Below are 57,671 nucleotides of genomic sequence, written 5' to 3'. Positions count from 1 at the left end.
GCCCGATTCGGTATGCCCGGTCTGTGGCCTGGTTTTCAACCGCCGGATTCCACCATCTGTCATAGTGGACGACATGGTTGGCGGCCGTCAGATTCAGTCCTGTTCCTCCCGCTTTTAAGGACAAGATCAGGATAGGGAACTCCTTATTTTGAAACTGTTCCACCATCTTGTCCCGTTCAGGTTTTGACAGGCTTCCGTTTAGAAACTTGACCGGTTCGCCCAACGATGTTTCAAGCTGGCGCTTCATCATGTCGCCCATTCCGATGTACTGGGTGAAAATCAGGCAGCTTTCATCGCTTTCACGGACGGTTTTCGCCAATTCGAGCAGTTTTTCCAGTTTGACGGATCTGCCGTGAAGAAGTTCCGATCCGAATTCCTTTAAGTAAAGGGCCGGGTGGTCGCAGATCTGTTTCAGCTTGCCGAGCATGCTGAGGATCAAAGCTTTCCGCTGCATGCCGGCAAGGTTTGTCATATGTTCGAACGTATCTTTGACGAGCTGCTCGTAAAGGGAAGCCTGCTCGGCGGAAAGCGGCACGAATTCTTTTTCCTCCTGTTTTTCCGGCAGGTTGAGCGCGACCTCCTGATCCCGTTTTGTCCTCCGCAATAAAAACGGCTTAATCAGCTGCTGGAGCTGCTCGATCCGCTTTTCATCACGATCTTTTTCAATCGGCAGGACGAAGCGCTTGTGAAAGCTGCCAAGACTTCCGAGGTAGCCTTTATTCATAAAATCGTAAATCGACCAAAGCTCTGTCAGACGATTTTCCATCGGTGTTCCGCTCAGCGCGATATGGTGAAGGCCGTTCAGCTTTCTGATCGAGCGGGATTGCTTCGTATGCGCGTTTTTAATGTTTTGCGCCTCGTCAAGGCAGATGCAGTTCCACGTCACAGAAGCGAGTTCGTCAAAATCGGACTGTGCAAGGCCGTAAGATGTCAAAATAATGTCCTGATCTTTGCAAAACTCGAGAAACGCTTCACCTTTCGGGCGTTTTGGCCCGTAGTGGAGCGCGGCCGACAAGCCGGGGGCGAACGTCTCAAGCTCGCGCTGCCAGTTGCCGAGGACGGAAGTCGGCGCGATAATCAGAGACGGCGCTTTTTGCCCCTGTTCTTTTAAATAGGCGAAATAAGCGATCATTTGAATGGTTTTTCCGAGTCCCATATCATCGGCGAGGCAGGCGCCAAAGCCGCAGTTTCTGAGAAAAATCAGCCAGTTTACGCCATCCTCCTGATAGGCTCGGAGCTTGCCTTGAAAGGTTTTGCCGATGGGATAGGCGGGAAGCTCGTCTCTGTGGCTCAGCTTTCTGATCATATTTTTGAGCTGATAGGACAGTTCGAAACGAACCTCGCTGAAAGCGGATGCGTCGAACAGGCCGTCTTCATCCGGCATGTCGTTTTTGTCCGTCAGTTCGCGCGCCAGAATATCTGACATATGAAGTCCTTCAGTTTCCGCCCGCTCCATCAGCTTTTTCATTTGTTTGATAAAATTCGGATCGATTTTAATCCATTGGCCGCGGATATTGACGAGCCGCCTTTTATTGGCGACAAGCTGATGAAATTCCTCCTCCGTCAGTTCAATTCCATTTGTCGCAAATCGCCAGTTGAAGTCCATGAGCGCGTTCATCCCGACAAAAGATTCTCCGCGGGGAGCCTGCGACACCTTCGCCTTCAGCATCATATTGCTGTCTTTAACAATTTGCCACCACGACGGGAGGAGGATTTCGATCCCCATATTGACGAGTGTTTCACTTGCCTCTGATAAGAAGATCCAAGCTTCTTCTTCTGACAAAAGCGTTGTACCCGATTCGATTGAAAGCCACGGCACGATTTGGCGGAACCGGTCCTGCTCACGGGCGATTTTGTCCGCGTAGGTTTTCCATGATTTTTTCAGGCTGTTCAAACCGTCAAAAAAGCGAATATCGCCGCTTTTTTTATCGCGCAGAAACAATTCGATTTTCCAATCGTCGCCGTCAAACTCAGGTTCGTTTAAACGGAGCCCGACGGTGAACGGCGCGGGATTTTCACGCCAGCCGATCGTTTCAAGAAAGTCTTCTTCATCAAGAAAATGCCCCTGGAATGTGGTGACCGCCGGGGAATGCGCCACGATCTCTTCCCATTTCGCTTTCAGCTCGTCATGATAGTCGATGTAATCTTCCACAGCGCGGGAAAACCATTCCGCCGTATAGCCCTCCAGCAGCCCTTCCTGGTCCTTAAAGCGTATAACACCTTGCTTCCATGCTTCATAGTCGGGGAGGAAATCTTGATCTTCGATGAATTCATAAATGGTTGAAGCGGTTTTCATTAAAGGCTCCGTTTCCTCGGTCAGGATGATCTCGCTAAAGGAATTAAACGAGTTTTTCCCGAGAAATTCGGCCGCCATCCAGGGAGACAGAACAACGGCCGGTGTTTCCAAACCGGCATCTTCAAGGAAGGTGCCGTAAAAGGATGATTCATGCCACTGGAATAAATGCCGTTCCATCTCACTTCGTGAGAGCTGCTGCTGCTGCTGATCATAACAAGATAAAATGAATGTGCAGTCTTCAGACTGTTCGACATGGATTACGATTTCTTTAAGACTCGCCATCAATTAACTTTCCTTTCTTTAGCTCCTCCTGAAATGCCCGCAGCCTTTTATAGCGGGATGAAAGCTGTACCATAAACCGGTCCCAGACAGCCTGTTTTTTCAACTTCTTATAAAACGTGCGCAATTTTTTTAAATATTTGACGGCATCTTTATAAGCGGAGCGGTTTTTCTGCTCAATCAGCTCGACAATTTCCCTGTGATAGGAAGGGATCAGCGCTTCAGGCGCTGCCGCCGCGATATCCTTTAAGGCATTTTGTCCGATTTCTGAAATGGAAAAACCGACGAGGCTGTGGATCTCCATCCATTCCATAAACCGCTGTTTGCCATAAAGAAATTGGCTGTACTCTGTAAATGTATATGGAAGACATTTTCGGCAATACCTTTCAAACACATGCTCGTCCTTTGTATGATGGCTGTAATCTCCGAGAAACAGGAAAAATTCGCTTAAGACATCTCGTATTTCCCGGTACGGTTTGTCGAGTCTGCAAAAGCCTTCCACAAGGTTTTCCAGCTGTTCATACCATTTTTTTAGACGCTTCCAGTCTTTTTTTGCCGTCATGATTCCGAGCCATTGAAATGTAAACGGAAGGATTTCAGGAGAAAACGCGGCCGATTTTTCAAAAATGGCATCATCGTTTTTCAGCAGAAACTCAAGATGAAGCCGGCCGAATTGAACTTCGGGAGACGCCTTCAGTCCGCTTAAGATGTTCAGCTCTTCTTTCAGCCATTTCGGGCGTGAAAGGAGTGCGCTCCATACCTCTCCGAAAATCCGCAGTCTTTCGTATTGGAAAATGTCCCGTTTCAGAAGCAGTTCCCGCAGGACGGCGGGCGTCTTTTCCAAAAACGGGTCTAGGGAAAAGGACAGCGCATATGTCTTCAGTTCATCGATCGCGCTGTAGATCGTATCCATCAGCTGTTCGATGTAAGGGTTGAGCGAATAAAAATCTTTCTCCGGGTCGATCCGGCCTTTTTCAATTAATGTATGCATGGCCAGCCATGTCGCAAGGGCCGCATGGATCTGGTACATTTTTTTCAGTTCCGCCTCAGCCGGTGTCCGCTTTTTTAAACTTGAAAAATAGCCGTAATACAGGTATTGCATCGTCTGCTGGTTTTTCGGCGTATACTCCTCCCAACGCCTGAATTCGCTTTTGAAAAAGCTGATCCAGCTGTGCAGCGAATCTTTCCCAGACTTATGATGCATTTGCCCAACCAGCATGTCCTGGCGCTCGCGCCGTTTCTCTTCTTTCCAAAATTCCGTGAAAGTGCCCAATCGTTCATATTGTGCATATATATATAAGTAAACGGCAAGCACATGGCGGCAGATGTTTTGGGCAGGGCATGTACAGGTGCTTTTTTTGATATCGGATAGGTCGATTTCAACCTTAACCGGGACAACATCCTGAACGTAAGCGGAGACTGTATGCCCGTTCAGCGGCTTGACTCTGTAAACGGAATCTTGTCTGTATAAGATCAGCGCTTTTTTCATCAGCTGAATGTTCTCAGCAGTGCACGGCAGTACATGCTTAAACTGTTCAGCCGCTTCCATTACAACTGTCTTTGGGATCATACTTTGAAGCATGTCCATCGCTCCTAACCGAATGACTTTTAAAAAGTTTCCAATCTCTCTATTATAGCTTAATCCGTCAATCCAAAAAAGATTTTCCGGGGAAATGGACATAAAAACGAATCGGTGTCGAATAATGTAATAGACTATGGCAAATTGAATCCTTACATCATATAATTTGAAGTATGATCCGAAATATTTTTAATTCATGGAAGCTGAGAGGAAAAGGATATGGATGACAAGGAATTGAATCAGGAAGAATTTTTGAAAATTCTTATGCATGCTTATGATATTGGCGAGAAGTCGAAAGATATTACGACGAAAGAACTTCTTGAAGATTTAATTCTTCATATCAAAAATGGATATACAACGTAAAAAGTGCGATAGACTTGGTCTCTCGCACTTTTTCGTTCAGCAAAAAGCGCGCAGGTCCTGCAAAAGTCGATCTATAACACCATATAAAGACGAAAGATTCCCGCTATCTCCCGCTATTTGTCAAGAAGTTTCTTCCCTGAAACCGAACCATTATATGTATAATTAAGGTAGTTGTACAATTTGCTGAAAATTACAACAAATCCGCAAATCGTGGGGGGCTTCTATGGAAGATAAAATCGGTTTTAAAGACGTGTTCCTCGTGTTGAAAAAAAGGTTTGTTCTCATCACCGTGATGACCATAACGGCAGCTTTGTCCAGCGCCGCCGTCAACTTTTTTTTCCTTACACCGGTTTATCAGGCATCTGCTCAAATCCTCATCAACGGCCGTCAAACCTCTAATTTCGCCGACATTCAGACCAATCTCGAACTCATCAACACCTATAACGCCATTATGGAAAGCCCGATCATACTCAATCAAGTCAAAAAAGACCTCAGCCTGCGGGAAACGGCTGAAGAGCTGAAGAAAAAAATAACGGTTGTCAGTGAAAACGAGTCGCAGATTGTCAGTATATCCGCCACTGACAAGGATTATTCCAAGGCGGTGAATCTCGCCAATACCGTTGTTTCCGTTTTTAAGAGAGACATTCAAAATATCATGGGCGAAAAAACCGAAGTCAATATTGTGGCAAAAGCCATGCCGGACGCTTCACCGGTTCCGATCAGTCCGAATAAAACGTTTAATATCGCCGGATTTACAGCATTCGGTCTGCTGTTTGGAGCGGGGCTCGCGTTTCTTTTTGAACTTTTGAAAAACACCGTCAAAAACGAAGAGGACATTGAAAAGGAGCTGGAGCTGTCCGTCTTAGGAAACATTTTGTATATGAAGTCGAAAAAAGGCCAGGCTGTAAATCCGCATATCTTCAGCGGGAAGGATCAGACGTTTTAAATGCCTGACAGGAGGTTCGATTATGATCGATATTCATTGCCACATTCTTGCGGATGTCGATGACGGTGCAATGAGCATAAATGACAGTTTGGGAATGGCGAAAAAAGCCGTTGCTCAAGGGATACATACCATTATCGCAACCCCTCATCAAAACCGTCGATACAGGAATCAAAAAGAGAAAATCCTTGCCGGCGTCTCAGCATTAAGAGCCAGAATAGAGCAGGAACATATCCCGCTAAACATCACACAAGGACAGGAAATCCGTTTATACGGGGAATTGAAGGATGACCTCCGCCGCGGCAGACTGCTCAGCCTCTCTGATACGAAGTATGTGCTGATCGAGCTGCCTTATCATCATGTGCCGCGCTATGCGGAAAAACTGCTGTTTGATCTTCAATTAAACGGATATATTCCGGTTATTGCCCACCCTGAGAGAAACATAGAAGTAATGGAAAACCCCGGTGTATTGTACCGCCTTGTTAAAAATGGCGCATGTGTCCAGCTTACATGTTCAAGTCTCGCCGGACGCTTCGGCAGAAACGTTAAATGGCTGTCCCGCCGCTTGATCGAAGCAAATCTCGCCCATTTCATCGCCTCAGACGCCCACAATCTCACGACACGCTCCTTCTTATTTGATGCCGTAGAAAACGAATATGGCCGCGACTTCTTGAGTATGTTTATAGAAAATGCCGGGCTTCTTTTACAAAACCGGGTGATTCCAAAAGAGCCGCCGCTTCCCATCAGAAAGAAAAGGCTGTTGGGCCTGCTCTGAAAAATCCCGGGATGCTCCGTTTAAGCCGGCATTTTACTCAGTCAGAGGAGGAGCAGCATGCATATTTCGATTGTTGGCACAGGCTATGTCGGTCTTGTGACAGGCGTCTGTTTAGCGGAAATCGGCCATCATGTCACATGCATTGATATTGACGAAAAAAAGATCGCTTCCTTAAGAAATGGAGTGTCGCCAATCTATGAGCCGGGGCTTGAAGAGATGATTGACAAAAATATGGCCCGCGCCAGGCTGGCATTTGAAACAAGCTTTGAAAAAGGACTGTCAAAGGCCGAGGTGATATTCATTGCGGTCGGCACCCCGCAAAAGGAAAACGGCCAGTCCGACCTCCGCTACATTGAAGCCGCGGCGGAAATGATCGGCCGCCATGTGAAGCGCGATTGCCTTGTGGTGACGAAAAGCACGGTACCCGTCGGAACAAGCGAGTTGATTTCGGCGATCATCAAGCGGCATTTAAGGGAAGGGGTTCGCCTCACGATGGCGTCCAATCCCGAATTTTTGCGGGAAGGGTCTGCCGTCTATGATGCGTTCCACGGCGACAGAATTGTGATCGGCGCGGAGGACGAACAAACGGCTGACCTGCTTGAACAGATTTTTAAGCCATTGCGCACTCCTGTTTTTAAAACGGATATCAGAAGCGCAGAAATGATCAAGTATGCCTCCAATGCATTTCTTGCTACAAAAATCAGTTTTATTAATGAAATATCGAATATTTGTGAGAAGCTCGGAGCTGATATTGAAGCCGTCGCCTATGGAATGGGACGGGATAAAAGGATCGGCCATCAGTTTTTAAAAGCCGGCATCGGATACGGAGGCTCGTGTTTTCCGAAGGATACAAACGCGCTCGTCCAGATTGCCGGCCATGTCGAGCATGATTTTGAGCTTTTGAAATCGGTCATTAAAGTGAATAATGTGCAGCAAACCCTTTTACTTGAAAAAGCCGTCAGGCGTTTCGGCGAATTAAAGGGCAAAAGGGTTGCCCTGCTGGGCCTTTCCTTTAAACCGAATACAGACGATATGAGGGAGGCGCCTTCCATCATCATCGCCGAAAAGCTGGTTGAAATGGGCGCATCGGTTAAAGCGTTTGACCCAGTTGCGGTAAAACACGCAAAACAGATGCTGCCCGGCTCTGTGCGATATGCGGAGACGATTGAAGACGCGGTTAAAGGAGCGGACGCGGTGATGATTTTGACAGACTGGGAGATCATTAAATCCTTCCCTTTAGCTTCTTATAAAACGCTGATGGATGAACCGGTTATTTTTGACGGACGAAATTGCTATCCGCTATGGGAAGCGGCTGAAGCGGGCGTTGAATACCATTCGATCGGCAGGCGGCAGGTTGTCCCCATCCATATTTAGCAGCCTTTTGCTCAAAACAACGGTATGACAAGACCGCCGTAAGCGAATGCCGCAACAATGAGAAATGCGGGGTGGATGCGGAATTTCGTCAATGCCGCCCATGATAGCAATGCAATCACCAGCGATTGGATCCAACCGATCGATTGAACTGCGTTCCCGCCGATTTCCCATGTCAACAAAAGCATCATCACGGCAATGACCGGCTGAACGGACAATGTCATGCCTTTGATAACAGGCGACTGGCGAAAGCGGCGGATCAATTTCAGCAGCAAAATGAGCGCAATCGCCGAGGGCAAAACAGTGGCGGCGAGAGCGATGATGACGCCCGGCCATCCGAGTACACTGTAGCCGACGTATGCGGCAATTTTCGTGGCGATCGGCCCGGGCAAAGCGTTCGCGAGCGCAAGCATGTTTGAAAATTCGTCTTTTGACAGCCAATGAAAGTGCTGAACGACTTCTTCGAAATTGAGAGGAATTGAAGCCGGACCGCCGCCGTAGCCGAGCAGGTTTGCGATGAAAAAGGCCCAAAACAAATAAAAGAAGATCATGAGGCGGACACCCCTTTATCCTTTTTCTCCGGCAGTTTGCGTTTCAGTTTAAAGTGAAATGCGCCGTAAGCCAAAAAGATGATCACGATCACCCCGGGGTGTATCGCAAACACTTGAAGCCCCAAAAACGCAAGAATGAAGAAAAGGATGCCTGCTGCCGCTCCAAAGCCTTTCAATGCTTTTTGTCCAAATTCATATGCCATGATCCCAAGCATGACGGCGATCACAGGGGTGACCGCGCCGATCATGCCGCTGACGATTGTTGAATGGCTGAGCACGTTGACGGCCGCAAGCAAAGCGGCCATTGCGATGCAGGTCGGCAAAATATGGGCTGTTGTAGCGACGACGGCGCCCGGGACGCCTTTTACTTTATGTCCCAAATATGCCGACATTTTCGTGGCGATCGGTCCCGGCAGCGCATTGGCGATCGCCAAAATTTCTCCGAATTCATCATCATCTATCCATTTAAATTTCGTGACGGCTTCATGCCTGATCAGCGGAATAACGGAAGGCCCCCCTCCAAAGCCCAATATGCCCGTTCTCACCATGGCGACGATCAGCTCGCGGTAAGGGTGTTTCATAAGCATGTCTCCTCCTGTATTAAAGCTTCATACCCATGCGGCTTTTATAACGTTTGATCAGCATCTGGCAGTCAACGCTGACAACCCCCTGCAAAGGATAGAGCCGCTTTGTCAAAAATTCCTCCATCTCCTGATCATTGGCAAAGATTCCGTGCATATGGAGTTTGCTTGGGCCCGTCATATGATAGAGGCTTGTAACGGCGGATTCTTTTTCCAATGCGACGGCTACCGTCTCCAAGTATTGGGGCTCGACTTCGACATTAAAAAAGACGGATACATGAATGCCCACCTTTACCGGATTAATCACGGCTGTGAATTTTTCAATGATTCCCTCCTCCATCAGGTTATTGATTCGCGTCTGGACAGCGACCCTTGATAAGCCGACGCGCTTTCCTAAATCCGTATAGGAGATTCTCCCTTCTTCATGCAGGATCGATAGGATTTTCTTATCTGTTTCATCAAGGGTTAAATTTGGCATATGGTAATTGATACTCATCATCGGCACCTTCCTTGGATTTTTCTAGGTTGTTAAAAACGCAATGTGTTAATATTGATATGAAACGTTTTGTAAATTGTATCATAATTTTGATTGCGATATGAATAGTTTTTCTTGTTTTCTTCATCTTAATGAAAATGAATGGGAGCTTTTCTGTCGCAGAAGTAGCGTTCGGGAAGCCGAGCCGCTATACTTCAAAACACGAACAGGGATATAAAAGAAAGGAAGGGCGTATGGAGAAATTAAAAATCGGTACAAAACAAATGGTTGTCAGTCCTCATTATCTTGCTTCTCTGGCTGGGCACAGCATGCTGGAGAAAGGAGGGAATGCATTTGACGCGGCGGTGGCGGTCAGCGCCTGTCTTGCCGTTGTCTATCCGCATATGACCGGGCTTGGCGGAGATTCATTTTGGCTGATGTATCATCAAAAAAGCGGAGCTGTAAAGGGGTACAATGGAAGCGGAAGGTCAGGAAGGCTTGCCATTCGTGAGAGATACGCAGGCGAGGCTGCAATTCCGGCCAGAGGGGTGCGGAGTGCGATAACCGTTCCGGGGATGGCCGACAGCTGGTGCGAAATAGTGGCGGCCTTCGGGCGCCTTTCCCTCAAAGATGTTCTCGAACCGGCGGTTATGTATGCTGAACAAGGATTTCCCGTCTCGCGCGATCAATGTGAAAACACTGAAAAAAACGCTCACTGGATGTGTGAGATACCGGTGACATCAGACATATACCTGCCCGGGGGAAAACCGCCTTCCCCTGGTGAGCGTTTCGTGCAAAAAGAACTTGCCGCATCATTAACGATTCTTGCAGAAAAAGGGAGACATGCTTTTTATCAAGGGGAGATCGCTCAAGTCTTAGCCGCTTATCTGCAAAACAACGGAGGTCTTTTGACCCTTGAAGACTTCGCCCGCCATAAAGGGGAATGGGTGGACCCCATTTCTACTACATACAGACAATATGACATCTATCAAATGCCTCCCAATTCCCAAGGTTTCACAGGCCTCATGACGCTAAACATCCTGGAAAACTATGATTTTACCAATATCAAACACGGTTCTTTTGAATATTATCATCTGTTGATCGAAGCATTAAAACGAAGCTTTGCCGACCGCAATCAAGTATTAACTGACCCGGATTTTTCGCCGGTGCCGCTTGACCGTTTGCTTGACAAAGCATATGCCCGCAAGCTGGCAGCGGATATAGGGGCGCAGGCGATGCCTTTGGAAAGCCCGCCGGCCGGAAGTGATACAGCATATGCTGCTGTCATGGATGGAGAAGGGAATGCCGTGTCTTTTATTCAAAGTCTGTATTTTGAATTTGGCTCAGGTGTGACAGCTGGAGATACGGGAATCATCCTGCAGAACAGAGGGTCGTTTTTTTCCCTTGATCCAGGACATGTCAATACGCTGGAGCCGGACAAAAGATCGTTTCATACATTGATGCCGGCGATGGCGTGCAAGGACGGCAAACCGAAAATCCTCTACGGAACACAGGGTGGTGAAGGGCAGCCTCAGACGCAGACGGCTCTATTGACGAGAATGATAGATTACGGGATGGATCCGCAGACAGCCGTCAATGAGCCGAGATGGGTGTGGGGCAGAACATGGGGGGATCAGGTTGAGGGTTTGAGAATTGAAAACAGAGTCGCGCCCGAGGTGATTCAAAAGCTGAGAGAGAACGGACACCGGGTGACGGCAGTCAATGATTATGACGGGATCGTGGGACATGCGGCGGTTATTCAAATGGATGATCACGGTTTCCTTCGGGGTGGAACAGACCCGAGAAGCGATGGTGCCGCCATCGGTGTTTGAACACAAGGCTGTTTTTCGAGACAACCCCCTTTGGCGAGGGTGTTGTCTCGTTTTCTGCCAGTCTATTGATTGTTTTGCTCGTTTGACACATCGATAAAATGCTTCAAAGCGGGATTTCGGTTGTCTTTTCTATGTGCGGTTATCCATTCTGCGTGAAGCGGCATGTCTTCGATTTCTTTGTAGATCACATCGAGATTAAAGAGCCGTTTGGCCGCCGCCGGCACGACCGCAACTCCCATTCCAGCCGATACGAGGCCGATCACCATCTGGTATTCGGTGGCTTCCTGGGCGATGTTTGGGATAAATCCGGCTTTTTCACACAAAAAGTTGAACTCTGTATACAAAGAGGGCCACGATTCTTTAGCGATGACAATCAGCGCTTCATCTTCAAGGTCTTTCAATTGAACCCGGGCTTTTTCGGTCAGCGGATGATATTTCGGAAGCGCGAGAACGCAGCGGCTTTTCTTCAATGTGTTTGTTTTCAGTTCATCGTTTCCCAGCGGGGGGTGCAGTACACCGATGTCAATATGCCCGTTTAATAAAGCTTTGATTTGATTGGGGGTTGAAAGCTCCCTCAGCTCAATTTTAACGGAAGGAAACTGGTTACGGTATTCCCTGATGATCGGTGGCATGATCTCAAACGTTGCAGAACCGACAAAGCCGATCACGAGTCTGCCAAGCTCCCCCCGCGCCGTACGCTGGGCCATGTCGACCGCCTGGTCAATCTGGGAGAGGCCTTCGGTGATTTGCTTTAAAAAAACACTGCCTGCTGCCGTCAGTTTGACGGCTCTTTTTGATCTCTTCAGCAAGGTTACGCCAATCTCACTTTCAAGCTGTTTTATTTGCTGGCTGAGCGGAGGCTGTGTCATTTGCAGCCGAAGAGCTGCTTTTCCGAAATGCAGCTCTTCGGCTACAACCATAAAATAACGAAGGTGGCGCAGCTCCATCATTCACTCATTCCTTTCTGAATGCGATTTCAGTCGTTTTACATATTAATTGTAAGACAAAGAAGTATTGGAAAACAATTTCCACAAGATGTATATTTAATAATACAATAAATTTATTAAAAATTCATTGTAAATGAATGAAAATGGAGGAGTGAGGGCTTTGAATAATCTAGCCGCTAAAAATGAAACTCTTACTGTAAGAGGAGCAGAGCTTGTGGTGGACAGTCTCATTCAGCAAGGTGTCACTCATGTTTTCGGTATTCCGGGAGCAAAAATCGATGCGGTTTATGACGTGTTGAAAGACAAGGGGCCTGAATTGATCGTTTGCCGTCACGAGCAGAATGCAGCATTTATGGCGGCGGCAGTCGGACGATTGACTGGAAAGCCCGGTGTTTGCCTGGTGACTTCAGGTCCGGGAGCGTCTAATTTAGCTACCGGTCTTGTAACAGCCAATACAGAAGGAGATCCGGTTGTTGCCCTGGCGGGTGCTGTAAAAAGAGCGGATCGTCTCAAGAAAACGCATCAATCGATGGATAACGCGGCGTTGTTTCAGCCGATTACAAAATACAGCGCAGAAGTAGAGGATTCTAATAATATTCCTGAAGCCATGACCAATGCGTTCAGAGCGGCGGCTTCTGGACAGGCCGGCGCAGCCTTTCTCAGCCTTCCGCAGGACGTGACGTCCGGCCCGGCAACCGCCAAACCGGTGGGAACCTTGCCGGCGCCGAAGTTGGGCGCGGCTCCGGATGAACTGATCAGCGCGGCCATCGCCAAACTTCATAATGCGAACCTTCCCGTCGTGCTTGTCGGCATGAAAGGAGGAAGACCTGAAGCGGCAGAAGCGGTCCGCCGTCTGCTTAGAAAAGTGAAGCTTCCGTTCGTTGAAACATATCAGGCGGCAGGAACGCTTTCCCACGATCTCGAAGACCAATACTTCGGCCGCATCGGATTATTCCGCAATCAGCCCGGTGATATGTTATTGGAAAAAGCGGATGTCGTCCTGACGATCGGCTATGATCCGATTGAATATGATCCGGTCTTTTGGAATGGAAAAGGTGAGCGCAGCATTATTCACCTTGATGAAATTCAAGCTGATATCGATCATGACTACCAGCCTGAAATTGAGCTTATCGGTGACATCGCAGAGACTTTAAACCATATTGAGCATGACTCTCTGCCTGTTTCAATCGACAAACCGCTCGCGCCTGTTCTTCAATACTTAAAGAAAGCATTGGCGGAACAAAGCGAACCGCCTAAAGAGAAAAAAGCGGATCTTGTTCATCCGCTGCAAATCATTCAAGATTTGCGCCAATTGCTGAGCGATGATTTGACGGTGACCTGTGACATCGGTTCCCATGCCATTTGGATGTCGAGATATTTCCGTTCCTACCGTCCGCTTGGCCTCTTGATTTCAAACGGTATGCAAACGCTCGGTGTTGCTCTGCCTTGGGCGATTGCGGCAACCCTTGTCAATCCGGGGCAAAAAGTCGTATCTGTTTCAGGAGACGGCGGCTTCTTGTTCTCAGCGATGGAATTGGAGACAGCGGTCAGATTGAAAGCGCCGATTGTCCACCTCGTCTGGAATGACAGCACATACGACATGGTGGCGTTCCAGCAGGAAATGAAATACAACCGGACGTCAGGAGTCGACTTTGGCAATATCGATATCGTAAAATATGCTGAAAGCTTTGGAGCAAAAGGATTGAGAGTCAATTCTCCTGATGAGCTGCAGGATGTGCTTAAAGAAGGTCTTGATGCAGAGGGACCTGTCGTTATTGATATCCCGGTTGATTACAGTGATAACGTGCATTTGGCAGACCAGCGTTTTCCAAAAGCATTTGAGGAACAATTCAATAAACAAACCTCTAAGCAATCTTGATCACACCATGTCCAATCACAACGAAAAAATCAAGGGAGTGAAAAGAGGAGCATGAAAAGTATAAGCAAGCAGAAAGTCATTTCATCGATCGATAAAAATCTTGACCAAGTCTATCAGGTCTCGACGATGGTTTCCCTATTGGACGGTATTTACGACGGGGATTTTTACATGTCGGAGATTAAGGAGCACGGAGACTTCGGGATCGGTACGTTTAATCAGCTTGACGGAGAACTGATCGGGTTTGACGGTGAGTTTTACCGACTCCGTTCAGATGGAAAGGCCTATCCCATTGAAGAAACGGACTGTTCTCCTTTTTGTTCGCTAACGTTCTTCCGTCCGGACATTTACCATGAGATCAATCAACGAATGACGCTTGAACAGTTTGAAAAAGAGATGAAAAAGGTCATGCCGAGCGAAAATCTGTTTTATGCGATTCGCATGGACGGTGTCTTTAAAAAAGTGAAAACGAGAACGGTGGAATTACAGGAAAAACCGTACGTCCCGATGGTCGAAGCGGTTAAATCCCAGCCGATCTTCGATTTTGACGACATTAAAGGCACAATCGTCGGCTTTTGGACGCCTGGGTTTGCTCACGGTATCGCCGTATCAGGCTTTCACCTTCATTTTATTGATGAAGAACGCAATGGCGGCGGGCATGTATTTGATTATGAAATCGAAAAATGTACGGTTCAGATTTCGCAAAAACTGAACATGAACCTCAGATTACCGAATACGAAGGATTTCTTTAAAGCGGATTTAGCAAGCCACGATCTTGTGGCAGGCATTGAAGCGACAGAAGGAAATCCGGAACAATGAAGAAAAGCCCTCTTTCAAAAAGAGGGCTTTTTCAGCCATTATCGCTTCTTTCCTAAAATTAAAATCCCTTTAAGGCAGAAAGACAGAGGACGGCCGTTTTCGTCCAGGACAATTTGAAATTTATCGCGGCATGCCTGCGATGATCCGGTCAAATGGGCGGCAATGTCCGGCCTTTTTTCCTCAGGCACGGCTCCCCGGTCAATCCAGCTGTCGTATTCAATGGGGATATTCCACTTTCCCTGTTCCATATAATCCAGCCCGTGTTCTTCAAACCATTTGTTCCATTCGGCAAGCGAATATTCGCGGACGTGCGACGGATCTCTCATCTGATTGAGCCGGTTGATAAACTTGTCGAGGGCCTTATTTTCAGGCGCGTGATGGTCCACGAGGATAAAGCTTCCGCCCGGCTTCAGAACGCGGGCGATTTCGGTCATCGCCCGGCGGATGTCAGGAAAATGGTGGGCCGCAAAACGGCATGTGACGATATCAAAGGAAGCGTCGGGAAAATCGAGGTTTTCTGCATCCCCTTGAAGAAATGTCACATTGCGGGCATTTTTTTCTTTGGCAAAAAGAGCGGCGGTCTTCACCATTTCTTCTGTGACATCGATCCCTGTGCACTGTTTGACAAACGGTGAAAAGGCAATCGCCGTATGGCCCGCACCAGTCCCGACATCAAGCAAGGTTTCATTTCCTTGCAGAACGGTGCTGTCGATCATTACATCAAGATCCTTTCCTGCTGAAAATATCGGTTCATCGCGATACTGGTCAGGGTTTTTTGAAAATTGCTGCTGAGCGCTCGTTTTCATGAACATCATCCTCCCATATGGTTATGGATTCATGGTATCGAAGTGACATATATAAGTCTAAGATATAAAATATATGAAAACGATAGTCTGAAACTATGGAGGACTTAAGGAACATGGAGATGAGACTTTTTGAATATACCGTTGAAATCTATCAGCAAGGCAGTTTTACGAAAGCTGCTGACAGCCTTCATATCGCTCAGCCATCGCTGAGCCAGCAAATCAAAAAACTGGAGTTCGAGCTTGGCTTTCCCCTCTTTTACCGGAAAAGGGGGGGCGTGTCTCCGACTCCCCAAGGAAAACGGTTTATTCAAAGGGCACAGGAGATGCTCAGGGCGAGAGATGAACTGCTGCGCGAAATGCGGGATCAGCGGCTGGAAATGGGGACAGAGCTGTCGATCGGGATGCCGGCTGTTACGGGAGCCTATCTGCTGCCCCCGCTGTTAAAAGCGTTTTTGGACAAACATCCGAATGTACATGTCCAGCTGATCGAAGAATCGCCAGCAGTGTTGGAGGAAATGACGGAAAATGGTGAAATTGATTTGTCAATTTTGCCGCTGCCGATTGAAAATGAACGGCTGGCAACCGTGCCAATCTTGACAGAGCCGCTTTTTCTGGCCGTCCCGTTTGAAAAGCAGAGCTGGATGACGGAGCCATTGCAGACGTTTATTTATTCCGTCCGAAACGAAGCGGAAAAAACGGCCGTTCCATTAAAGGCGGCTGAAGCTGTTCCGTTTATTTTATTAAAAGAAGGGTACGGGTTCAGAAGGACTGTGCTTGATCTCTGTGCAGAAGCCGGGTTTAAGCCGCGGGTGACTTTCAAAACAAGCAGCATTGAAACCGCACAGTCCCTTGTTGAACATGGAATGGGTGTCACCGTGGTGCCCCGGATGGTGATGAGGGAAACATCCGGCAAAATGATCTATGCCCCTTTAGATACGGGATCGTCCCGAACCCTTGTGTTTGCCTATTCGGAAAACTGTTATGTAAGCCGTGCTGCTAAAGCGTTTATGGAGGCAGCGAAAAAAATGAACCGGACCTCCTTTTGATTGAGGTCCGGTTCATCCGCTTATTTTTTGGCTTCCAGCTTCAGCGGGGCCGGGATCGTTTGCTCGACCTTTTTCCCGTTTAAAATATCCTTGGCGGCCTGAACTGCGAGCTTGCCGATCAATTCCGGCTGCTGGGCGATCGTGGCTGCCATATCTCCCGCTTTCACCGCTTTGACCGCATCTTCATTTCCGTCAAAACCGACGACAAGGATGTCCTTGCCAGAGCTTCTGATCGCTTCGATCGCACCGAGCGCCATCTCATCGTTATGAGCGAAGACGGCTTGAATATCCGGGTGTCCTTGAAGGAGGTTTTCCATGACGTTCAGCCCTTTTGTCCGGTCAAAGTTGGCCGTTTGCTTGGCGATGACATCGAGTTTTTGATCCGCCGTTTTGTGAAAACCGGAGCCGCGCTCCCTTGTCGCCGAAGCGCCGGGAACACCCTCCAGCTCAGCGACTTTGGCGCCTTTTCCAAGCTGTTTCACGATGTAATCGGCTGCCATTTGTCCGCCTTTTACATTATCTGAAGCGACAAGCGTTTCCACTTTTCCTTTATCAGCTGAGCGGTCAAGGGTGATGACCGGGATGCCGAGCGAATTGGCGGATTGGACGGCCGTGGAAATCGCCGAGGAATCCGTCGGATTGATCAAAAGAGCATCCACACCTTGCTGGAGAAGGTCTTCTACATCATTGATCTGTTTAGCTGAATCGTCCTGTGCATCAACGACGATCACTTCGATTCCCCGTTTTTTCGCTTCATTGACAACACCGTTTTTTAAGGAAACGAAAAACGGATTTTTCAGAGTGGAGACGGATAAACCGATTTTGATATCAGATCCATTGTCTTTTTTTGGTTTGGCCCATTCCGGCGGCTCCAACGAACAGGCTGACAAAAACAGAAGCATGAATGCCGTAAGCAGCGTCAGTATGTTTTTCATCAATAATAGCCCTCCTTATGCGGATTTCTTGCGGTCAAGCAAGACTGCGATCAAAATGACGATACCTTTGACGACCATTTGGAAAAACGAGGAGACGCCGATCAGGTTCAAACCGTTATTTAATGTTCCGATGATGAGCACACCGATCAGTGTGCCGACGATCCGTCCTCTTCCTCCGGCAAGGCTTGTTCCGCCCAAAACGACGGCGGCGATGGCGTCAAGCTCATAAGAGGTGCCCGCCGTCGGCTGGGCAGAATTCAAGCGCGACGTCAAAATGGCTCCCGCCAATGCGGATAAAAGGCCGGAAAGACCATAGATCATCACTTTGATCCGCGGCACTTTAATTCCAGAAATCAGCGCCGCTTTTTCGTTACCGCCGATCGCGTATGTGCGGCGTCCGAACGGTGTTTGATGAAGAATCGCCCAAAGGATGACAAAAGCTGCCGCCATGGTGACGGCGGGGACGGGAATGCCCAACAGGTAGCCGCGGCCGAAAAGCTGAAAGCCGTAGCTGGTGCCGAGCCCTGTAATCGGGTTTCCATCCGTATAGACCATCGTCAGTCCGCGGAAAATCGTCATTGTCGCAAGCGTTGCGATAAATGGAGCCATCTTGCCTTTTGTGATCAAAAGCCCGTTTACCATCCCCAGCACAGCCCCGATCAGACAGCCGATGATAATGGCGAAAATAGGGTCGATGCCGCCGACGATCATCCCGGCGATTAAAGCGCTTGATAATGCGAGAATCGCGCCGACGGAAAGGTCGATACCTCCCGTCAGAATGACAAAGGTCATGCCAAACGCGATCAGCGCATTGATCGCGACCTGACGCAGCAGGTTTAAAATATTTAACGGCTCTAAAAAGCTCGGATTTAATACCGAAACGATGACAACGAGAATGATCAGCCCGAGAAGCGGGCCGAGTTTTTGTAAAACAGAGTCGATATTAAGGCTTTTTTCAATATGTTTAGCCGGTTGCTGATTCATGTTACCGCCCTCCTGTAGCGAGTGTCATAATCCGTTCTTGTGTCGCGTCTTTTCTTGACAATTCTCCGCTGAGCGTTCCTTCATGGATGACAAGGACCCGGTCGCTCATCCCGAGGATCTCGGGGAGTTCTGATGAGACCATTATGATCGCGACGCCGCGGTCTGTCAGCTCATTCATCAGCTCGTAAATTTCCCTTTTGGCTCCGACATCGACGCCGCGCGTCGGTTCATCCATAATCAGAACTTTAGGGCCGATGCCGATCCATTTGGCAATGACCACTTTCTGCTGGTTTCCCCCAGAAAGGCTGCGCGCATCGGTTTCGCGCGAAGCGGTTTTGATCGTCAGCCGTTTGATCAACAAGTCGACGAATTCCTGCTCGCTTTTTTGATCGATCCATCCTTTCGGAGAAAAGCTGGCGAGGTTTGGCAGTGCAATGTTGTCCCTGATCGACGCATCGAGCACAAGGCCTTCGTCTTTCCGGTTTTCAGTGATAAAGCCGATCCCTCGTTGAACGGCGTCGCTCGGCTTTTTGACAGCCGTTTTTTTGCCGTTAATCAAAATCTCTCCTGAATCAAGCGGATCGAGTCCGAAAATGGCTCTCATCATCTCCGTGCGCCCCGCTCCCATCAGGCCGGATATCCCGACGATCTCACCGGCATGGATGGTGAAGCTGATATTGTGGAAGATTCCTTTTTTTGAAGCATTCTTGACTTCGAGCACGGCTGCACCCGGGTTTGGATTCCTTGCGGGATAGCGTTCCGTCAGCTCCCGGCCGACCATTTTTTTCACAACTTCATGAAAGTCGGTGTCTGGAATTCTTTTTGTATCGACCGTTTTTCCGTCGCGCATAACTGTAATCCGGTCGCAAATCGTAAAAATCTCCTCCATGCGGTGGGAAATATAGACGATGGACACGCCATTTTTCTTCAATGCTGCAATGACTTCGAACAGCTTCTTGATTTCTCGCTCTGTCAAAGCCGCTGTCGGTTCATCCATGATGATCACCTTGGCGTCTGTCATCAGCGCTTTGGCGATTTCAATCATTTGCTGCTGGCCGACGGAACAGTGGCCGGCTTCTTGATCGAGAGAGATGGAGACGCCCAGTTTATCAAGTTGGGATTTTGCTAGCGCTTTCATTTTTTTGTTATTTAAAAATCCGAGTGTTAAAGACAGCTCCCGGCCGATAAATAAATTCTCCAAGACGGTCATTTCCGGCCAAATGTTCAGCTCTTGGTGGATGAAGGCGATGCCGTTTTGTTCAGCATCCTTCGGATCGGAAAAATACGTTTCCTTCCCGTCGATCTTGATCATTCCGCTGTCCAGCTTGTGAAGGCCGGTCAATAGATTCATCAAGGTTGATTTTCCCGCTCCGTTTTCTCCCATTAAGGCATGGATTTCACCTTCCTGAAGTTCGAAGGAAACACCGGACAAAACCTGGTTTTGTCCAAATGCCTTATAAATGTCTTTCATTTCAATATGCATAGGCTACCCCTTCTTTCCAGATGTGAGGATATGAACATCTAAAAGATCACTCCCGCGTGCAGGATGCAGTTGGCATAAGGTGTCGCTTCACCTGTGCGAATCACGGCTTTCGCCTTTTCCGCTGCTTTTTTCAATGCTTCGTGGGGAACATGTTCGATCGGCTGTTCAGAGAAAAACGTTTTTAAAAATTCGGCTTGTTCCGGATTGGCGGTTTCAATTTCTTTGGCAGCGGTGACTTTTTCCACAACCATTTCGCTGGCAATGAGCCGCGTCACCTCCTGAAAGCCGGGAGTCCCCAGCTCGAGAGCAAGGTCTATCTTTGGGACGCCGGAAGGGACGGGCAAACCGGCGTCCGCGATGACGATGGTATCGGTATGCCCGATGTCGGCCAGCACTTTGGCGATATGGCTGTTTAAGATGCCGTGTTTTTTCATGACAGTTCACGCTCCACTTCTTCTCTGAACGGCATCCCGCCTTGAGCGCCGAATTTTAATACGGATAAAGAAGCGGCCCGGTTTGCAAAGCGTAAGGCGGTTTCAATATCTTTCCCTTCGGACAGGGCGACAGCAAATCCCGCATTAAAGGTATCTCCCGCTCCAGTGGTGTCAATCGCTTCCACCGGAAATGAAGGGACGAGCTTTTCTTCATTTCCATTATGGTAGCGGACTCCGTTTTTGCCCTCTGTAATGAACAGTTTTCCGGGGTGGCGCTTCAGCGCATCCTCTTGGGAAAGTCCCTGAAACAACATGGCCGCTTCATGTTCATTCGGTGTCAGATAGGACGCGTTTTCAATGGTTTCCTGACGGAGTGGTCTGGCGGGAGCGGGATTGAGCAGCAGGGGAGTGCCGAGCGTTTTGCAGAGCCCGCTTACATAATCAACCGTTTCCTCGGGAATTTCCTGTTGAATGAGGACGATGTCCGCCTTTTTGATGGCGGTGAGCGCCTTTTGAACGTATTCCGGTGTAACCTGATCATTTGCGCCTTTGACGACGATGATGCTGTTATCTCCCTCTGCCAGAACGATATGTGCGGTACCGCTTTCCATATCTGTAACCGGTTCCACATAGTCTGTCAAAACCCCGTTCGCTTCAAGGTTTGCGAGGATGGCTTGACCGTAATGATCATCCCCGACACGGCCGATCATATAGACTTCCGCTCCCAGTCTCGCGGCTGCGGCAGCCTGGTTGGCGCCTTTTCCGCCGGGAACGGTTTGAAAGGAATCGCCAAGCACCGTCTCGCCGGCTTTCGGCCGTTTTTGCGATGTGACGACTAAATCCATTGAAGAGCTGCCAATTACACATATTTTACTCATTGTCATCCGCCTTTCTAGTCGTTTGTCTTTCGATAAAAGCGACCGGCATTTTAACAGCCGGCTGTTCAATATATTCATGCTTCAAGATTCTAAGCAGCAGTTTTGCCGCTTCTTTTCCCATTTGATATGCAGGCTGCCTGATTGTTGATAAGGAAGGAAAAAGCAATTCGCTTTGCGGAATATCATCAAATCCGATGATCTGCAACTCGTCGGGCACTTTGATCTTCCGCTTCAACGTCTCATGCAAAACCGCGGTTGCCACAATATCATTGCTGGCAATGATGCCGTCTGTCTCCGGATAGGCGGAAAATAACTCAGCCGCCCGTTTTTGCGCTTCCTGAAAAGAAAATGTTTCGGTTTTCATGACATGAAAATCAACATCGGCTCCGCTTAAGATGTCAAGCGCGCCGTTGAACCGGTCTGTTGCGGTCTGCAAGTGGCCGGGCCCTTTGATTAAGGTAATGCGTGATGAATGTCGTTTGATGATCTCCGAAGCTGCGATCCGTCCGCCTTCCTTGCTGTCCGCAAACACGGCGGGCGCATGTTCCCCGGTTCGGTCGAGAAAGACAATCGGCATCGGCAAATCTTTGTAATTTGATGCTTCAGGGTAATTTGTTGCAGAGATGACGCCGACGACATGATTTTGCTGAAATGTCTGGAGATAATCGAGTTCTTTTTCAAGATTTTCATCACTGTTTCCGAATATCAGCCTGAAGCCGTGTCTGTGAATTTCGTCTTCAACTCCCCGGGCCAGCTGAGGGAAGAATGGGTTTGTGATGTCGGGCAAAAGCAGCCCGATTAATCTTGATTCCCTTTTATAGAGAGATCTGGCCACTTCATTCGGGCGGTAATTCAGCTCTTCCATCACCTTCATCACGCGTGACCTGGTCTCCTCATGGACGTATCCCGTCTCATTCAACACGCGGGAAACCGTAGCGACAGATACTTTTGCCGCAAGTGCAACGTCTTTAATCGTAGCCAACGGGACGTTCTCCTTCCTTGTGTAACCGTTTACATAAAGATTATCATGAACTTCATGAAATCACAATCAAAAAAATCATCCCATGGATTAGAAACGAATCGGGATGTTCAGGCAAGCCTGCCCCCCTGAGGCGCTTCTAATAGAAAAAAGTCCCGCACATCTGTTGATTTATTATAAATTTGTCGGATTCAGTAACAATAAGAATAGTAAGAAAAATTAAAAATGTTAAAGTTTGATGAATTCTCGTTGAAAAAAATTAATGGCTGTTTAAATCCTAGGATTATAACCTATAAACGAAAAAAAGAAGCTGAATCGAACGGCTTAAAAATTGTTTGGATTTACTAATGAATCCCGCTTGATGGTGAAGCGGATTTTCAAGTTTTGCAATGTAGTCTGGAGGTCATGGGACTCCATGATTTTTCACAGCGGCAATTGATGACTTTTTGACCCGTTGCAAAACGGTGAATAAAGCGTGAATCCGGCGGTTTTTCCGTAATTACGGCGAAGTACGGAACATAAAGGGCTGACCCGAAACCCATCTTTTAGCCTTTCATAAATAATAGGGAGAAAAGTATAGAATCGAATTTTTCGATTTTTGAAAGCGTATTCTTAAAAATGATGCAGAAAATTTGTAGGATATAAGGACTCCGGATTTCCATAATTATCAATCGATGGATAGGAAATAGTATCGGAAGTGAGGTGAGCTTTGTCACGGAAAATTTCGTCGTCTTCTGTTACATAATGCCGATTGTGATTTCATAGTGAACCTATATACTGATGAATGAATTTACATATCAGATTCCAAGAAGGAGATGTAGACAAACAATGTGGGTAATGCTATTAGCCTGTGTGATCGTTGTTGGGATCGGCATTTATGAAAAAAGGCGCCACCAGCAAAACATCGACGCCCTGCCAGTCCGAGTGAACATCAACGGGATACGCGGAAAGTCCACGGTGACCAGATTAACAACAGGAATATTAATCGAGGCTGGCTACAAAACAGTAGGAAAAACAACCGGGACTGATGCAAGGATGATTTATTGGGACACACCGGAAGAAAAGCCGATTAAGAGAAAGCCGCAAGGACCGAACATCGGCGAGCAGAAGGAAGTCATGAAAGAGACGGTCGAAAGAGGGGCCAATGCGATCGTCAGTGAATGTATGGCCGTTAATCCTGATTATCAAATCATCTTTCAGGAAGAATTGCTTCAGGCTAATATCGGCGTGATCGTGAACGTGCTGGAGGATCACATGGATGTGATGGGACCGACTTTGGATGAAATTGCAGAAGCTTTCACAGCAACCATTCCTTACAACGGACATTTGGTTATTACTGATAGTGAGTATACCGATTTCTTTAAGCAAATTGCAAAAGAAAGGAACACAAAAGTCATCGTCGCAGACAATTCTAAAATAACAGATGACTATCTCAGGCAGTTTGAATACATGGTATTCCCTGATAATGCGTCCCTTGCACTCGGGGTTGCTCAAGCGTTGGGAATTGACGAAGAAACCGCCTTTAAAGGCATGCTGAATGCGCCGCCTGATCCGGGAGCGATGAGGATTCTGCCGCTGATGAACGCCAAAAACCCGGGACATTTCGTCAACGGTTTTGCAGCGAATGACGCATCTTCCACTTTAAACATATGGAAGCGCGTAAAAGAAATAGGCTACCCTACAGATCAGCCGATCGTCATTATGAACTGCCGCGCTGACAGGGTGGACAGAACACAGCAATTTGCCGAAGATGTCCTTCCCTTTATTGAAGCAAGTGAACTTGTGCTGATTGGAGAAACGACAGAGCCGATCGTCAAAGCATATGAAGCAGGCAAAATTCCTGCGGACAAGCTGTTTGATTTTGAGCACAAAACGACGGAAGAAATCATGTTCATGCTGAAAAACAAGCTGGAGGGCCGCGTCATTTACGGCGTCGGAAATATTCACGGAGCAGCGGAACCTCTTATCGAAAAAATACAAGAATACAAGATTAAGCAGCTCGTTAGCTAGGAGGAAGAAAACACAATGTTTGGATCAGATTTATATATCGCCCTCATTTTAGGAGTTTTACTCAGTTTGATTTTTGCAGAAAAAACAGGAATTGTACCGGCCGGACTTGTCGTACCTGGTTATTTGGGACTCGTGTTCAATCAGCCGATCTTCATGCTGCTGGTTCTTTTCGTCAGCCTGCTGACATACGTCATTGTGAAATTCGGACTTTCAAAAATCATGATTCTATACGGACGCAGAAAATTCGCAGCGATGCTGATAACGGGAATTCTCCTGAAAATCGGATTCGACTTCATATACCCGATGATGCCGTTTGAAATTGCCGAATTCAGAGGAATCGGGATCATCGTTCCGGGGCTGATCGCAAATACCATCCAAAGACAAGGATTAACGATTACGCTGGGAAGCACGCTTTTATTAAGCGGAGCAACATTCGCCATTATGTATGCTTACTATCTAATCTAAAGTTAGGTGTGTCAAAAAGATGAAAAAACAACTGAACTTTCAGGAAAAGCTGCTAAAGCTGACAAAGCAGGAGAAGAAGAAAACCAATAAACACGTGCTTATTGTATTGCCCGCGATCATCTGTCTCATGTTTGTCTTTACTTGGGTCGGAAGCGCCAAAACTCCTTCAAAAATGGCCAAAAAAGAAGATGCCAAGCTGACAGCTACTTTTGTCGGCGATATCATGATGGGCAGAAACGTAGAGAAAGTCACAAATTTGTATGGACCGGAAAGTGTTTTTAAAAATGTAAAGCCTTACTTTAATGTGTCAGATTTTCTAACAGGAAACTTCGAAAACCCTGTCACAAATAAAAAAGACTACCAGCAGGCAGAGAAAAATATTCATCTGCAAACAAAGCAAGAATCTGTTGAAACATTGAAGAAGATGAATTTCAGCGTGCTGAATTTCGCCAACAACCATGCGATGGACTACGGACAAGACGGTTTGAATGACACGCTGAATAAGTTTTCACAAGAAAATCTCGATATAGTGGGAGCCGGCAGCAACTTGAGCGATGCCAAAAAGCACGTTTCATACAAGGATGTGAACGGTGTAAAAATCGCAACGCTCGGTTTTACAGACGTCTACACGAAGAACTTTACAGCCAAAAAGGACAGGGGAGGAGTGCTGCCGCTGAGCCCGAAAATCTTTATTCCGATGATAGCGGAAGCATCCAAAAAAGCGGATCTTGTCGTGGTTCACGTTCACTGGGGACAGGAATATGACAATGAACCGAACGACAGGCAGAAGGATTTGGCGAAAGCCATCGCTGACGCCGGAGCCGATATTATTTTAGGTGCTCATCCTCACGTTCTTGAGCCGATCGAAGTATATAAGGACACCGTTATTTTCTACAGTCTTGGAAACTTCGTCTTTGATCAGGGCTGGTCAAGAACACGCGACAGCGCGCTTGTTCAGTATCACTTAATGAACGACGGCAGAGGCCGATTTGAAGTAACGCCTCTCAACATTCGCGAAGCAACGCCGACACCTTTGGGCAAAAACGACTTCTTACAGCGAGAAGCGATTTTCCGCCAGTTGACAAAAGGCTCAAACCTGAATTGGAAAGAAGAAGACGGAAAACTGACTTTTGAAGTCGATCATAAAAACAAACTAAAAAACAATGAAAACGGAGTGACGAAAAAATGAGATTTATCAGAGCGGTCTGGCCGTTTGTAGGATTGGTTCTCATCATATCGTTCATGTCGGCTTTTAAATACTCCGATGAACTGTCAACCGATGAAAAAGCCAAAATATCAACTGAGATTCAGAAAGTGAAGCAGCAGGAAAACACGGCCGGCGGCCGGCAATAAACCGAGAAAAGAGAGCGCGGAGGGCGCTCTCTTTTTTGTTTACTGATCAATTCCTATGAACATTTTGCCAGATTGGTCTATTGAAATCGCGATGTGCGACAAATTCCTTAACCATTCAAGGCAGAAAGGTTTAGAGAAATTCAGGAGGATTTATGTACGGTTTTGGGGTTGGTTAAAGATAGCGTTTATTGTATTCTTTTTAAGGGATTGAAGAAATTGCGGCAAATGCCGGGATTGCAAGAGATGAAAGCAGATCGGGATGGAATGAAACCTCATGATTACCGCCTTCTATGAATTTATCCCTTCGTAAACTTTCCGTTATGTTGGATTGCCCTGCGTTTCTTCTCGTCATTCGCTCGATATTGTTGTAAAATCCGCCCTTTAGATATCTCAGGTCACTGCCGATGAAAGAGGAAAGAAGAGGAGGAACAGATCAATTGAAGAAAAAACTGGCAATGTTTTTGCTACTTGGAGCCACATTGTTTTGGAGCGTGTCGTTTTTGACCGGTGACAAGATCGCGCAGGCCGATACGATCGGCGAATCTATCGCTGAGACGGCTAAAAAGTTTGCAGGCACGAAATACAGCTATGGCGGAGAAAGCCCGCAAGACGGCTTTGACTCGTCCGGTTTTATCCAGTATGTCTTTGAAGCGCTTGATATTTCACTGCCCAGAACAGTTGAAGAACAATCGAACATAGGGACAAGCGTCAGCAGGAACAGCCTTGAAAAAGGAGATCTCGTCTTTTTTAAAAACGCTGCTCTTGAATCGGACGGGCCGACACATGTCGCGATTTACTTAGGGGATGATCAAATCATTCACAGCACGAAATCGAGCGGGGTTGCCATTACAAAGCTGGAAGGCAGCAAATACTGGAGTTCAGGCTATTACAAGGCGAAAAGAATCACGAAAGAACCGGCCGTCTCCAAAGACCCGGTCGTTCAAAAAGCGCTTGACTACATCGGGGTTCCGTATGTGTTTGGCAGCGCCTCACCTGATGTTGGCTTTGATTGTTCAGGATTGACGCAATATGTTTTTCGCGAGACGCTCGGGGTTTATTTGCCGAGATCGGCAGAACAGCAATGGGCGGTCGGCCGAAAGGTGAAGCTTGAGGATATACAGCCCGGAGATGTTGTTTTCTTCAGCAACACCTATAAGCCGGGAATTTCCCATAACGGCATTTATGCCGGAGGCGGCAGGTTTATTCATGCGAGCCGTTCAAATAAAGTGACGATTTCCTATTTATCAGCTTCATATTGGCAAAAGAAATTTACGGGCATCCGCCGCTTTGACAGTTTGTCTCTTGCAGATAACCAGATTGTGACTGAAGCCATCAAATATATCGGTGAAGTCGGCTACCAAAAAGGCGGAACGACGCCTAAGGACGGATTTGATACGTCAGGCTTCATTCAATATATATATAAAACGGCCGCCGGAGTCGAGCTTCCGCGTTACGCCGATAAACAGTACGAAGCAGGCGAGAAAATCGCAAAGGATGAATTGGAGCCTGGGGATTTAGTCTTCTTTCAAGGGACGAGCGTCCTTATTCCTTCCATTTACATCGGAAATGGACAAGTCGTCCTTGTCACATTGTCTTCAGGTGTGACGACAACGGATCTGGAGACGAGCGAATATTGGAAAGATAAGTATGTCGGAAGCGTCAGAATCCGATAAGGGAAAAAACCGCTTCAGGCGGTTTTTTCTTTTTATTCGTATTCATTCTCGAGGAGCTTGTTGATAAAATAGGCTACACCGTTTTCATCATTGCTCTTTGTGATAAATGTGCTGATATGTTTTAATTCATCGATCGCATTCTCCATCGCAATTCGGTGTCCGGCTTCTGCAAACATCGACAAATCGTTCGGACTGTCGCCGATGGCGTAGATGTCTTCTTTCTTAATTCCATAATGGGCGGCAAGCTTTCTTAAAGCGCGCCCTTTTCCCGATTCAGCGGGCAGAATTTCAATGATGTGCCTTCCGGAAGACGTGAGCCCCAGTTTGGCGAAGGCGGAAAGATCTTCTTTCGCTTTTTTTAGTTTCTCCATATCAAATGAAAAGCACAGCAGCTTATAGATATTTTCGCTTCCGTCAAACACTCTGCGAATATCGGGAACCGGTTTAATGCCGAATTGCTTGAACTGAGTCAGCGCACCCTGCCAAAGCGTCTCCCGGTCTTCATCCGGATTGGCGCTCGTTACGATATCAAGCTCGGCTTTCAGCTTCTCTTCGCCGTCAAAAGGAGATAACAGCGCATCATCCGTATACACTTCAAAATAAATATGGTGGTCTGTTAAGTATTCAGCCGCTTTTTTCCCGGCCTCCCGATCCATTAAGGTCCGGCTTAACGGCTTATAATTAAAATCGTGGACCGTTCCCCCGTTGGCGGCGATAATCGGAATGTCCAAATCATTCAGAAGCTCCTTTACGTCAAAGGTTGCTCTTCCTGTACAAATTGTCACAATGCAGTCGGAGATGAGCGCTTTTTTGATAGCGGCCCGATTTTCTGCAGAAATTTTGCTTTCCGTATTTAAAAGGGTTCCATCTAAATCGATCGCAATTAATCTCATTATGTAAATATAACCTCCTATAAGAGCAGTTTACCGTTTTTTGAAGACGAAAAACAACTCTCTCTGCAGTATGGTCTCATTTATGTAAAAGGCTAAACCTAAATTTAAATTTTTTCAATAGTAAATATAGAACAGAAAAAAGGATGATCCGCGATCATCCTTTATCAAATCAATAGTCCAGCTGCTGTTTTAATTCTTGTTTGATTTCCGCAAGATTTTCTTGATCAAGCTGGAAATAGTAAACGTTCCCCGGTTTATAATCGCTGCCTTTCAGCTGCAGGGTATCGACAGATTCGAGTGATGTGACGAACGGAATCAGTCCGATCAGGTCGTTCAGCGACAGGTTCATCGACACGTTTTTCCCGATCGTATCCAGAATGTCGTCGTATGCAGGAATTGATGTCAGCGATTTGGATTTATTGATGACCGCTTTGATCACTTCCATCTGCCGCTGTCCGCGCATTAAATCAGTGTCGGCTTTTCTCGTTCTGACGTATGCCAGGGCTTCTTCGCCGTTTAGCGTCTGTTCGCCCGTTGTTAAATGAACCTTCCCTTTTGTATCTTTTGTAATTTGTTTCACGATATATTCCTTTTTAATGTTAACCGGAACACCGCCCAGCTCATCGACGACTTCTTCAAAAGCGGAAAAGTTTCCATCAATAACATAATCGACAGGGATGTCGAGCAAACCTTCGACGGTCTCTACGCTGAGATCCCTTCCGCCAAGCGAATGGGCATGGGTGATTTTATCAAAGCCATGGCCGGGGATATTCACATATGAATCCCTTGGAATGCTCAAAAGCTTGACCGATTTGTCTTCTCGATTGAACGTAGCCAGGATCATTGCGTCGCTTCGTTCCTTATCCATGCTTTGTCCCGGACGGGCATCAATTCCCATCATCAGGATCGAAAAGTTGTCTTTTTCAGGATTGAACTCTTTGATCCGTTTGACGGATTGTTTTCCTCGGGAAAGGCTGACCTGCGCATCATTTGAAGCACTGGCAATTTTATAGTAGGCGTAGCCGCCTGCGGCCGCTGTCGCCGTTAAAAGTAAAACAATGAAAAACAATGAGTATTTGACCCATTTTCTTAACCTTTTTTTCTTCGTTCGTTGCGATCGTAGCATCTGACAAACTCCTCTTTCGATTTATTAAAAAACGCACCATTATTACTAAAGTTAGTGAAATTTCTGATATAAAAGTTAATTGATTCCTAGTCTTGCATTGTACTAGATTATTTGCATTTTGACCAGGGGAAGTCATTGGAAACTGCTTGGCTGTTGGTTTTTGGCCGTCCTTAATATGACGATGCCCGGGCCCTAAATGTTTCATTTATTTTAGTTTCCTTTTAATGGTACAGGGAGCCTGATGTTTAAGGAATCCGAGATAAGGTAAAAGATTCATAAAAAGCTTGAGCTGTTAAAGGAGGATCATTGATGAAAAAACAGAAGGCGAATGCCTGGCTTTATTTTTTTGGAGCCTTGGGCGGACTGCTTTACGGATATGATACGGGCGTGATATCCGGGGCGATCCTCTATATCAAAGATGAGTTTGACCTGAATGCCTTTACAGAAGGACTCGTGGTCAGCTCCATTTTAATCGGTGCGATTTTCGGCTCGGGGTTATCGGGAAAGCTGGCCGACCGCTTCGGCAGACGTAAGGTGATGATGTCCGCCGCGGTGCTGTTTTGCATTGGCGGGTTTGGTACGGCACTTGCGCCCGACACGGAATATATGGTGGCTTTCAGAATCGTTCTGGGCCTTGCAGTGGGCTGTTCGACGACGATTATTCCTTTATATCTGTCAGAACTGGCGCCTAAGGAATCCCGCGGGGCTCTTTCATCATTGAATCAGCTGATGATCACGACGGGTATTCTGCTTTCCTACCTTATTAATTATGCTTTCAGCGGGTCAGGGGCCTGGCGCTGGATGCTTGGGCTGGCGCTTGTACCGTCTATCAGTCTTTTGATCGGCATTTTTTTCATGCCGGAAAGTCCGCGCTGGCTTTTGTCAAAAGACAAAGAGAAAAAAGCGAAAGCGGTTTTGAGCAGAATGAAGAGGGGAAACGTGCTTGAAGAGATCAAAGGAATGAAAGAAGCGGAAAGACAGGAGCAGGGAGGTTTGAAAGAACTGCTGGAGCCGTGGGTGCGTCCGTCGTTGATCGCCGGCCTGGGACTCGCTTTTCTTCAGCAGTTTATCGGGACAAACACGATGATATACTACGCTCCGAAAACGTTTGCGAATGTCGGATTTGAAAAGTCGGCGGCTATTTTAGGGACCGTCGGGATCGGGACGGTGAATGTGCTCATGACATTAGCAGCGATGCGCTTGATCGACCGGGTAGGCCGCAAACCGCTTTTATTATTCGGAAATGCGGGAATGGTCATCAGTCTGATCGTGCTGTCTGTGATCCATATCTTTTTGGGAAATACCGTTGCTGCGGCATGGACGACGGTCGTTTGTTTAGGTGTGTTCATAGCGGTGTTTGCAGTCAGCTGGGGGCCGGTTGTCTGGGTGATGCTGCCCGAGCTGTTTCCCCTTCATGTCAGAGGAGCCGGAACCGGAGTATCGACGCTTTTGCTCCATACAGGAAATTTAATTGTGACCTTGAGCTTTCCGGTGCTTCTCGATCTGATTGGCATCAGCTATTTATTCCTTTGCTATGCGGCAATAGGGATTATGGCGTTTTTGTTCGTCTTCTTTAAAGTAACTGAAACAAAAGGGAAAAGCCTTGAAGAAATTGAGCTGGATTTAAAAAGAAAACACAAAAACAACCGGAATACAGAAGCGCGGACAGCCGGGCCATAAGGGGAGGGGAATCCCCTTTATGCCCTTACATCACATGCTACTTCGACTCGTCATTTCTTCCCTCATCCTCGGGCGGAATCTCATCATGTCGGGGCAGATGGCCTGATCTAATCCCTCTGAATACAATAAAGAAAACGGCAAAAACAAATAAGCCCCCGACCAATATTTGCAGCAGCATTAAAACACCTCCGTTTCTTTTATTTATGTCTGTCAGTCTCCGATGATTCAGTTTTTTATATGAACTAATGAAACGTTTGTTTAAAAAAGATGAATCAAGTTTTCAGCCTTGTCCACACTATCAATAACCTGTAAAAAATGGGAGTGTGGACGATTGAAGGCTGTAACGTTTCAAGGGCCTAAGCATATTGAAGTCAGTCAAGTGGAGGACGCTAAAATTGAAAAGAAAGACGATGTCGTCGTCCGAATTACCTCTACCGCGATTTGCGGCTCTGATTTGCATCTCTACCAAGGGAATTTTCCGCTTCCGAAAGGCTTTCAGCTTGGACATGAACCGATGGGAATCGTAGAGGAAACAGGGCCTGAGGTGACAAAGGTGAAAAAAGGCGACAGGGTTGTCATTCCGTTTACCGTCGCCTGCGGACATTGCTATTATTGTGAAAACAAGCTGGAAAGCCAGTGCGACAATTCCAATCCGCATTATGATTCAGGCGGATATTTCGGCTATTCGGAGAAATTCGGCAATCATCCGGGCGGCCAGGCGGAATATTTGAAAGTGCCGTTTGGCAATTTTACGCCGTTTGTCATCCCGGAATCATGCGAGCTTGAGGACGAATCATTGTTATTTTTGTCAGATGTCCTGCCTACCGCCTACTGGAGTGTCCTTCATGCGGGCGTCAAAAAAGGGGACACCGTCATTGTGCTCGGCTGCGGTCCGGTCGGATTAATGGCGCAGAAGTTTGCCTGGATGGAGGGCGCCAAACGGGTCATTGCCGTTGACTATTTGGATTACCGTTTAAAACAGGCAAAAGCTTTAAACCGTGTCGAGGTGTTTGATTTCACAGAATATCCCGACATGGGAGAGCATTTGAAGGAAATCACAAAAGGCGGCGCCGATGTCGTCATTGACTGCGTCGGAATGGACGGGAAAAAATCGCCGCTTGAATACCTTGAACAAAAACTAAAGCTGCAGGGCGGGACGCTGGGGCCGATTCAGATATCGACAAAGGCGGTTCGGAAATGCGGAACGGTGCAGATCACCGGTGTATATGGAAGCAACTACAACATGTTTCCCCTGGGGGCGTTTTTCACCAGGAATATCACGCTGAAAATGGGGCAGGCGCCGGTTATTCATTTAATGCCGGAGATTTTCAAAAAAATTGAAGGCGAAGAATTCGATCCGAAAGAAATCATTACACATCAGCTTCCGCTTGGAGAAGCCGGACGGGCGTATCATCTGTTCAACGACCATGAGGATGACTGTATCAAAGTCATTTTGAAGCCGTAGAGAAAGGCGAGAGCAGCAAGAAAGGCCGCCGGACAACATGCCGGCAGCCTCGGAACATTCATCTTGCGAGCCATCCGCCATCAACAGCTAAAACATGGCCGTTCATATAATCTGAAGCCGGGGACGAAAGGAACAATGCCGCACCGGCAATATCAGCCGGCTCCCCCCAGCGCTCCGCCGGGATCCGTTTTAAAATTTCGGCGTTCCGCTTTTCATCGTCGCGGATTTGCTTTGTATTGTTGGTTTTAATATAGCCTGGCGCAATCGCATTGACTTGTACATTGAAAGCGGCCCATTCATTGGCGAACGATTTGGTGAGTCCGGCCACTGCGTGCTTGCTCGCCGTATAAGCCGGTACGAGAATGCCTCCTTGAAACGAAAGGAGCGAAGCGATGTTGATGATTTTTCCTTGCCTGTGTTCGATCATCTGCCGGCCGACGGCCTGTGAGAGCAGAAACAGGCTGTTCAAATTGACATTGATGACCGTTTCCCAGTTGTCCCGGGAAAACTCAGCCGCTTTCTCCCTGCGGATCGTTCCGGCGTTGTTTACGAGAATATCGATTTGATGACGGGCAAGGACTTCTTTTGTAAAAGATTCAACTTCATCAAGGCTGCTCATGTCGAGCTGATATGATGTAAACGTCCTGCCGGCTTCTTCAATGAGCCGTTTTGTTTCTTCAAGCCCGCTCGCATGGGCTGTGCCGATCACATCGGCTCCCGCTTTTGCGAGCGCTGCGGCGATGCTTTGGCCGATGCCTGTAGCGGGTCCTGTGACAAGCGCCGTTTTGCCTTCAAGGGAAAAATACGATTCAAGATATCCCATCTTCTATCACGTCCTTACCGTATGACATTCATCGGGACAGCGTCCATGTCCTTAAATGTGTAGTTTTCACCGGCCATCGCCCAAATAAAGCAGTAGTTGGATGTGCCTGAACCCGAGTGGACAGACCATGCCGGAGAAATGACGGCCTGTTCATTTCCGACGACAAGGTGCCGGGTTTCCGTCGGTTCGCCCATGAAGTGGAACACTTTTTCCGATTCATCAAGATCAAGGTAAAGGTAAACTTCCATCCGCCGGTCATGCACATGGGCCGGCATCGTATTCCATGTATTATGAGGCTCAAGAAACGTAATCCCCATCATCAGCTGACAGCTCTGGATGCCGTCAGCATGAATCACTTTATACAGATTGCGGACATTCGATGAGGCCTCCTCCCCCAAGTGGTCGTACGGGAGCTCAGCAAGCGAAGCTTTTTGTACAGGATAATTTTTGTGCGCGGTCGCGGAAACGAAATAAAACTTTGCCGTTCCTTCATCCAAGCTTGAAAAGGAAACGTCTTGATTTCCCAAGCCGATATACAGAAAATCCTTATGCCCCATCACATGTTCCTCGCCGCCGATCTTAACCGCGCCGGGCATTCCGACGTTCACAATGCCGATTTCACGGCGCTCAAGGAAATAGTCCGTTTTTAAGAAATCGCCCGCATCAAGCTGTATCGATTCATTGACCGGAACAGCACCGCCAATCACGACCCTGTCTTCATGTGAATAAACCATTTTCAGCTGATTTTCGGCAAACAATGATTCTATTAAAAAATGCTCGCGAAGCTCTGCGGTTGTGAATCGTTTCGCTTGTTCAGGATGAACAGAATAACGATTTTCCATACATTCTCCTCCTAGGATTGGACGTTTTGACTTGAATGAAGCATCAAAGTTTTTGGTAACGGTTTCAAACATGAATTTTAAAGTAAATAATGGAAACCGTCAACCGGATTTTTCGTTTTTTCTTAGGATTGTCAATCTGATTCTTAAAAACTTAAAAATCCCTCTTCCAAAATTTTTATGATGTGATATGCTGATGATATAAAGTTTTTGAAATCGGTTTCAAATTTAAGGCGTATAGGAGTACTTGAATGAAGGATAAACAAACAGGAAAAGTAACCATCAACGAAGTAGCCGCATATGCAGGCGTTTCAAAATCAACGGTTTCCCGGTACATCAATGGGAAGCTCGATGCCATTTCACCGCAAAAGGTGAAGAGCATCAAAAAAGCGATCGCGGAGCTGAACTACCGTCCCAGCCAAATGGCCCAGGGCTTAAAGGTGAAAAAAAGCAAGCTCATCGGCTTTTTAGTGGCCGATATCACCAACCCGTTTTCAGTCGCCACCTTAAGGGGAGTAGAAGAGGTTTGTGATCAGTACGGATACAGCATTATGGTCTGCAACACCGACAACAGTCCTGAAAAAGAAAGAGAAATGCTGCACAAGCTGAATGCGCATTACATTGAAGGGCTGATCATCAATACAACCGGCCGGAACAACGACGTACTGTTGGATCTGATCGATCAGGACGTATCGATTGTGCTCGTTGACCGGAAAGTGCCAGGTCTGAAGATTGATGCAGTCACAACAAATAACCGCGAAATCACCGGTCAAATCGTCAACATGATGTATGATAAAGGCTACGCTCATGTCGGTTTGTTTACAGAACCGATGAAAGGCATCAGTCCGAGGGAAGAGCGGGTATCAGCCTACACTGAAATTGCGCTTGCACGCGATGCCGGGCGCACTCCTTTTGTCCATGAAGTGGAGGCCAAAGACAAAAAAGCTCTGATGGAATCGGTGAAAAGCTTTTTGGCGGTCAGCGAGGGGGAGAAAAAAGCGATCCTCGGAAACAACGGCCTTCTGATGCTGAAAATCATCAGCTGTCTGTATGAGCTCGGTGTATCGATTCCAGAAGACGTCGGAATTGCAGGGTTTGATGATACGGAATGGTATAAATTAATCGGTCCGGGCATCACGACCATCGCCCAGCCGTCTCATGAGATGGGCAAGGTCGCAATGGAGCGCATCATTAAACGGCTTGAAGGAGACGAAAGCGCCCCGCAAACAATTCAGCTTGAAGCGGAATTGGTTCTAAGACATTCATTATAGCGTTTGACAGAAAACACTCCCTCACGGAGAGAGTGTTTTTTGAACACCATGTTTGAAACCGGTACCATTTTGAAAGGGGGAAGATGAGAATGGCGTTAGACGTCATGACCTTCGGCGAATCGATGGCGATGTTTTATGCAAATGAAACAGGTGAGCTCCACGAGGTTTCTTCTTTTTCCAAAGCGCTCGCCGGAGCCGAAACAAACGTTGCCGTCGGGCTGGCCCGCTTAGGCTTTCGGGTAGGCTGGGTTAGCAAGGTTGGCGCTGATTCGCTCGGGACCTTCATTTTAAATGAATTGAAAAAGGAACATGTCGATATTTCAGCAGTCAAACGCACAGCAGGAAAACAGACGGGAATATTGCTTAAGTCAAAGGTTGAAAGCGGTGATCCTGATGTGACTTACTACCGGAAAGGGTCGGCCGCAAGCACAATGGGCATCGAAGATTACCCATCCGGTTACTTCAAACAGGCGAACCATCTGCACATGACAGGGATACCGCCTGCCTTATCAAATAAGATGAAAGCATTTTCTCATCACGCTGTTCAGCAAATGAAAAAGGAGGGAAAAACGATTTCGTTCGATCCGAACCTTCGTTTTCAGCTTTGGCCCGATCAGGAGACAATGGTGCATACGATCAACGAATTCGCATCACAGGCGGACTGGTTTTTTCCCGGAATCAATGAAGGCAAGCTGCTGACAGGCTTTCATACCCCTGAGAAAATCGCGGCGTTTTATTTGGAGCAGGGAGTCAAGCTGATCGTCGTCAAGCTAGGAAAGGAAGGCGCCTATTACCGGACGGCGGAAGAAGAGGGCTATGTGTCCGGATATCCCGTTGAAGTGGTCGACACCGTTGGAGCGGGGGATGGTTTTGCCGTCGGAATGATCAGCGGACTGCTGGACCGGCTGCCATTGGAAGAGGCAGTGCAGAGGGCAAATGCCATCGGAGCGCTCGCGGTTATGGCGCCGGGTGATATGGATGGCCTTCCGTCAAGAGAACGGCTTAAAAGTTTTATGGCGGCTATGAGAAACAATCAAAAAATAGGGGGGTAACCATAATGGGAATGTCCATGATGGAAAAAGTGCAGGAACATCTGGCAGAAGCCGGGCTGATCGCCGTCGTCCGGGCAAAAGACATGAAAGCGGCTGAAGACAAGATTCATCGCCTGATCGAGAAGGGAATTACCGCGATTGAAATCACATATACCACACCGGGAGCGTCCGAACTGATCGAAACATTTGCAAAAAAAGACGGCCTCTTAATCGGGGCGGGAACGGTCACAGAGAGCGGACAGGCGCGGGAAGCCGCCGCCCGGGGGGCTCAGTTTATCGTCAGTCCCGGTTTTTCCAGTGAACTGGCTGATGAAATGGCTTCCATGCATCCATTTTTTATTCCGGGGGTTTTGACGCCGAGCGAAATAATGGAAGCGGTATCAAAGGGGTTCCGCACATTGAAATTGTTCCCCGGCGGGACATCAGGGATTCCCTATATGAAAAATCTAGCCGGGCCTTTTCCAAACATCCGCTTTATTCCAACCGGGGGTATCCATCCGGGCGATGTAGAAAAGTGGCTTGATGCCGGAGCATTGGCTGTAGGGGTGGGAAGCCAGCTCGAAAAAGCCTCTGCAGAGGATCTCGAGCGCATTTTTCACAGAGGCATCAAACATCAATAAGGCATTTCTAAAGATCAATAGCTTTGTGTTTTCATTAACCTGAGAATAGGAGATTAAATGATGAAAATTAAAGCAACGATTGAACGTGTGCCGGGTGGTATGATGATCATTCCGCTGTTTCTGGGCGCAACGCTGAATACGTTTGCCCCTGGAACGGCAGAGTTTTTCGGCGGATTTACGGGCGCCCTGATTACCGGAACACTGCCGATTTTAGGCGTGTTTATCTTTTGTGTGGGAGCGACCATCGACTTTCGCTCTTCAGGCTATATCGCCAGAAAAGGATTGACGCTTTTGATCGGCAAAGTTGGTTTTGCCGCTGTATTGGGGTTGATCGCTTCGCAATTTATCCCTGATGAAGGGATAAAATCGGGCTTTTTTGCGGGGCTCTCCGTTTTAGCCATTGTAGCGGTCATGAATGAAACAAACGGCGGACTGTATTTGGCTTTAATGAATCATTTGGGACGAAAGGAAGACGCCGGTGCTTTTGCTTTTATCAGCACGGAGTCAGGCCCGTTTATGACGATGGTTACGTTTGGTGTGACAGGACTCGCGGCATTCCCATGGGAGACGCTCGCTGCGACGGTCATCCCGTTTTTACTCGGCTGTATACTGGGAAACCTTGACACAGAGCTGCGCGATTTATTCGGCAAAGTCGTCCCGGCGATTATTCCGTTTTTTGCATTTTCCTTAGGAAACACGCTCGATTTTAAAATGCTGATCAAATCGGGCCTGTTGGGGATTTTTGTAGGAGTGGCGGTCGTCATATTATCCGGAAGCTCACTTTATCTCTTGGACAGATTCATTGCGAGGGGAGATGGTGTGGCAGGAGTCGCGGCATCATCGACCGCCGGGGCGGCCGTAGCCGTTCCATACGCCCTTGCTGATGCAAATCCGATGTTTGCACCCGTAGCGGAATCCGCCACGGCGATCATTGCCACAAGCGTGATTGTCACCTCGCTCTTGACGCCGCTCGCGACAGTTTGGATCGAAAAAAGGACAAAGCAGAGGAAGCCTCCAAAACAAATAACGATTGACTATAAATGATTCAGGCAAAAAGCGCCGCGGATAGAGAAGATCCGCGGCGCTTTTTGTTAACGTGTTGAATGAACGTCACCAAATTGTTGAAATTCACCAATGAAATCCGTGCTAATATCAATATATAGTGTTTGTTTGAAAAGCTAACACAATATATGGTTTTAATAGGAGAGATCAGGATGACAACAGGCAGTAAAGAACAAGGATTATCACAATTGACAGAAACGTTTCACGACATCGTAGGGTATGGAAACCATGATATTATGCAGGAAAATGCCAATGTGGACGGCCGGTCCCCGATGGGGCAAATGAGCCGGTTTGCATCCGAGAGCTCCAGACATTATGCGCTCCATTACTTAATGTCGCCGGAAGTGAAGAAGGCGGTCGATGACAATTTTTTATATCCGCATGATTTGGATTTTATGGCAAGCGGAACGACGACCTGCTGCCAAATTCCTTTAGGAAAGCTGCTGAAAGACGGATTTAACACAGGCCACGGATCCTTAAGAGAACCGAAAGACATTATGAGCGCGCTATCGCTTGCATCCATCATCTTTCAATCGAATCAAAACATGCAGCATGGGGGCCAATCGTTTCCGATGTTTGATTATGACTTGGCGCCCTATGTCCGCAAAACGTTTGAAAAGCATATGAAGAGAATCAAAGAATATCCGACTTCATGGTCTGAAGAGGAAAGCGCCGAAAGGGCGTGGATAGAGACGGATCGGACAACCTATCAAGCTTGCGAAGCATTTATACATAACGCCAACAGCATGCACTCCAGAGGCGGAGGGCAGGTTCCGTTCGTCTCCATTAATTATGGAACGGACACCTCAAAGGAAGGACGCATCCTCATCAAGAACATTCTCAAGGCGACAAAAGCCGGTTTGGGCAAAGGGGAGACGCCGATTTTTCCGATTCAAATTTTCAAAATGAAAGAAGGAATCAACGTCCGCCCGACAGATACGAACTATGATTTATATCAGCTGGCTTTAGAAACGAGCGCTGAAAGGCTGTTTCCCAACTTCAGCTTCATTGATTCTCCCGTAAACAAGCCTTTTTATGACGGGACACCGGAAAGCGAAATCGCTTATATGGGCTGCAGAACCCGCGTCATGTCGAATATCAATGGGAAAGAAAACAGCATCAGCAGAGGAAATTTGTCATTTACATCGGTCAACATCGTCAAAATTGCCCTGCTTAGTGAAAGTATTGACCAATTTTTCACTTCTTTAAATCATTACATCGATCTAACCATTCAGCAATTGCTGGAACGTTACGCCTTTCAATGCAAAAAAAGGGCAAAAGACTTCAAATTTCTTTATTCGCAAGGCATTTGGCATGAAAGTGAGAAGCTTGGCCCAGATGACACACTTGAAGACGTCCTGAAGCACGGAACGTTGAGCATCGGTTTTATCGGACTTGCCGAAGCCTTGACGGCATTGATTGGCAAACACCACGGAGAGAGCGATGAAGCATTTGAACTGGGAAAAAGAATCGTTCAATTTATGAGGGATAAAGCAGACGAAGCCACTGAGCAGCACAAGCTGAACTTTTCCTTGATCGCGACACCTGCGGAAGGACTTTCAGGGAAATTCGTGAAAAAAGACAGCGCTCAATTCGGCTCTATCCGCAATGTAACAGACCGGATTTATTATACGAACTCATTTCACATCCCTGTTCACTATAAGCTGACAGCAATCGAAAAGATCCGGAAGGAAGCGCCTTTCCATCTGCTGTGCAACGGCGGGCACATCAGTTATATCGAATTGGACGGAGATCCGAAAAAGAATATTAAAGCGATGGATACGATTGTCAATGCGATGCGCAAAGAAGGCATGGGATACGCATCGATCAATCATCCCGTCGATCATTGCAAAGCCTGCGGCTTTACCGGGATTATCGATAATGAATGTCCGCAGTGCAAAAACCGTGATGAAGCATTCATCGAACGGATCAGAAGAATTACCGGATATTTGGTCGGGGATATGTCAAAATGGAATTCCGCGAAAAGACAAGAAGAAAAGGACAGAGTGAAGCACCTATGAAAGTGATGAATATTATCCATGACAGCATCGTAGACGGAGAAGGACTGAGGACAGTCGTCTTTTTGGCCGGCTGTCCGCATATGTGTGAAGGCTGCCATAATAAACAGAGCTGGAATATCAATAACGGATTTGATATGAGCGTTGACGAAGTGTTTGCAGAAATTATGAAAAACCCTCTCACAAACGTGACGTATTCAGGAGGGGAACCGCTTTTGCATGCAAGCGAGCTGATCGAGCTCTCGAAGAAAATCAAAGAGCATTCTGATAAAGATATATGGCTGTACAGCGGATACACGTATGAGCAGATTTTAAGCAATGAAAAGCACAGCGCGCTGTTAGCCTGCTGTGATGTATTGGTCGATGGTCCGTTTGAGATTAATAAAAGAGATTTGACACTGCTTTACAGGGGAAGCTCCAATCAAAAGATTATCGAATTAACATGAACAGAGGCCTGACAGGCTTCTGTTTTTCATTGACTTCTATTGAGATAACGTCATAATTGAATATGAAAAGGTTATCCTTAAAAAGGACTGCCAACGATAAAAGAAAGCGTTTTATTTACATAGCCCTGCATGGAAAAGGATATGGATAACAAAGGGGGTAACGGCTTCATGACGCAATCACCGATTTTTTTGCAGCCTGAATTCAAGGAAAGAATATGGGGAGGAACAGCCTTGAGAGAACGATTTGGCTATGACATCCCTTCTGATTTGACAGGTGAATGCTGGGCGATTTCCGCTCATCCAAATGGGCCGAATCTCGTGGCTTCAGGACAGTATAAAGGAAAAACGCTCGCAGAGCTTTGGAATGAGCATCGCGAACTGTTTGGCGGCATAGAAGGCGACCGCTTTCCGCTTCTAACAAAAATTCTCGACGCGAACAAGGATCTTTCCGTTCAGGTTCACCCTGACGACTACTATGCGGGAGAACATGAAAACGGTGAACTTGGAAAGACGGAATGCTGGTATATCATCGACTGCAAAGAGGGGGCGGAAATCGTCTACGGCCACACGGCAAGAACGCGGACAGAGCTTGTCACGATGATCAACAGCGGGGATTGGGATAATCTTTTAAGGCGAATTAAAATCAAACCGGGCGATTTTTATTACGTTCCAAGCGGTACGATACACGCTCTTTGTGAAGGCACGCTTGTCCTTGAAACCCAGCAAAGCTCTGATACGACATACCGGGTGTACGATTATGACCGGACTGACCAAAATGGAGAAAAGCGCGAGCTTCACCTTGGACAGGCGATCAATGTCACAACCGTGCCACATGTTGACGGATACGCTGACGAATCAACAGAAACAAGAAAAGGCATCACCATTAAAACATTTGTTGAAGCGGAGTATTTTTCAGTATACAAATGGGATGTCGATGGACTCGCCGAGCTGACTCAGGATCACCCTTTCCTTCTGTGCAGTGTCATAGAAGGGGAAGCCAAGCTCATTCAGGGCGGTGAAACGTATTTGATCGGCAAAGGAACAAACTTTATCCTGCCTGCGGGAATCCATGACTTTACAATAGAAGGAACATGCGAACTCATTGTATCGCACATATAAAAAAGCTTACCGGTCTCAAAAAAAGGCCGGTAAGCTTTTTTATTGTGAAAAAACATCTCCACAGTGCCGATAAAAAGAGAAAGCAAGATCAAGAACCTAGGAAGCTCGAAAGGGCGAGGGGAGAAGAGAATGTGAACAAGACTATCAAAAAAGCCGTCTGTTTCACTGCGATGATGTTATGCATACATGCGGCAGTTCCGGCAATTCCCGCTTTTGCAGCATACACGGACACTTCCGTCTACAAAATTGAAACAACAAAAGAGTTTAATAGTGAAAACGAAGCTGTAAAAGCAGTTGAACAACTGAAAAAAGACACGGGATGGAAAGCCGAGTATCAACCATCAGGAAAAAACGGTACAACATACGTCTTGATGACAGGCGGGATTGAAGGGGAGAGCAGAGCCAAAAATCTGCTTGAGCAGCTTCAAAAAGAAACGGCCTTGAAAGCATCCTATGGTACGATCGGTCAGAAAGAACCTTTAGCAAAAGCGGTGTCAAAGGAATTTGCCGGTGAAGCAAAAGCCAAGGAATGGGCTCTCCAATTTGAAAAAGAAACCGGCCTGAAGGCAGCTTACACAATCGCTGGAAAACGAGAGGCTTACGTTAAGGTGACCACAGAGGGAATTGAGGGGGAGAAGCAAACAAAAGCCATCCTCAGCCGTTTTGAAAAAGAGACCGGCCTAAAGGCGTCATACGCTCCATACGGAACCGGAAAAAATACAGTAAAGCTTTATTCGGGTGAAATCGCAGACGGAAACAAAGCGAAAAGCCTGCTTTTGCAATTTGAAAAAGAAACCGCCCTTAAAGGCTCTATAGAAACGATAAGAAAACAGCAGCCCCGGTATAAAATTGTCACCGGTGTGATACAAGGTGAATCAAACGCGAAAAATCTGCTGAGGCAGTTTGAAAACAAGCTTAAGATGAAAGGCAAATATGAAGCCGCTGGGAAGCCCGGGCAGCTATATCATATCAAATCGGGATATTTTAATGACGAAAAGAGCGCGAAAAATGCCGCCAGCCAAATGAAAAAGAATACAGGCGTGGCCTCTGCCGCAAAAAAGGTGAAAGGGACGCGCTTCTGGATGATCAGCACGAAAAATGTGGACAGTCAAAATCTCAAAAAAATAGATGTCTTTTTCAAAAAGAAAACATGGCGCTATACCGCCTCTAAGGCGGGAAAAAAGCAAACATCTTTCCGGATCGTTTCCAGCGCGGTTTCAGAACAAAGGAAAGCGAACGATGGCATTCTGTTCTTTAAGAACAAAAACATTCAAGCAACGGCTCAACATGCAGGAAACACGACCGAGGTCCGCTACAGGATCGCATCAAAAGAAACCGCCGAACAAGGACAAATCAATAAAGGATTGAATGTCTTTAAGAAAAACGGTGCAGCCGGTAAAGCAGCAGCGACAGGGAAAAAAAATCACAGTCATTATCAGCTGACAACGGCATCTATTTATGAACAGGACAAGGTGAAAAAAGCGCTCCGTTTCTTTGAAGAGCTCGGCCTTCATGCAGCAACCGAAAAGACAGGTCAATATGACAGCCGGTATACGCTAAGTTCAGAGGCTGTGCTGAGCACGGACAAATTAAAGCAAGCGCTCGAATTTTTCAGCAAGCGAAATATACCAGGTAAAATCGTAAAAACCGGTGAATACGGCTACAGACAGTACCGGATTACAGCAAGCCGGATCACAAGCAAGACAGATCTTGACCGGGGGCTGAATGTCTTTAAGAAAAACGGTGTCAGTGCGACATATCAAACGAAGACGACCAGCCTTTTTCACATCTTGATCAATGAACAATTTACAGGAAAAATCCGCGCAGAGGCTGCAGCCAATCGGATCAAAACAAGTTACGGATGGCCGGTGACGATCATCAAAATCAAAAATGGCCCGCAAATCACCACGAACGATTACGGGATCACGCTAAGCCAAATGGTAGACAAGCAGATGAAAGTCAGTCCGCAAACGGATGCGCCTGCATATGTATCATTAAGCTATATCAATACTGCCAACCAAACCGTAACCGCGGATCTGTTGAATGTCAGGTCAAGTCCGCGCGTCGTTAGCGGAAATATCATCGGACAGCTGCAGAAAGGGAATAAAGTCAGCATCATCTCCCAAGAAAACGGCTGGGCTAAAATCAGAATGAACTGGCGCAATGCGAGCAGAGAAGAAGTCGAGAAATATGTCAATCCGGAAAATTTCACAAAGGACAGCTCGGCGTACTTTCAATTTTTAAAACTTTCGCAAACAGCCGGATTGAATGCTGCCGAAGTCAATAGAAAAATTCTTTATCATAAAGGAATTTTGACAGGCAAAGGACAGGCGTTCATCGATGCCGCGAGAAGATACAGCATCAATGAACTGTACCTCATTTCGCACTCCCTCCTTGAGACGGGCAACGGAACTTCCGAGTTGGCCAAAGGAACGATGTTCAACGGCAAAAAGGTTTACAATATGTACGGAGTCGGTGCCTATGACAGCAATCCGCTCTACTATGGCGCCAAATACGCCTATGAACAGGGCTGGTTCACACCGGAGGCCGCGATCATGGGCGGAGCTAAATTCATCGGTGAAAAATACATTCACCACCCGACTTACAAACAGGACACACTCTATAAGATGAGATGGTCGCCGAATGCCCTTCATCAGTACGCGACAGATGTCGGCTGGGCTTACAAGCAGGTGGGGAGAATGTACGGCCTTTATGTATTGCTTGAAGACTATACTTTGTATTATGATGTATCGGTTTATCGTTAGGGAGCAGGGACCTGCTTCCTATTTGTGTAGGTTTTTTTACACAACAAATTCCCTGATAAAGGAAAGGAGAATTGTGTCGAAATTCGCGAACTGCTGTTGCATTTGTCGTTTTGTAAATATTATAATCTTAGATAGACTTACAGAATTATATGAATCTGTTTCATTTGGTGATTCGCTTGCATATTTTACATTTTCAGGTGATGATGGGATTTGATTCATACGCAGCATCATTTTTAAAATTTTTGTGGAAGTGCGGGGAGTTTATTTGAAAATTTTAATGATCACACAAAATTTTTATCCTGAAATCGGCAGTGCAGGTAACCGGATGAAAACCATTTTCCTTATGCTGAAGCAAAAAGGTTATCATGTAGATGTTTTGACCACAGAGCCGACGTATCCTTCCAGAGACATTTATTCTCAAGAAGATTTTTGGAACGAGCGGGAAATCGATGTAGACCGAAAAAGAGTTACTCGATTGTCAGTTCAGAATAAAAAATATTCTTCAAACTTCTTTAGCCGCCTGTTCTATTATCTTGAGATCATGTTGAAAATGTTTTTTTACGTGAAGAAGGATAAAAATAAATATGATATTGTGTTTGTTACTTCTCCGCCTATTTTTGTAGCATTTGTCGGTTTAATCGCTAAAAATCGTTACAATGCGAAACTGCTGTTGGATGTCAGAGATTTATGGCCGGAATCACTGAAAGGTGTTGGCGTATTTAATCGTTCTTATATCATTTGGTTATTTGAAAAAATGGAATCTGCTTTATACAAAAAAGCGGACCATATCATTATCAACAGTGAGGGATTTATAAACCATTTTAAAAATAAATCCGAGGGTTTAACAAAAAAGCTGATATTCCTGCCGAATGCTGCCAGAAAAAAAGAGACGATACTGAAGAAAAGAGACGGCGACTCAATGTTTAATGTCGTTTATGCAGGCAACATTGGACTGGCTCAAGATGTCACAATTTTAATGCAGCTTGCAAAAAAGCTGAGTGAACATAATATTTCTCTAAACGTTATTGGCTATGGAGTGCAAAAACAGACTTTTACAGATTTTGTCCAGCGCCATAACCTTAAAAACGTTAAGCTTATAAAGCCGATGGGAAGACAAGATTGTTTAAACCGGATGTCGCGCTGTGATGTGGGAATTGCAACACTGAATAATTCCAAGGTCTTTGAAACTGTACTCCCGGGTAAAATTATTGACTACTTAACATGCAAACTTCCTGTTGTCGCTTCATTGTCTGGATATTCCAAACAGCTGATTGAAAATGAAAAAATCGGCTTTGTGACAAGCCGTCAATCAGTTGATGAAATGGTAAGCTATATTTTAAAGCTTTACAATGATCCGGAACTATTAGAAGAGATGCAGTCTAATTGCAGAGAATTTATCGAAAAAAAATTCTTGTGGGAAAACAATATTAACAAATTAACGAATTTGTTAGATCAAATTGCTAAAGGTTGATTATGATGAGAACAAAAGTTTGTATGTTTGTTTGGAACCATTTTACAAATGATGCAAGGGTGATGAGGGAATGTACAGCACTGTCCGAAGATACCTATGATGTTGATTTGATTTGTATCCACGATCCAAAAGATCCTAATCTTAAAACTTTTGAAGAATACAATCAACATTTTAGGGTGCATCGCGTCAAGAGATATCCGGTAAGCCTTCAGTTTTTTCAAATGATCATGAAGAAGTTAAGGCAGAATAAATTTTTGCTGCTGCTGTCTGCTCTCTTATGGCTGTTTTTAGTATATATGATGCCGATTCCTGTCATCATCTGTACTCTTTTTGCTTTAACCGTTCTCAAAACGAAACTGAAGACAGCAATTGTCAGAGGAAGCATCATTTTAAGAATGATTTTAAAAGGGGCGAAGCGGAAGTATGACATCTACCATTCAAATGATTTAAACACACTTCCGCAAGGTTATATATGTTCAAATTTCCGCTTGAAGAAAAAAAAGCTGATTTATGATTCTCATGAAGTACAAACAAGCAGAACGGGTTACGACAGCAGCTTTTATGGAAAAATGGAAGCTTTTTTGATTAAAAAAATTGATGCAATGATTGTCGAAAACCATACGAGAGCAAAGTATAATGAGGATCTTTACAGTTTTTATCCGGATGTAGTGCACAACTACCCATTTAAACAAATAGAAGAAAACAGTGAAAAAATCGATCTCCACAGCCTATTGAACCTTCCGGAAAAGGAAAAAATCCTTTTGTATCAAGGGGGTATACAAACGGGAAGGGGACTTGAAAATCTCGTTAAAGCGGCTCCGAAATTTATCGAAGGAACACTAGTGTTTATTGGAGATGGCCGTATAAAGCCCGATTTGGAAAAAATGGTTGATGAAATGGGAATCGAAGACAGAGTTAGATTTTTGCCAAAGGTTCCGCTGTCTGACCTCCCTAAATATACGCGCAATGCATATTTAGGTTTTCAAGTATTAAATAATGTGTGCTTTAATCACTATTCAGCTTCTTCGAACAAATTGTTCGAATACATGATGGCCGGGGTTCCGGTGGTTGCTTGTGATTTTCCCGAGATCAAAAAGGTAGTGCAAAAAGAAAAAACGGGAATTATTGTAGACTCTCATGATCCTAGTTCCATAGCCGAGGGTGTGAATCATCTCCTTGCAAATCCAATGCTTAGAAGTGAATTGAGTAGGAACTGTGAAAAAGCAAGTGAAATATATAATTGGATGAAGGAAAAAGAGAGGTTTATAGTGATTTACGAAACAATGAGAGGGAGAAAAGCATGAAAAAAACATCCCAAGGTACGGAAGAAACCTCAAATGAATTTGTAATAGAAGATCTTAGATCTAAATTGGATTTTGTGTTAAATGAATTGGAAAAGCAATTTAAACTAAGAGAAAATGAATTACTTGAATTAAAAAAACTAGAAGAAAAGTACTCAAAACTAGAAAAAAGATATTATTCCTTGAGGAATTCTTTTTTAGGGAGATTAACAATAAAGTACTGGACGTTCAGAAGAAAGTTAACTAAAAAAAAGTAAGATGTTAGTGAGGAGTATTTTATGATTAATAAAACCCAGGAGAAACTCAATTCCTTATATCAACAGAGAGCATTTATTGAGAGTTTCATTTCTGCTTCTTCAGCTGAAGAGAGTGTAGGAAGCTGGTATATACCAAGCAATCGAAATGTACTAGTTGATGAAAGTTATAAGATACACAAAAGTGATTTAGGGGTAAGTTACATTTCTTTTGATGAAAAAAATAGAGATTTCTCGCTAGGACCGGAGATAAATTCTTTAAATTTGGCTGATAGTACATCTTATAATATTTCTTTTGAAGGGAATAAAAGTGAAGGAATCAAGGCCGATTTTTATATTTTAGTCTATAATAACCAAAAAGAAAAAGTTAGAACAGAGTCTTTGTTACTAAATGAGTCGAAAACTATTAAGTTTAATAATGAAGAAAAATTTATGAGGTTTGCTATCCGACTCAAAGGAAGAGGATTTTTAGATATAACAAAATTGGCTATCAATGATATTCTCCTTTGGAACAATGTAAAGCAAACAAAGCTTAAATATATTGATAATACTCAGTGGTGTATACCTAATTTACCGAATATCAAATATGACAAGCTTAGTAAAGAACTAAATTTCCAATTGAAAAATAACCACCATATTTATCTTTCCTATAAAGAGCTCAACGAAAATTTTGATATTAAGCCCAAATTTCCAGTTGCATTTGATAAGGAATCTTTTTTCGTTTCATTTAGAGGTGAAAAAGATAGAACATTAGATGTTCAACTCTCTATTATTTTCTATGACAATCAATCGAAAATAAATGTGAAGAAAGTTGCTTTTAACCAAAATAAAAAAATAAATGTTCCAAAGGGATCTGTCTGGGCCAGGCTGGCCATTAGAGTCGCTGGTTCTGGCAAATTGAATTTTGAAAAAATCGCAATAGACGGTAAAGAATTCTGGAATCCCTATTTGTTTGAACAAAAACCAGTTAACAATGAAGTTTTTGATTATAATGCAAAAATCAATATGAATATGTTTAGAAGCAAAGTAGATAATTTGGTCACGTATAATCAAGAAAAAGATGTAATCACCTCTTTCCTAATTGGAGAACAGTATAAACATTTTTATCTTAAAGAAATACCGTTTGTAGAAAATGGAAGCAGTTTTCCGGTAAAGCAGAATCATGTTTACGAATTCTTTTTAGGTGCTTCAATGAAAGGCGAATTAAGGTTGGACCTTTTTGTTGAAGGATATGATGATTATGACAGAATTGAAATCCACCAAATAAAAGTAAACCAAGCAACTAAGATTGAGTTTAATGATAATACCAAAATAATCAGGTTGTTTTTCCGGCTGAGGGGCAAAGGATACTTAAACAATCTCTCCCTCGGTATAAATGAGAGAGAAGTAGAGTATACCAAACGCCTCAAAGTAGATCTTGATCCGAAAGATTGGTTTTATAGTAAAAAAAGTTTAAATCTAATAAAAGAAGATAACAAATTAATTGGGGAGATCACGAAACAAACTAATCAAAAACAATATTTATCTTATAGAGAAAAGAATAATAAGTTTAGTATTCCTCCGAAAAATAATTTAATTGATATAAAAAGTGAATATAAATATGAATTCGATTTCCGTGCTTCAATGGGTGAAGGAATCGAACTGATTCCAATGATTGTAGGATATGCAAATGACGAAAAAATACAGGTTTATCAGCTCAAAGTTAACGATGTTACAATCTATAAACCGCAAAAAAATGTAAATAAAATAAGAATTACAATGCGAGTTGGAGGGTCTGGACAATTTTGTATTGAAGAGTTCGAGATTAGGGAATGTTCATCTGTAAGTGATCATACAACTCCAGAATGGAATACTAAAAGAGAAGTTGAACAAATGGGTTTATTGCCTTCGAAAAAGATAAACGAGTTGAAAATGGCTGTTATTTTTGATGAATTTACAAGAGCCTCATTTTCGGAAGAATGTGATTTAATTCAATTTACACCTGACAATTGGCTTGAAGTTTTAACAAGAGATATTCCCGATATGCTTATGGTTGAATCAGCATGGAATGGCAATAATGGATCTTGGTTTAAACGTGTCGGTGATTATGGTGAAGAACAAAATAAGGCTCTATTTGATCTTATTAAGTGGTGTAATGCAAAAAATATACCAACTGTCTTTTGGAATAAAGAAGATCCTGTTCACTATAATCGGTTTATTAATATCGCCAAAAAATTCGATTATATATTTACCACAGATGAAGATATGGTGCCTTTTTATAAAAAAGAGGTAGGACATGAAAATGTTTATTCGCTTCCGTTTGCTGCTCAGCCGAAGATTCACAACCCTATTAAAATCCAAAATGAGCGAATAAACAAAGCCTGCTTTGCTGGCTCATATTATCGACTGCATAAAGAAAGATCTGAAGATATGGATCGAATACTAGATATTGCAAAGAAATATGGTTTAGATATTTATGATAGAAACTATGAAAAAACATCAGCCGGTTTAATGCCTAATCATTGTTTCCCTGAAAAATATAGTGAAAATATCAAAGGTACTCTAAAATATTATGAAATTGATAAGGCATATAAAGGCTATAAGGTAATGATTAATGTCAACACTGTGAAAAATTCTCCTACGATGTTCTCTCGAAGAGTTTTCGAAGGTTTAGCTTGCGGGACGCCTGTTATCAGTACCTATGCAAAGGGAGTTAAAAACCTATTAGGGGATCTCGTGTACATTTCTGAAGATGAACAGGATATCAATAATGCGTTTCAATTCCTTTTGAATTCCGAGGAAAATTACCGTAAGAAGGCAATGAGGGGGATTCGTGAGGTATTAAAGTACCACACTTACACACACAGGTTAAATAAAATTATTGATAAAATAGGCTTGAACTTTAGAAGTGAATTACCGAGAGTAACAGTTTTAGGATTTGCAAGTTCAAAGGAAGAATTTTTGAAGTTGCTAAAAAAGTTTGAGAAGCAGACTTACCAGAACAAAGAATTATGTATCTTGGTAGATTTATTTCCAGGATACCTTGAGCTGTTTAATAAATATAACAACAAAAATGTTAAAACCTTTATAAAAAGCTACTTTCATAACTATCAAAATATAAAAGAGTGGCTTGATACCTCATACTGTGCATACTTCTCATCAAATGATTATTATGGAGAGAATTATCTTTTGGATTTAATGTTATGCACAACCTTTACTGATAGTGAAGTCATAGGTAAAAGAAGTCAATTTGCTTTTGTTGATAATAAGCTTGTTGAAAATAACCCTAATTCTGAATATGAATATGTCTATAATTTAAAAATTGCAAGTTCGGTGTTTAAATTGGATGTATTCGCAAAACAAAACTTAAATGATTTATTGTCAGATATGGAAAAAGGAATGGATTTTTCAATTTACTATAAGCAAGGCAGCAGATTATTTAGTAATGATAAATTTAATTATGTTGAAAACGGCGATTCAATTACGGCTGTGGAGCAACTTAAACAAATTGAGATTTGAGGTTTGTCTTAAATGAGAGTGAATAAAAAGAAATTAGTAATTGCAGGCCACGACTTAAAATTTGCTGAAGATATTATCTCGATTTTAGAAAAGAGTGATAACTTCTCCATTAAAATTGATAAATGGAAAGGTCACAATGTTCATGATGAAGAATACAGCCGGGAATGTCTTAAATGGGCAGATATCATTTTTTGCGAATGGGGTCTTGGGAATGCAGTATGGTATTCAAATCATAAGTTGCCACAACAAAAATTGATCGTGCGGATGCATGCCCAAGAACTAAAAACAGTTTATCCTAGGCAGTTCAGAATCGAGAATATAAATAAGATAGTTGCTATCTCTCCCTATATATATGAAGAATTTTATAGAGTGTTTAAATTCCCTAGAGAAAAAATGTTGATGATTTACAATTCGATAGATACAAAAGTTTTGAATAAGACAAAAAAAGATTCTGACTTTAATCTTGGGTTTATCGGGATGTGTCCAAAGTTAAAACGGCTTGACCTTGCCATTGATATATTTGAAAAGTTATGGACATTAGATAATAGATACAAATTGTATATCAAAGGAAAACATCCTCAAGAATATCCTTGGCTTTGGAATAATGAAACCGAAAGGGATTTTTATGAGACCGTATTTAAGAGGATTAGGGAAGCTGAGTGGAGAGATTCGGTAATCTTTGATGGCTTTGGAAACGATGTCCCCGAATGGTTGCAAAAAATAAATTTTGTTTTATCAACGAGTGATTCGGAAAGCTTTCATTTAGCTCCTGGTGAGGGGATGGCTTCAGGCGCGTTTCCTGTTATTTTAAATTGGGATGGAAGTAATACGATTTATTCATCAGAATATATTCATCAAAATGTTGATGAGTGTGTAAAAAAGATTATTGAGATTAATTCAATAAGTGACAAAAATGCCATGAGAGAAAAATTAGTAAAATATACAGAGGAATATTTTGATGTTAAAAAAATTGCAGCACAGTGGATTAATGTGATAGAAAATCTTTATTCCGAAGGAGAGGGTTGAATGTGGTCTTTTTATATAGGCCGGACCGGATGACAGAAACACAGCTTCAAGCATTAGTAAAAGCATTACCTGGTAGCAGGAATAAAGATCCTATAGACGCAGCAAATTTAATATTGAGAAGAAACGCTTTTAAGATACCTCCTTTTGGAATAACAACCTATAAAGAAAAGATTGACTGGAAAGGCGATCAATCAAGAAGTTATCTCAGGCTCATACATGCCAATAGCTTTTTAGGTTGTCTATTGGAAGCTTATATTTTTAAAAATGATGATATTTATTTATATAAAGCATTCGATTTGATTGAAGACTGGATAGAAAATAATGATTATATTGATACAGCCAATACAATGGGATGGCATGATGAAACGACAGCGCTAAGATTGCAGTATTGGTTGAAGTTTTATATTTATGCTAAAAATAAAATGAATCAAGACAGGGTAGAACGATTAAAAAATAAAATGTGGGAAACCGCAGAACTGTTAAGTGACGATTCTTTTCATTCAACCAATACAAACCATGGGATGTTTCAAGATATTTCACTATTACAATTTGCTTCATTTTTTATGTTTGAAGACGATGAAAAATGTAGAGAGTTTATTGAGGTATCAATTGAAAGGCTGAAAAATTATTTCGAATATATTTTTACAGCAGAAGGGGTTCATAAAGAACATTCGCCAGCGTACCATCTATTGGTTGTTTCTCAAATAAAAAAATTAATGGACTGGATGAAAGAGTTTAATAGCAATGCTTTCGAAAGTTTTTATGCTTTATATCTTAAAGCAGAGAAGTATGCTACACACGTCATTCGGCCGGACGGATTTCTACCTCCTATTTGTGATACTGAACCAAAAAAAGTTTTAGAAACAAGTTATAATCATCTTTTTGATACCGATGAATTTCTTTATTCTGTTACTAATGGAGAAAAAGGAACACCGCCGGCAGATAATGATATTGTGTTTAAAGAGGCAGGTTATGCAATATTCAGAGATGATTGGAACAAAAAAGAAAAGGCAACATATTGCTTTTTTTCAGCAGCATACCACGTCGATTATCACAAACATAGTGATGACTTAAATCTTTATATTTATTCAAATGGAGAGATCATAACCGAAGCCGGTCCAAATGGTTATAACTATAAAGATCCATACACTAGATATGCTTTTTCTTCATACGCTCATAACACTTTATTAGTTAATGGGAAGGGCTTGCCTCGAACTGATGGAAAATATGATGATGTTTATATTGAGAATTATTATATTGGACAAGATGAAAGTGAAGCTACCGGTGTTAATAAACGTTTTGACGGAGTAGTTCATAAAAGAAACGTAAAGTTTAATAAGCAAAATCAAAATATAATTGTTCAGGACACGATTTCTTCCGATACTAAAAATGAATACCAACTTTTATGGCATGTGGCCAGAGATATTGAAGTGAAAAAAAGAGATCATATTGTAGAGTTTTTTAGGGGCAATCAAAAAGTAATGGAACTCGAATTATCTACAAAAGCTTCTCCAATCATCAATATTAGAAAGGGTCAAACTGCACCAACATATAGCGGATGGATTTTTCCCGAGATGGAGAACAAGCTACCTTCTACTACTCTGGAAGTCAATTTAACTGGAAGCAGTGTTGATTGCCGGACTGAATTTCGTTTTTCCTCTTTTAAAATACCAGTATTAAATGAATCTTTACGTCTTGAAAAAGACTACTCAAGTACAAGAGATTTAAAGTATTTATTTGAGGAAGCAACTGAAGAGAGTTATAAAAATCATTTGACTATCGTCTTCTCAGCTATGGGGAAAGATTATAACTATATGTTTAATTACAAAAAGACTTTAAGCAGTCTAAAAACAAACAAGTTATTTATATTGGATGATTTCGGCATACAAGGTTCATATTATATTGGGAAAGATAGAGACTTTTCTATAGAAACATCTGTTATGTCTCTGATAAATTATTTCACCTCCAAATATGAAATTTTACAAAAGAACATAACAGCTGTCGGATCATCTAAAGGCGGTTTCTCTGCACTTTATTTTGGAATAAAATATCACTTTGGTAACGTAATAGCCGGCGGACCACAATCAAAGCTTGGACAATTCCTTATCCATCAAGCGCCGCATAAACATGTCGCTGAGTACATTGCCAGCGGATTTACCGAGGGTGATTGTTATTACCTTGACCAAATACTTTACAACATTTTAAATCAACCTGTAGATAATAGCCCAAATATAAAATTATTAGTTGGGAAAAAAGATCATCATTTATCCGATCATGTCATGCCGCTGTATAACACTTTGAAAAATAAAGGATATAAAACTCAGCTGGATATTAAAGAAAATATGGATCATACGGGGTTAAAGAGATATTTTCCTCGTTATCTACAGCATCATTTAAAATTAATATTGGGTATTCAATCTGATTATAATATTCATTTAGATATAGATGACTTTTATATTAAATCTGTTCATACTGAAAGAAGGGATGATAGTATTATAGTCTCTACAAAGGCTTATGGAGAAGATCTATACTATGCTTTTTACCTTTATAAAGAAGGAATTTTGGAAGAAAAGATACCTTACAGTCGAAGTAATCAAGCTATTTTTAATATAAAAGAAAAAGCCTCATATCAAGTCAGAGCTTATGTGAAAAACAAAACGGATAAACGTGTTGCTCTTAACAGCGATCCAATTAAAATTAATTAGAGAGGGTTTTAAATATGAAAATTTGCACTATTGGTTTAGGTTATATAGGTCTCCCTACTTCAATAATGTTTGCTAAACACAACAATGAGGTCATTGGAGTAGATGTAAAACCAGAAGTTATTGACTCACTTAACGCTGGTTTGATCCATATAGAAGAACCAGGCCTTCAGGAGGCTCTAAATGAGGTAGTAGAGAAAAAGTTATTTAGGGCCGCTTTAAAACCCGAGAAAGCTGATGCTTTTATTATTTCAGTACCTACCCCAAATAGTGATGATGAGCATAAATCGTGTGATTTAACTTATGTTTTGAGTGCAGTACAAAACGTTCTTCCTTATTTAGAAAAAGGCAATGTTTTAATTGTCGAATCTACAATCGCTCCTCGAAGCATGGATGACCATGTAAAACCAATAGTTGAAAATGCAGGCTTTGAAGTAGGAAAAGATATATTTCTAGCTCACTGTCCGGAACGAGTTTTGCCGGGGAAAATTCTTCATGAACTTATTTTTAACAACCGTATTGTTGGTGGTATTACGAATGCTTGTGCAGAAGCGGGTGCTAACGTATATAAGACTTTCGTAAAGGGAGAAATCATAAAAACAGATGCTAAAACGGCCGAAATGTCAAAACTCATGGAAAATACATTTCGAGATGTCAACATAGCTTTAGCAAATGAACTTGCGAAGGTTTGTAATGAGCTTGATATTAATGCTCTCGAAGTCATCAACATGGCAAATAAACACCCTCGTGTAAATTTACACACACCTGGTCCTGGGGTAGGCGGGCATTGTTTAGCTGTCGATCCATATTTTATTATAGCTAAAGCTCCTCAGACTGCAAAGTTAATTGATATTTCTCGTTCTATTAATACCTCAATGCCATATTACATTGTTGAAAATGTAAATAAATTAATGGAGAAAAATAATGGAAAAGTCATTTCTATTTTTGGTTTGACATATAAAGGGAATGTTGATGATATAAGAGAAAGTCCTGCTATGGAAATTTTGAACATATTAATACAGCAGAAAAAGTATGAGATTAGGGCATATGATCCTCATGTCAATCAGGATTTCGTATATAAAAACATTCAAGATGTTGCAGAAAACTCCGATTTAATTTTAATTTTGTCTGATCATAACGAATTTAAGGAATTAGACTGGAGTAGTTTATCCGGAATGTCAACTAAACAGGTTCTGGATACTAAAAATATTGTAAAAAACCGTTCAAGTGAGTTTGATTATATTAATCTTGGAAATTTATACAATGCTATTAAAAAAGAGAATGTATTTGTATAAGGAAACCCCTGTGATTATCATGATAAATAATGAAGAACAACAATGATTGATTACAGACCTTTTTTGTTAAAATAATTCTGTTTTTTCGATGAAAAGCTGGCGTTTCGGACTTTTCCACGTCCAATTCACCAGCTTTTTTAAAGCGAACACAAGCATAGCCTGCATGGACAAGTTTTACTTCCCCCGCAGGCCATGCTTATGTTTTAAATCCGCAAAGCGTGCTCGATCGTTTCTTTACGTTTGCCCATAGGCTTGTTTATTTTTCTCCCAAATGATCTTGCCAGAGATGCGAATAGATTTTTTGATGATTTTGGCTTTCCATACATTGATTCAGCAATGGGAGGTGTTCACATCGTTTTGCAATTTGAAGCATAAACCCGATAGCTATCCCGGTTGGTTGTGCGATATGTCAGAACGTAATCTTTTGCGTGTTTGGACAAGCTGGTAAACCCCAATCTAGATTCCACTCACATTTTAACAGAGAAGCTTGTCGATCAAAGCCACTTTTTATGACTTTGTCGAATAATTTTTCAAACAACTAGATTTCGTTTTAAAAAAATTCAGCTTTACAATCCTACTAATTGTCCGATATATTTAAAGAGTTCTTTTTAAAGGGTGAATGGAAGGAGGTATAAATTGAAACGGATAGCATCCATATTAACTTTGACTTCTCTTTTTATACTCTCAGTTGCATATCCTAATTTCGCACGGGCTTATACCGACTATTCAACTTATAATTTAGAAACGCAAAATCATTTTTTAGGAAGTAAAGAGGCACAATCCGCTGTTGAAAAAATAAAAAATGATTTTGGATGGAATGCCACTGCGAAAAAAGGCGCATCGTATGAAAATTACCAAATTTTATCTGGCGGCTTTTCTAGTGAAGAAAGAGTGAAATCTGCTCTACAGGATTTTAAGAAGAATACAGGAGTTGCAGCTTCTTATCAACCAATGGGCAGTGCTGTAGATTATCAGCGTATTGTAACAAGCGCATTTACTGGAGAAGACAGAATTAAAAACGTTTTAGAGATGTATCAACAAGAAACCGGCCAAAAAGCGAGTTATAAACCGGAGGGAACAGCGAAAAGCTACCAGCGTATTATAACGAGTGCATTTACCGGAGAAGACAGAGTAAAAAGCGTTTTAGAGATGTATCAACAAGAAACCGGCCAGAAAGCGAGTTATAAACCGGAGGGAACAGCGAAAAGCTAC

General features: G+C 44.1%; 49 protein-coding genes (2 of these 49 only partly in view). 31 read left to right on the top strand and 18 right to left on the bottom strand.

The genetic code is table 11. The annotated features are described in order from the left end of the window. A protein-coding gene (locus ACINLD_RS16345) for a DEAD/DEAH box helicase (RefSeq protein WP_077736062.1) crosses the window boundary here: on the bottom strand, positions 1–2,578 show its 5' portion. 188 nt of this gene lie to the left of the window's left edge; 2,578 of the gene's 2,766 nt are visible here — the first part of the coding sequence; the start codon lies at positions 2,576–2,578; its stop codon lies beyond the left edge, outside the window. Continuing rightward, entirely contained in the window at positions 2,565–4,157 is a 1,593-nt protein-coding gene (locus ACINLD_RS16340; protein ID WP_026589017.1) for an SWIM zinc finger domain-containing protein, read from the bottom strand. The genes ACINLD_RS16345 and ACINLD_RS16340 overlap by 14 nt, the downstream gene beginning before the upstream one ends. Positions 4,158–4,373: 216 nt before the next feature. Between ACINLD_RS16340 and ACINLD_RS16335 the strand changes: the two genes are divergently transcribed. The 4 genes from ACINLD_RS16335 to ACINLD_RS16320 all read left to right on the top strand — a co-directional run bounded on the left by ACINLD_RS16335 (position 4,374) and on the right by ACINLD_RS16320 (position 7,609). Then, positions 4,374–4,517: a hypothetical protein gene (locus ACINLD_RS16335; RefSeq protein ID WP_142246073.1), complete on the top strand. Its 144-nt coding sequence runs from the start codon at positions 4,374–4,376 to the stop codon at positions 4,515–4,517. 223 nt (positions 4,518–4,740) lie between these two features. Beyond that, on the top strand, positions 4,741–5,463 hold the full coding sequence (locus ACINLD_RS16330; protein WP_077736063.1) for a YveK family protein: 723 nt from the start codon (positions 4,741–4,743) through the stop codon (positions 5,461–5,463). A gap of 22 nt (positions 5,464–5,485) precedes the next feature. Further along, positions 5,486–6,235: a tyrosine-protein phosphatase gene (locus tag ACINLD_RS16325; RefSeq protein WP_410207082.1), complete on the top strand. Its 750-nt coding sequence runs from the start codon at positions 5,486–5,488 to the stop codon at positions 6,233–6,235. A gap of 57 nt (positions 6,236–6,292) precedes the next feature. Then, complete coding sequence (locus ACINLD_RS16320; protein ID WP_410207081.1) at positions 6,293–7,609, top strand: UDP-glucose dehydrogenase family protein; 1,317 nt, start codon at positions 6,293–6,295, stop codon at positions 7,607–7,609. A gap of 11 nt (positions 7,610–7,620) precedes the next feature. Here the strand turns inward: ACINLD_RS16320 and ACINLD_RS16315 are convergent, their stop codons facing one another. The 3 genes from ACINLD_RS16315 to ACINLD_RS16305 are packed head-to-tail and all read right to left on the bottom strand — an operon-like array spanning position 7,621 to position 9,234. After that, the gene (locus tag ACINLD_RS16315; protein WP_077736064.1) at positions 7,621–8,157 is read right to left on the bottom strand and encodes a chromate transporter; all 537 of its coding nucleotides are present in this window, start codon (positions 8,155–8,157) and stop codon (positions 7,621–7,623) included. Further along, on the bottom strand, positions 8,154–8,744 hold the full coding sequence (locus ACINLD_RS16310; RefSeq protein WP_236251195.1) for a chromate transporter: 591 nt from the start codon (positions 8,742–8,744) through the stop codon (positions 8,154–8,156). Before ACINLD_RS16310 ends, ACINLD_RS16315 begins: the two co-directional genes overlap by 4 nt. 13 nt (positions 8,745–8,757) lie before the next feature. Beyond that, positions 8,758–9,234 carry an Lrp/AsnC family transcriptional regulator gene (locus ACINLD_RS16305; protein ID WP_277692952.1) on the bottom strand — a complete coding sequence of 159 codons (477 nt, stop codon included), beginning with the start codon at positions 9,232–9,234 and terminating at the stop codon, positions 8,758–8,760. A 233-nt stretch (positions 9,235–9,467) separates the two neighbouring features. Here ACINLD_RS16305 and ggt point away from each other — a divergent pair, with 233 nt between their 5' ends. Then, positions 9,468–11,045, top strand: a complete 1,578-nt coding sequence (gene ggt, locus ACINLD_RS16300) for a gamma-glutamyltransferase (protein WP_410207080.1) — start codon at positions 9,468–9,470, stop codon at positions 11,043–11,045. Positions 11,046–11,107: 62 nt separating this feature from the next. Here ggt and alsR read toward each other — a convergent pair whose 3' ends face one another. Continuing rightward, positions 11,108–11,992, bottom strand: a complete 885-nt coding sequence (gene alsR, locus ACINLD_RS16295; protein WP_026589009.1) for an acetoin biosynthesis transcriptional regulator AlsR — start codon at positions 11,990–11,992, stop codon at positions 11,108–11,110. Positions 11,993–12,125: 133 nt separating this feature from the next. Between alsR and alsS the strand changes: the two genes are divergently transcribed. Together alsS and budA are read left to right on the top strand one after the other, a co-directional pair. Continuing rightward, entirely contained in the window at positions 12,126–13,871 is a 1,746-nt protein-coding gene (alsS, locus tag ACINLD_RS16290) for an acetolactate synthase AlsS (protein WP_372708859.1), read from the top strand. Between the two features lie 51 nt (positions 13,872–13,922). Then, positions 13,923–14,687, top strand: coding sequence for an acetolactate decarboxylase (budA, locus tag ACINLD_RS16285; protein WP_026589007.1), 765 nt, complete (start codon positions 13,923–13,925; stop codon positions 14,685–14,687). 38 nt (positions 14,688–14,725) lie between these two features. On the opposite strand, the gene ACINLD_RS16280 is transcribed toward budA, so the two are convergent. Continuing rightward, positions 14,726–15,493: a class I SAM-dependent methyltransferase gene (locus ACINLD_RS16280; protein WP_051290439.1), complete on the bottom strand. Its 768-nt coding sequence runs from the start codon at positions 15,491–15,493 to the stop codon at positions 14,726–14,728. 113 nt (positions 15,494–15,606) lie between these two features. Here ACINLD_RS16280 and ACINLD_RS16275 point away from each other — a divergent pair, with 113 nt between their 5' ends. Then, a complete protein-coding gene (locus ACINLD_RS16275) occupies positions 15,607–16,539 on the top strand; it encodes a LysR family transcriptional regulator (RefSeq protein WP_077736065.1) in 933 nt (310 codons plus the stop codon). 20 nt (positions 16,540–16,559) lie between these two features. On the opposite strand, the gene rbsB is transcribed toward ACINLD_RS16275, so the two are convergent. From rbsB to ACINLD_RS16245, 6 genes are read right to left on the bottom strand one after another with little or no spacing between them, the layout of a single operon-like run. Then, positions 16,560–17,474, bottom strand: coding sequence for a ribose ABC transporter substrate-binding protein RbsB (rbsB, locus tag ACINLD_RS16270; RefSeq protein WP_026589004.1), 915 nt, complete (start codon positions 17,472–17,474; stop codon positions 16,560–16,562). A gap of 15 nt (positions 17,475–17,489) precedes the next feature. Beyond that, positions 17,490–18,458, bottom strand: coding sequence for a ribose ABC transporter permease RbsC (gene rbsC, locus ACINLD_RS16265; RefSeq protein ID WP_026589003.1), 969 nt, complete (start codon positions 18,456–18,458; stop codon positions 17,490–17,492). A 1-nt stretch (position 18,459) separates the two neighbouring features. Next, complete coding sequence (locus ACINLD_RS16260) at positions 18,460–19,941, bottom strand: sugar ABC transporter ATP-binding protein (protein ID WP_410207079.1); 1,482 nt, start codon at positions 19,939–19,941, stop codon at positions 18,460–18,462. 38 nt (positions 19,942–19,979) lie between these two features. Beyond that, positions 19,980–20,375 carry a D-ribose pyranase gene (gene rbsD, locus ACINLD_RS16255; protein WP_026589001.1) on the bottom strand — a complete coding sequence of 132 codons (396 nt, stop codon included), beginning with the start codon at positions 20,373–20,375 and terminating at the stop codon, positions 19,980–19,982. After that, a complete protein-coding gene (rbsK, locus tag ACINLD_RS16250) occupies positions 20,372–21,253 on the bottom strand; it encodes a ribokinase (protein WP_077736067.1) in 882 nt (293 codons plus the stop codon). The genes rbsD and rbsK overlap by 4 nt, the downstream gene beginning before the upstream one ends. Further along, entirely contained in the window at positions 21,246–22,235 is a 990-nt protein-coding gene (locus ACINLD_RS16245; protein WP_410207078.1) for a LacI family DNA-binding transcriptional regulator, read from the bottom strand. The genes rbsK and ACINLD_RS16245 overlap by 8 nt, the downstream gene beginning before the upstream one ends. A gap of 825 nt (positions 22,236–23,060) precedes the next feature. Here ACINLD_RS16245 and pgsB point away from each other — a divergent pair. The 5 genes from pgsB to ACINLD_RS16220 all read left to right on the top strand — a co-directional run bounded on the left by pgsB (position 23,061) and on the right by ACINLD_RS16220 (position 27,733). Continuing rightward, on the top strand, positions 23,061–24,242 hold the full coding sequence (gene pgsB, locus ACINLD_RS16240; protein WP_026588998.1) for a poly-gamma-glutamate synthase PgsB: 1,182 nt from the start codon (positions 23,061–23,063) through the stop codon (positions 24,240–24,242). Between the two features lie 15 nt (positions 24,243–24,257). Continuing rightward, entirely contained in the window at positions 24,258–24,707 is a 450-nt protein-coding gene (gene pgsC / locus ACINLD_RS16235) for a poly-gamma-glutamate biosynthesis protein PgsC (protein ID WP_026588997.1), read from the top strand. 19 nt (positions 24,708–24,726) lie between these two features. Further along, positions 24,727–25,896, top strand: a complete 1,170-nt coding sequence (locus ACINLD_RS16230) for a CapA family protein (RefSeq protein ID WP_026588996.1) — start codon at positions 24,727–24,729, stop codon at positions 25,894–25,896. Continuing rightward, on the top strand, positions 25,893–26,060 hold the full coding sequence (locus ACINLD_RS16225; RefSeq protein ID WP_410207077.1) for a hypothetical protein: 168 nt from the start codon (positions 25,893–25,895) through the stop codon (positions 26,058–26,060). The genes ACINLD_RS16230 and ACINLD_RS16225 overlap by 4 nt, the downstream gene beginning before the upstream one ends. Positions 26,061–26,515: 455 nt before the next feature. Then, positions 26,516–27,733 (top strand): C40 family peptidase, encoded by a 1,218-nt coding sequence (locus ACINLD_RS16220; protein ID WP_035428666.1) that lies wholly within the window; start codon positions 26,516–26,518, stop codon positions 27,731–27,733. 32 nt (positions 27,734–27,765) lie between these two features. On the opposite strand, the gene ACINLD_RS16215 is transcribed toward ACINLD_RS16220, so the two are convergent. Both ACINLD_RS16215 and ACINLD_RS16210 read right to left on the bottom strand, forming a co-directional pair. Next, a complete protein-coding gene (locus tag ACINLD_RS16215; protein WP_026588994.1) occupies positions 27,766–28,626 on the bottom strand; it encodes a Cof-type HAD-IIB family hydrolase in 861 nt (286 codons plus the stop codon). A gap of 169 nt (positions 28,627–28,795) precedes the next feature. Further along, positions 28,796–29,752, bottom strand: coding sequence for an LCP family protein (locus ACINLD_RS16210; protein ID WP_026588993.1), 957 nt, complete (start codon positions 29,750–29,752; stop codon positions 28,796–28,798). A 309-nt stretch (positions 29,753–30,061) separates the two neighbouring features. On the opposite strand from ACINLD_RS16210, the gene ACINLD_RS16205 reads away from it, so the two are divergent. Next, the gene (locus ACINLD_RS16205; protein WP_026588992.1) at positions 30,062–31,432 is read left to right on the top strand and encodes a sugar porter family MFS transporter; all 1,371 of its coding nucleotides are present in this window, start codon (positions 30,062–30,064) and stop codon (positions 31,430–31,432) included. Positions 31,433–31,469: 37 nt separating this feature from the next. Here ACINLD_RS16205 and ACINLD_RS16200 read toward each other — a convergent pair whose 3' ends face one another. Beyond that, positions 31,470–31,610 carry a hypothetical protein gene (locus tag ACINLD_RS16200; RefSeq protein ID WP_179115683.1) on the bottom strand — a complete coding sequence of 47 codons (141 nt, stop codon included), beginning with the start codon at positions 31,608–31,610 and terminating at the stop codon, positions 31,470–31,472. 153 nt (positions 31,611–31,763) lie between these two features. On the opposite strand from ACINLD_RS16200, the gene ACINLD_RS16195 reads away from it, so the two are divergent. Next, complete coding sequence (locus tag ACINLD_RS16195) at positions 31,764–32,897, top strand: zinc-dependent alcohol dehydrogenase (RefSeq protein WP_026588991.1); 1,134 nt, start codon at positions 31,764–31,766, stop codon at positions 32,895–32,897. A 58-nt stretch (positions 32,898–32,955) separates the two neighbouring features. Here ACINLD_RS16195 and kduD read toward each other — a convergent pair whose 3' ends face one another. Continuing rightward, on the bottom strand, positions 32,956–33,720 hold the full coding sequence (gene kduD / locus ACINLD_RS16190) for a 2-dehydro-3-deoxy-D-gluconate 5-dehydrogenase KduD (RefSeq protein WP_026588990.1): 765 nt from the start codon (positions 33,718–33,720) through the stop codon (positions 32,956–32,958). 14 nt (positions 33,721–33,734) lie between these two features. Beyond that, a complete protein-coding gene (gene kduI, locus ACINLD_RS16185) occupies positions 33,735–34,562 on the bottom strand; it encodes a 5-dehydro-4-deoxy-D-glucuronate isomerase (protein ID WP_026588989.1) in 828 nt (275 codons plus the stop codon). Between the two features lie 248 nt (positions 34,563–34,810). On the opposite strand from kduI, the gene ACINLD_RS16180 reads away from it, so the two are divergent. The 16 genes from ACINLD_RS16180 to ACINLD_RS16105 all read left to right on the top strand — a co-directional run. Then, the gene (locus ACINLD_RS16180) at positions 34,811–35,830 is read left to right on the top strand and encodes a LacI family DNA-binding transcriptional regulator (RefSeq protein ID WP_026588988.1); all 1,020 of its coding nucleotides are present in this window, start codon (positions 34,811–34,813) and stop codon (positions 35,828–35,830) included. 89 nt (positions 35,831–35,919) lie between these two features. Beyond that, a complete protein-coding gene (locus ACINLD_RS16175) occupies positions 35,920–36,882 on the top strand; it encodes a sugar kinase (RefSeq protein ID WP_026588987.1) in 963 nt (320 codons plus the stop codon). A gap of 5 nt (positions 36,883–36,887) precedes the next feature. Next, on the top strand, positions 36,888–37,502 hold the full coding sequence (locus tag ACINLD_RS16170; protein WP_035428526.1) for a bifunctional 4-hydroxy-2-oxoglutarate aldolase/2-dehydro-3-deoxy-phosphogluconate aldolase: 615 nt from the start codon (positions 36,888–36,890) through the stop codon (positions 37,500–37,502). A 60-nt stretch (positions 37,503–37,562) separates the two neighbouring features. Further along, positions 37,563–38,546 (top strand): 2-keto-3-deoxygluconate transporter, encoded by a 984-nt coding sequence (gene kdgT, locus ACINLD_RS16165; RefSeq protein ID WP_026588985.1) that lies wholly within the window; start codon positions 37,563–37,565, stop codon positions 38,544–38,546. Between the two features lie 170 nt (positions 38,547–38,716). Then, positions 38,717–40,585, top strand: coding sequence for an anaerobic ribonucleoside triphosphate reductase (locus ACINLD_RS16160; RefSeq protein WP_077736069.1), 1,869 nt, complete (start codon positions 38,717–38,719; stop codon positions 40,583–40,585). Further along, positions 40,582–41,028: an anaerobic ribonucleoside-triphosphate reductase activating protein gene (nrdG, locus tag ACINLD_RS16155; RefSeq protein ID WP_277691747.1), complete on the top strand. Its 447-nt coding sequence runs from the start codon at positions 40,582–40,584 to the stop codon at positions 41,026–41,028. The genes ACINLD_RS16160 and nrdG overlap by 4 nt, the downstream gene beginning before the upstream one ends. Before the next feature lie 168 nt (positions 41,029–41,196). Further along, the gene (manA, locus tag ACINLD_RS16150; protein ID WP_277691746.1) at positions 41,197–42,147 is read left to right on the top strand and encodes a mannose-6-phosphate isomerase, class I; all 951 of its coding nucleotides are present in this window, start codon (positions 41,197–41,199) and stop codon (positions 42,145–42,147) included. A 131-nt stretch (positions 42,148–42,278) separates the two neighbouring features. Beyond that, positions 42,279–44,912, top strand: a complete 2,634-nt coding sequence (locus tag ACINLD_RS16145; protein WP_410207076.1) for an N-acetylglucosaminidase — start codon at positions 42,279–42,281, stop codon at positions 44,910–44,912. 265 nt (positions 44,913–45,177) lie between these two features. Continuing rightward, positions 45,178–46,383, top strand: coding sequence for a glycosyltransferase family 4 protein (locus ACINLD_RS16140; RefSeq protein WP_236251196.1), 1,206 nt, complete (start codon positions 45,178–45,180; stop codon positions 46,381–46,383). A 2-nt stretch (positions 46,384–46,385) separates the two neighbouring features. Next, entirely contained in the window at positions 46,386–47,687 is a 1,302-nt protein-coding gene (locus ACINLD_RS16135; RefSeq protein ID WP_410207075.1) for a glycosyltransferase, read from the top strand. Continuing rightward, on the top strand, positions 47,684–47,941 hold the full coding sequence (locus ACINLD_RS16130; protein WP_409444343.1) for a hypothetical protein: 258 nt from the start codon (positions 47,684–47,686) through the stop codon (positions 47,939–47,941). Before ACINLD_RS16135 ends, ACINLD_RS16130 begins: the two co-directional genes overlap by 4 nt. Before the next feature lie 21 nt (positions 47,942–47,962). Further along, positions 47,963–51,436, top strand: coding sequence for a glycosyltransferase (locus ACINLD_RS16125; protein ID WP_409444342.1), 3,474 nt, complete (start codon positions 47,963–47,965; stop codon positions 51,434–51,436). A gap of 12 nt (positions 51,437–51,448) precedes the next feature. Continuing rightward, positions 51,449–52,462, top strand: coding sequence for a glycosyltransferase family 4 protein (locus tag ACINLD_RS16120; protein ID WP_410207074.1), 1,014 nt, complete (start codon positions 51,449–51,451; stop codon positions 52,460–52,462). A 29-nt stretch (positions 52,463–52,491) separates the two neighbouring features. Further along, positions 52,492–55,167 carry a heparinase II/III family protein gene (locus ACINLD_RS16115; protein WP_410207073.1) on the top strand — a complete coding sequence of 892 codons (2,676 nt, stop codon included), beginning with the start codon at positions 52,492–52,494 and terminating at the stop codon, positions 55,165–55,167. Between the two features lie 14 nt (positions 55,168–55,181). Beyond that, a complete protein-coding gene (locus ACINLD_RS16110; protein ID WP_409444339.1) occupies positions 55,182–56,459 on the top strand; it encodes a nucleotide sugar dehydrogenase in 1,278 nt (425 codons plus the stop codon). A gap of 636 nt (positions 56,460–57,095) precedes the next feature. Further along, positions 57,096–57,671, top strand: the 5' end (the start) of a protein-coding gene (locus ACINLD_RS16105; protein ID WP_410207072.1) for an N-acetylglucosaminidase. The gene runs 2,175 nt beyond the window's last position; the window shows 576 of its 2,751 coding nt (coding positions 1–576); the start codon lies at positions 57,096–57,098; the stop codon falls past the right edge of the window.

The sequence above is a fragment of the Bacillus sp. z60-11 genome (assembly GCF_046464135.1).
Classification (GTDB): Bacteria; Bacillota; Bacilli; order Bacillales; family Bacillaceae; genus Bacillus; species Bacillus sonorensis_A.
Note: the sequence above shows the minus strand (reverse complement) of the source record. Positions and strands in the feature narration are given on the sequence as shown.

Coding starts and splice junctions, on each gene's coding strand:
- ACINLD_RS16215 (WP_026588994.1), bottom strand. CDS start 28,626: ATGAGATTAATTGCGATCGATTTAGATGGAACCCTTTTAAATACGGAA.
- ACINLD_RS16170 (WP_035428526.1), top strand. CDS start 36,888: ATGGGAATGTCCATGATGGAAAAAGTGCAGGAACATCTGGCAGAAGCC.
- ACINLD_RS16160 (WP_077736069.1), top strand. CDS start 38,717: ATGACAACAGGCAGTAAAGAACAAGGATTATCACAATTGACAGAAACG.
- ACINLD_RS16230 (WP_026588996.1), top strand. CDS start 24,727: ATGAAAAAACAACTGAACTTTCAGGAAAAGCTGCTAAAGCTGACAAAG.
- budA (WP_026589007.1), top strand. CDS start 13,923: ATGAAAAGTATAAGCAAGCAGAAAGTCATTTCATCGATCGATAAAAAT.
- ACINLD_RS16340 (WP_026589017.1), bottom strand. CDS start 4,157: ATGCTTCAAAGTATGATCCCAAAGACAGTTGTAATGGAAGCGGCTGAA.
- ACINLD_RS16175 (WP_026588987.1), top strand. CDS start 35,920: ATGGCGTTAGACGTCATGACCTTCGGCGAATCGATGGCGATGTTTTAT.
- ACINLD_RS16180 (WP_026588988.1), top strand. CDS start 34,811: ATGAAGGATAAACAAACAGGAAAAGTAACCATCAACGAAGTAGCCGCA.
- ACINLD_RS16225 (WP_410207077.1), top strand. CDS start 25,893: ATGAGATTTATCAGAGCGGTCTGGCCGTTTGTAGGATTGGTTCTCATC.
- ACINLD_RS16120 (WP_410207074.1), top strand. CDS start 51,449: ATGAGAGTGAATAAAAAGAAATTAGTAATTGCAGGCCACGACTTAAAA.
- ACINLD_RS16210 (WP_026588993.1), bottom strand. CDS start 29,752: ATGCTACGATCGCAACGAACGAAGAAAAAAAGGTTAAGAAAATGGGTC.
- rbsD (WP_026589001.1), bottom strand. CDS start 20,375: ATGAAAAAACACGGCATCTTAAACAGCCATATCGCCAAAGTGCTGGCC.
- ggt (WP_410207080.1), top strand. CDS start 9,468: ATGGAGAAATTAAAAATCGGTACAAAACAAATGGTTGTCAGTCCTCAT.
- kduI (WP_026588989.1), bottom strand. CDS start 34,562: ATGGAAAATCGTTATTCTGTTCATCCTGAACAAGCGAAACGATTCACA.
- pgsC (WP_026588997.1), top strand. CDS start 24,258: ATGTTTGGATCAGATTTATATATCGCCCTCATTTTAGGAGTTTTACTC.
- kduD (WP_026588990.1), bottom strand. CDS start 33,720: ATGGGATATCTTGAATCGTATTTTTCCCTTGAAGGCAAAACGGCGCTT.
- ACINLD_RS16330 (WP_077736063.1), top strand. CDS start 4,741: ATGGAAGATAAAATCGGTTTTAAAGACGTGTTCCTCGTGTTGAAAAAA.
- ACINLD_RS16305 (WP_277692952.1), bottom strand. CDS start 9,234: ATGAGTATCAATTACCATATGCCAAATTTAACCCTTGATGAAACAGAT.
- ACINLD_RS16135 (WP_410207075.1), top strand. CDS start 46,386: ATGATGAGAACAAAAGTTTGTATGTTTGTTTGGAACCATTTTACAAAT.
- ACINLD_RS16280 (WP_051290439.1), bottom strand. CDS start 15,493: ATGAAAACGAGCGCTCAGCAGCAATTTTCAAAAAACCCTGACCAGTAT.
- ACINLD_RS16275 (WP_077736065.1), top strand. CDS start 15,607: ATGGAGATGAGACTTTTTGAATATACCGTTGAAATCTATCAGCAAGGC.
- rbsK (WP_077736067.1), bottom strand. CDS start 21,253: ATGAGTAAAATATGTGTAATTGGCAGCTCTTCAATGGATTTAGTCGTC.
- alsR (WP_026589009.1), bottom strand. CDS start 11,992: ATGGAGCTGCGCCACCTTCGTTATTTTATGGTTGTAGCCGAAGAGCTG.
- ACINLD_RS16325 (WP_410207082.1), top strand. CDS start 5,486: ATGATCGATATTCATTGCCACATTCTTGCGGATGTCGATGACGGTGCA.
- ACINLD_RS16130 (WP_409444343.1), top strand. CDS start 47,684: ATGAAAAAAACATCCCAAGGTACGGAAGAAACCTCAAATGAATTTGTA.
- ACINLD_RS16260 (WP_410207079.1), bottom strand. CDS start 19,941: ATGCATATTGAAATGAAAGACATTTATAAGGCATTTGGACAAAACCAG.
- ACINLD_RS16205 (WP_026588992.1), top strand. CDS start 30,062: ATGAAAAAACAGAAGGCGAATGCCTGGCTTTATTTTTTTGGAGCCTTG.
- alsS (WP_372708859.1), top strand. CDS start 12,126: ATGAATGAAAATGGAGGAGTGAGGGCTTTGAATAATCTAGCCGCTAAA.
- rbsB (WP_026589004.1), bottom strand. CDS start 17,474: ATGAAAAACATACTGACGCTGCTTACGGCATTCATGCTTCTGTTTTTG.
- ACINLD_RS16220 (WP_035428666.1), top strand. CDS start 26,516: ATGTTTTTGCTACTTGGAGCCACATTGTTTTGGAGCGTGTCGTTTTTG.
- ACINLD_RS16115 (WP_410207073.1), top strand. CDS start 52,492: ATGACAGAAACACAGCTTCAAGCATTAGTAAAAGCATTACCTGGTAGC.
- kdgT (WP_026588985.1), top strand. CDS start 37,563: ATGAAAATTAAAGCAACGATTGAACGTGTGCCGGGTGGTATGATGATC.
- ACINLD_RS16315 (WP_077736064.1), bottom strand. CDS start 8,157: ATGATCTTCTTTTATTTGTTTTGGGCCTTTTTCATCGCAAACCTGCTC.
- pgsB (WP_026588998.1), top strand. CDS start 23,061: ATGTGGGTAATGCTATTAGCCTGTGTGATCGTTGTTGGGATCGGCATT.
- ACINLD_RS16200 (WP_179115683.1), bottom strand. CDS start 31,610: ATGCTGCTGCAAATATTGGTCGGGGGCTTATTTGTTTTTGCCGTTTTC.
- ACINLD_RS16335 (WP_142246073.1), top strand. CDS start 4,374: ATGGATGACAAGGAATTGAATCAGGAAGAATTTTTGAAAATTCTTATG.
- ACINLD_RS16320 (WP_410207081.1), top strand. CDS start 6,293: ATGCATATTTCGATTGTTGGCACAGGCTATGTCGGTCTTGTGACAGGC.
- ACINLD_RS16125 (WP_409444342.1), top strand. CDS start 47,963: ATGATTAATAAAACCCAGGAGAAACTCAATTCCTTATATCAACAGAGA.
- nrdG (WP_277691747.1), top strand. CDS start 40,582: ATGAAAGTGATGAATATTATCCATGACAGCATCGTAGACGGAGAAGGA.
- ACINLD_RS16310 (WP_236251195.1), bottom strand. CDS start 8,744: ATGCTTATGAAACACCCTTACCGCGAGCTGATCGTCGCCATGGTGAGA.
- rbsC (WP_026589003.1), bottom strand. CDS start 18,458: ATGAATCAGCAACCGGCTAAACATATTGAAAAAAGCCTTAATATCGAC.
- ACINLD_RS16110 (WP_409444339.1), top strand. CDS start 55,182: ATGAAAATTTGCACTATTGGTTTAGGTTATATAGGTCTCCCTACTTCA.
- manA (WP_277691746.1), top strand. CDS start 41,197: ATGACGCAATCACCGATTTTTTTGCAGCCTGAATTCAAGGAAAGAATA.